At 32.2% G+C, this 57,671-nt stretch carries 56 protein-coding genes (1 of these 56 running past the window's edge); 29 read left to right on the top strand and 27 right to left on the bottom strand.

The annotated features are described in order from the left end of the window. The 6 genes from C6H31_RS04550 to C6H31_RS04525 all read left to right on the top strand — a co-directional run. Nucleotides 1-318: the 3' end of an outer membrane beta-barrel protein gene (locus C6H31_RS04550; protein ID WP_104697637.1), read on the top strand. The gene continues 471 nt to the left of window position 1, outside the view; only the last 318 of its 789 coding nucleotides appear in the window; its start codon lies off the left edge, out of view; its stop codon occupies nt 316-318. After that, nucleotides 305-556, top strand: coding sequence for an RNA-binding S4 domain-containing protein (locus C6H31_RS04545; RefSeq protein WP_104697788.1), 252 nt, complete (start codon nt 305-307; stop codon nt 554-556). Before C6H31_RS04550 ends, C6H31_RS04545 begins: the two co-directional genes overlap by 14 nt. Before the next feature lie 49 nt (nt 557-605). Continuing rightward, nucleotides 606-1,142, top strand: a complete 537-nt coding sequence (locus C6H31_RS04540) for a 50S ribosomal protein L25/general stress protein Ctc (protein ID WP_104697636.1) — start codon at nt 606-608, stop codon at nt 1,140-1,142. Between the two features lie 5 nt (nt 1,143-1,147). Continuing rightward, nucleotides 1,148-1,699 carry an aminoacyl-tRNA hydrolase gene (gene pth, locus C6H31_RS04535; RefSeq protein WP_104697635.1) on the top strand — a complete coding sequence of 184 codons (552 nt, stop codon included), beginning with the start codon at nt 1,148-1,150 and terminating at the stop codon, nt 1,697-1,699. Nucleotides 1,700-1,707: 8 nt separating this feature from the next. After that, nucleotides 1,708-2,769, top strand: a complete 1,062-nt coding sequence (locus tag C6H31_RS04530) for an LptF/LptG family permease (RefSeq protein WP_104697634.1) — start codon at nt 1,708-1,710, stop codon at nt 2,767-2,769. 119 nt (nt 2,770-2,888) lie between these two features. Continuing rightward, entirely contained in the window at nt 2,889-3,362 is a 474-nt protein-coding gene (locus tag C6H31_RS04525) for a peroxiredoxin (RefSeq protein WP_442778072.1), read from the top strand. Here C6H31_RS04525 and C6H31_RS04520 read toward each other — a convergent pair. Continuing rightward, nucleotides 3,359-4,447, bottom strand: coding sequence for an Mrp/NBP35 family ATP-binding protein (locus C6H31_RS04520; RefSeq protein ID WP_104697632.1), 1,089 nt, complete (start codon nt 4,445-4,447; stop codon nt 3,359-3,361). The genes C6H31_RS04525 and C6H31_RS04520 overlap by 4 nt on opposite strands. 106 nt (nt 4,448-4,553) lie before the next feature. Between C6H31_RS04520 and C6H31_RS04515 the strand changes: the two genes are divergently transcribed. Then, the gene (locus C6H31_RS04515; protein WP_104697631.1) at nt 4,554-5,951 is read left to right on the top strand and encodes a PhoH family protein; all 1,398 of its coding nucleotides are present in this window, start codon (nt 4,554-4,556) and stop codon (nt 5,949-5,951) included. 1 nt (nt 5,952) lies between these two features. Here the strand turns inward: C6H31_RS04515 and C6H31_RS04510 are convergent, their stop codons facing one another. After that, nucleotides 5,953-7,098, bottom strand: coding sequence for a metallophosphoesterase (locus tag C6H31_RS04510; protein ID WP_104697630.1), 1,146 nt, complete (start codon nt 7,096-7,098; stop codon nt 5,953-5,955). A 65-nt stretch (nt 7,099-7,163) separates the two neighbouring features. On the opposite strand from C6H31_RS04510, the gene C6H31_RS04505 reads away from it, so the two are divergent. Beyond that, nucleotides 7,164-7,607: a low molecular weight protein-tyrosine-phosphatase gene (locus C6H31_RS04505; protein ID WP_104697629.1), complete on the top strand. Its 444-nt coding sequence runs from the start codon at nt 7,164-7,166 to the stop codon at nt 7,605-7,607. 9 nt (nt 7,608-7,616) lie between these two features. Here C6H31_RS04505 and C6H31_RS04500 read toward each other — a convergent pair whose 3' ends face one another. The 7 genes from C6H31_RS04500 to C6H31_RS04470 are packed head-to-tail and all read right to left on the bottom strand — an operon-like array spanning nt 7,617 to nt 13,631. Then, nucleotides 7,617-8,429 carry an energy transducer TonB gene (locus tag C6H31_RS04500; protein WP_324726470.1) on the bottom strand — a complete coding sequence of 271 codons (813 nt, stop codon included), beginning with the start codon at nt 8,427-8,429 and terminating at the stop codon, nt 7,617-7,619. Next, the gene (locus C6H31_RS04495; protein ID WP_104697628.1) at nt 8,416-9,015 is read right to left on the bottom strand and encodes a hypothetical protein; all 600 of its coding nucleotides are present in this window, start codon (nt 9,013-9,015) and stop codon (nt 8,416-8,418) included. Before C6H31_RS04495 ends, C6H31_RS04500 begins: the two co-directional genes overlap by 14 nt. Next, nucleotides 9,012-9,353 (bottom strand): flagellar motor switch protein FliN, encoded by a 342-nt coding sequence (gene fliN / locus C6H31_RS04490; protein WP_104697627.1) that lies wholly within the window; start codon nt 9,351-9,353, stop codon nt 9,012-9,014. Before fliN ends, C6H31_RS04495 begins: the two co-directional genes overlap by 4 nt. Continuing rightward, a complete protein-coding gene (locus C6H31_RS04485) occupies nt 9,350-9,757 on the bottom strand; it encodes a chemotaxis protein CheX (RefSeq protein ID WP_104697626.1) in 408 nt (135 codons plus the stop codon). Before C6H31_RS04485 ends, fliN begins: the two co-directional genes overlap by 4 nt. 56 nt (nt 9,758-9,813) lie before the next feature. Continuing rightward, nucleotides 9,814-10,452, bottom strand: coding sequence for an endonuclease III (nth, locus tag C6H31_RS04480; RefSeq protein WP_104697625.1), 639 nt, complete (start codon nt 10,450-10,452; stop codon nt 9,814-9,816). After that, nucleotides 10,445-10,681, bottom strand: a complete 237-nt coding sequence (locus C6H31_RS04475) for a FeoA family protein (protein ID WP_104697624.1) — start codon at nt 10,679-10,681, stop codon at nt 10,445-10,447. Before C6H31_RS04475 ends, nth begins: the two co-directional genes overlap by 8 nt. A 22-nt stretch (nt 10,682-10,703) precedes the next feature. Beyond that, nucleotides 10,704-13,631 (bottom strand): DUF3971 domain-containing protein, encoded by a 2,928-nt coding sequence (locus C6H31_RS04470; protein WP_104697623.1) that lies wholly within the window; start codon nt 13,629-13,631, stop codon nt 10,704-10,706. Here C6H31_RS04470 and mltG point away from each other — a divergent pair. The 7 genes from mltG to tsf all read left to right on the top strand — a co-directional run bounded on the left by mltG (nt 13,576) and on the right by tsf (nt 19,496). After that, nucleotides 13,576-14,508 carry an endolytic transglycosylase MltG gene (gene mltG, locus C6H31_RS04465; RefSeq protein ID WP_104697622.1) on the top strand — a complete coding sequence of 311 codons (933 nt, stop codon included), beginning with the start codon at nt 13,576-13,578 and terminating at the stop codon, nt 14,506-14,508. The genes C6H31_RS04470 and mltG overlap by 56 nt on opposite strands. 116 nt (nt 14,509-14,624) lie before the next feature. After that, on the top strand, nt 14,625-14,927 hold the full coding sequence (locus tag C6H31_RS04460; RefSeq protein ID WP_104697621.1) for a 4Fe-4S dicluster domain-containing protein: 303 nt from the start codon (nt 14,625-14,627) through the stop codon (nt 14,925-14,927). A gap of 11 nt (nt 14,928-14,938) precedes the next feature. After that, nucleotides 14,939-16,048: a 2-oxoglutarate synthase subunit alpha gene (locus tag C6H31_RS04455; protein ID WP_104697620.1), complete on the top strand. Its 1,110-nt coding sequence runs from the start codon at nt 14,939-14,941 to the stop codon at nt 16,046-16,048. 3 nt (nt 16,049-16,051) lie between these two features. Further along, nucleotides 16,052-16,879: a 2-oxoglutarate ferredoxin oxidoreductase subunit beta gene (locus tag C6H31_RS04450; protein WP_104697619.1), complete on the top strand. Its 828-nt coding sequence runs from the start codon at nt 16,052-16,054 to the stop codon at nt 16,877-16,879. A gap of 3 nt (nt 16,880-16,882) precedes the next feature. Beyond that, entirely contained in the window at nt 16,883-17,440 is a 558-nt protein-coding gene (locus C6H31_RS04445) for a 2-oxoacid:acceptor oxidoreductase family protein (RefSeq protein WP_104697618.1), read from the top strand. 194 nt (nt 17,441-17,634) lie between these two features. After that, nucleotides 17,635-18,426, top strand: coding sequence for a 30S ribosomal protein S2 (gene rpsB / locus C6H31_RS04440; protein WP_104697617.1), 792 nt, complete (start codon nt 17,635-17,637; stop codon nt 18,424-18,426). A gap of 2 nt (nt 18,427-18,428) precedes the next feature. After that, nucleotides 18,429-19,496, top strand: a complete 1,068-nt coding sequence (gene tsf, locus C6H31_RS04435; RefSeq protein WP_104697616.1) for a translation elongation factor Ts — start codon at nt 18,429-18,431, stop codon at nt 19,494-19,496. Nucleotides 19,497-19,650: 154 nt separating this feature from the next. Here the strand turns inward: tsf and C6H31_RS04430 are convergent, their stop codons facing one another. Next, nucleotides 19,651-22,017, bottom strand: a complete 2,367-nt coding sequence (locus C6H31_RS04430; RefSeq protein WP_104697615.1) for a pertactin-like passenger domain-containing protein — start codon at nt 22,015-22,017, stop codon at nt 19,651-19,653. Nucleotides 22,018-22,151: 134 nt separating this feature from the next. Here C6H31_RS04430 and C6H31_RS04425 point away from each other — a divergent pair, with 134 nt between their 5' ends. Next, nucleotides 22,152-23,171, top strand: coding sequence for an aspartate-semialdehyde dehydrogenase (locus C6H31_RS04425; RefSeq protein ID WP_104697614.1), 1,020 nt, complete (start codon nt 22,152-22,154; stop codon nt 23,169-23,171). Here C6H31_RS04425 and C6H31_RS04420 read toward each other — a convergent pair. After that, nucleotides 23,166-23,684, bottom strand: coding sequence for a YhcH/YjgK/YiaL family protein (locus tag C6H31_RS04420; RefSeq protein ID WP_104697613.1), 519 nt, complete (start codon nt 23,682-23,684; stop codon nt 23,166-23,168). The two genes, C6H31_RS04425 and C6H31_RS04420, sit on opposite strands and share 6 nt — an antisense overlap. Before the next feature lie 83 nt (nt 23,685-23,767). Here C6H31_RS04420 and ribA point away from each other — a divergent pair, with 83 nt between their 5' ends. The 7 genes from ribA to moaC are packed head-to-tail and all read left to right on the top strand — an operon-like array spanning nt 23,768 to nt 27,766. Then, nucleotides 23,768-24,364, top strand: a complete 597-nt coding sequence (gene ribA, locus C6H31_RS04415) for a GTP cyclohydrolase II (protein ID WP_104697612.1) — start codon at nt 23,768-23,770, stop codon at nt 24,362-24,364. After that, the gene (locus C6H31_RS04410; RefSeq protein WP_104697611.1) at nt 24,364-25,584 is read left to right on the top strand and encodes a molybdopterin molybdotransferase MoeA; all 1,221 of its coding nucleotides are present in this window, start codon (nt 24,364-24,366) and stop codon (nt 25,582-25,584) included. The genes ribA and C6H31_RS04410 overlap by 1 nt, the downstream gene beginning before the upstream one ends. Continuing rightward, entirely contained in the window at nt 25,584-25,805 is a 222-nt protein-coding gene (locus tag C6H31_RS04405; protein WP_104697610.1) for a MoaD/ThiS family protein, read from the top strand. The genes C6H31_RS04410 and C6H31_RS04405 overlap by 1 nt, the downstream gene beginning before the upstream one ends. 5 nt (nt 25,806-25,810) lie before the next feature. Further along, nucleotides 25,811-26,248: a molybdopterin synthase catalytic subunit gene (locus C6H31_RS04400; protein ID WP_104697609.1), complete on the top strand. Its 438-nt coding sequence runs from the start codon at nt 25,811-25,813 to the stop codon at nt 26,246-26,248. Between the two features lie 2 nt (nt 26,249-26,250). Further along, nucleotides 26,251-26,754 carry a molybdopterin-guanine dinucleotide biosynthesis protein B gene (mobB, locus tag C6H31_RS04395; protein ID WP_104697608.1) on the top strand — a complete coding sequence of 168 codons (504 nt, stop codon included), beginning with the start codon at nt 26,251-26,253 and terminating at the stop codon, nt 26,752-26,754. Further along, nucleotides 26,745-27,284 carry a molybdopterin adenylyltransferase gene (mog, locus tag C6H31_RS04390; protein WP_104697607.1) on the top strand — a complete coding sequence of 180 codons (540 nt, stop codon included), beginning with the start codon at nt 26,745-26,747 and terminating at the stop codon, nt 27,282-27,284. The genes mobB and mog overlap by 10 nt, the downstream gene beginning before the upstream one ends. Beyond that, complete coding sequence (gene moaC, locus C6H31_RS04385) at nt 27,281-27,766, top strand: cyclic pyranopterin monophosphate synthase MoaC (protein ID WP_104697606.1); 486 nt, start codon at nt 27,281-27,283, stop codon at nt 27,764-27,766. Before mog ends, moaC begins: the two co-directional genes overlap by 4 nt. Before the next feature lie 384 nt (nt 27,767-28,150). On the opposite strand, the gene C6H31_RS04380 is transcribed toward moaC, so the two are convergent. Both C6H31_RS04380 and ppsA read right to left on the bottom strand, forming a co-directional pair. Next, a complete protein-coding gene (locus tag C6H31_RS04380; protein WP_104697605.1) occupies nt 28,151-29,218 on the bottom strand; it encodes a tyrosine-type recombinase/integrase in 1,068 nt (355 codons plus the stop codon). 146 nt (nt 29,219-29,364) lie between these two features. Beyond that, nucleotides 29,365-31,785 (bottom strand): pyruvate, water dikinase, encoded by a 2,421-nt coding sequence (gene ppsA / locus C6H31_RS04375; RefSeq protein ID WP_104697604.1) that lies wholly within the window; start codon nt 31,783-31,785, stop codon nt 29,365-29,367. A 282-nt stretch (nt 31,786-32,067) separates the two neighbouring features. On the opposite strand from ppsA, the gene purL reads away from it, so the two are divergent. Genes purL through C6H31_RS04360 form a run of 3 tightly spaced genes read left to right on the top strand, consistent with a single transcriptional unit; the run spans nt 32,068 to nt 35,698 of the window. After that, on the top strand, nt 32,068-34,257 hold the full coding sequence (gene purL, locus C6H31_RS04370) for a phosphoribosylformylglycinamidine synthase subunit PurL (RefSeq protein ID WP_104697603.1): 2,190 nt from the start codon (nt 32,068-32,070) through the stop codon (nt 34,255-34,257). Further along, nucleotides 34,242-35,237 (top strand): lipid A deacylase LpxR family protein, encoded by a 996-nt coding sequence (locus C6H31_RS04365; protein ID WP_104697602.1) that lies wholly within the window; start codon nt 34,242-34,244, stop codon nt 35,235-35,237. The genes purL and C6H31_RS04365 overlap by 16 nt, the downstream gene beginning before the upstream one ends. Beyond that, nucleotides 35,237-35,698: a hypothetical protein gene (locus C6H31_RS04360; RefSeq protein ID WP_104697601.1), complete on the top strand. Its 462-nt coding sequence runs from the start codon at nt 35,237-35,239 to the stop codon at nt 35,696-35,698. Before C6H31_RS04365 ends, C6H31_RS04360 begins: the two co-directional genes overlap by 1 nt. A gap of 142 nt (nt 35,699-35,840) precedes the next feature. Here the strand turns inward: C6H31_RS04360 and C6H31_RS04355 are convergent, their stop codons facing one another. The 9 genes from C6H31_RS04355 to purN form a co-directional block, all read right to left on the bottom strand. Further along, nucleotides 35,841-36,836, bottom strand: a complete 996-nt coding sequence (locus C6H31_RS04355) for a L,D-transpeptidase family protein (protein WP_104697600.1) — start codon at nt 36,834-36,836, stop codon at nt 35,841-35,843. 10 nt (nt 36,837-36,846) lie between these two features. Beyond that, nucleotides 36,847-37,749 carry a GTPase Era gene (gene era, locus C6H31_RS04350; RefSeq protein WP_104697599.1) on the bottom strand — a complete coding sequence of 301 codons (903 nt, stop codon included), beginning with the start codon at nt 37,747-37,749 and terminating at the stop codon, nt 36,847-36,849. Further along, complete coding sequence (gene hslU, locus C6H31_RS04345) at nt 37,749-39,080, bottom strand: HslU--HslV peptidase ATPase subunit (protein ID WP_104697598.1); 1,332 nt, start codon at nt 39,078-39,080, stop codon at nt 37,749-37,751. The genes era and hslU overlap by 1 nt, the downstream gene beginning before the upstream one ends. Continuing rightward, on the bottom strand, nt 39,077-39,622 hold the full coding sequence (gene hslV, locus C6H31_RS04340) for an ATP-dependent protease subunit HslV (RefSeq protein ID WP_104697597.1): 546 nt from the start codon (nt 39,620-39,622) through the stop codon (nt 39,077-39,079). Before hslV ends, hslU begins: the two co-directional genes overlap by 4 nt. Nucleotides 39,623-39,637: 15 nt before the next feature. Then, nucleotides 39,638-40,084 (bottom strand): 50S ribosomal protein L9, encoded by a 447-nt coding sequence (gene rplI / locus C6H31_RS04335; protein ID WP_104697596.1) that lies wholly within the window; start codon nt 40,082-40,084, stop codon nt 39,638-39,640. A gap of 587 nt (nt 40,085-40,671) precedes the next feature. Further along, the gene (locus tag C6H31_RS04325) at nt 40,672-41,748 is read right to left on the bottom strand and encodes a tetratricopeptide repeat protein (protein ID WP_104697594.1); all 1,077 of its coding nucleotides are present in this window, start codon (nt 41,746-41,748) and stop codon (nt 40,672-40,674) included. Nucleotides 41,749-41,815: 67 nt separating this feature from the next. Next, entirely contained in the window at nt 41,816-42,994 is a 1,179-nt protein-coding gene (locus C6H31_RS04320; RefSeq protein WP_104697593.1) for a tetrahydrodipicolinate N-succinyltransferase N-terminal domain-containing protein, read from the bottom strand. Nucleotides 42,995-43,033: 39 nt separating this feature from the next. After that, nucleotides 43,034-44,197 (bottom strand): cation:proton antiporter, encoded by a 1,164-nt coding sequence (locus C6H31_RS04315; protein ID WP_104697786.1) that lies wholly within the window; start codon nt 44,195-44,197, stop codon nt 43,034-43,036. Between the two features lie 18 nt (nt 44,198-44,215). After that, on the bottom strand, nt 44,216-44,803 hold the full coding sequence (gene purN / locus C6H31_RS04310) for a phosphoribosylglycinamide formyltransferase (RefSeq protein WP_104697592.1): 588 nt from the start codon (nt 44,801-44,803) through the stop codon (nt 44,216-44,218). 96 nt (nt 44,804-44,899) lie between these two features. On the opposite strand from purN, the gene C6H31_RS04305 reads away from it, so the two are divergent. Then, entirely contained in the window at nt 44,900-45,376 is a 477-nt protein-coding gene (locus tag C6H31_RS04305; RefSeq protein WP_158654712.1) for an ankyrin repeat domain-containing protein, read from the top strand. Here C6H31_RS04305 and hypF read toward each other — a convergent pair. Continuing rightward, complete coding sequence (gene hypF / locus C6H31_RS04300; RefSeq protein WP_104697590.1) at nt 45,369-47,624, bottom strand: carbamoyltransferase HypF; 2,256 nt, start codon at nt 47,622-47,624, stop codon at nt 45,369-45,371. The two genes, C6H31_RS04305 and hypF, sit on opposite strands and share 8 nt — an antisense overlap. Continuing rightward, on the bottom strand, nt 47,611-48,612 hold the full coding sequence (locus tag C6H31_RS04295) for an agmatine deiminase family protein (protein WP_104697589.1): 1,002 nt from the start codon (nt 48,610-48,612) through the stop codon (nt 47,611-47,613). Before C6H31_RS04295 ends, hypF begins: the two co-directional genes overlap by 14 nt. Before the next feature lie 61 nt (nt 48,613-48,673). Between C6H31_RS04295 and tsaD the strand changes: the two genes are divergently transcribed. Further along, nucleotides 48,674-49,684 (top strand): tRNA (adenosine(37)-N6)-threonylcarbamoyltransferase complex transferase subunit TsaD, encoded by a 1,011-nt coding sequence (tsaD, locus tag C6H31_RS04290; RefSeq protein WP_104697588.1) that lies wholly within the window; start codon nt 48,674-48,676, stop codon nt 49,682-49,684. Here tsaD and gatC read toward each other — a convergent pair. Beyond that, nucleotides 49,674-49,952, bottom strand: a complete 279-nt coding sequence (gene gatC / locus C6H31_RS04285; RefSeq protein ID WP_158654711.1) for an Asp-tRNA(Asn)/Glu-tRNA(Gln) amidotransferase subunit GatC — start codon at nt 49,950-49,952, stop codon at nt 49,674-49,676. The genes tsaD and gatC overlap by 11 nt on opposite strands. Nucleotides 49,953-50,073: 121 nt before the next feature. On the opposite strand from gatC, the gene C6H31_RS04280 reads away from it, so the two are divergent. Continuing rightward, nucleotides 50,074-51,423, top strand: coding sequence for a class II 3-deoxy-7-phosphoheptulonate synthase (locus C6H31_RS04280; protein WP_104697586.1), 1,350 nt, complete (start codon nt 50,074-50,076; stop codon nt 51,421-51,423). On the opposite strand, the gene argB is transcribed toward C6H31_RS04280, so the two are convergent. Together argB and C6H31_RS04270 are read right to left on the bottom strand one after the other, a co-directional pair. After that, complete coding sequence (argB, locus tag C6H31_RS04275) at nt 51,420-52,253, bottom strand: acetylglutamate kinase (RefSeq protein WP_104697585.1); 834 nt, start codon at nt 52,251-52,253, stop codon at nt 51,420-51,422. The genes C6H31_RS04280 and argB overlap by 4 nt on opposite strands. Nucleotides 52,254-52,334: 81 nt before the next feature. Then, nucleotides 52,335-57,671: hypothetical protein (locus C6H31_RS04270; protein WP_158654710.1), on the bottom strand; the 5,337-nt coding region annotated here is incomplete at its 5' end.

The following is a 57,671-nucleotide window of genomic DNA, read 5'->3' as shown; positions in this document are numbered from 1 at the left end:
TTTTTTACTGGCTTTGGATATGAATGGAATTATGGAAAATTTTTAAATGATTTAAAGGAACATCCTTATATTTTAGATAAAAATATCTTAAAGACTCATGGTTTTTTTGTTCGTATTGGGTTTTCAAAAGTATTTTCGTGGAGGCATCGTTTAGAATTGGAGTTTAGTTTGCCATTTTATAATTTTTTAAATTTCTCTGGTAGTGGGATTGATAAAAACAATAAGCCCTATGATATTCAGAAGGCAAGGTATAATGTTGTTGGAAATTTTATTCTTTCTTATATTTATGTATTTGGAAAAAAAAGTGCGAATCGATAAGTTTTTAAATACTGTAAATTTAGTAAAAAGACGATCTGTAGCTCAAGATATGTGTATTAATAATGCCATTCTTGTCAATGGAAAGATTGCTAAGGCAAGTAGAGAAATAAAAGTAGGTGATTTAATTGAGATACTTTTTTTGGAAAAGGTAAAAAAAGTAAGAGTCGTTGAAATACCCACTCAAAAAACTATAGCAAAGCAGGATAGTTTTAAGTACTATAAAGAAGAAAATTTCTGAAAGTGTGCTATAATCAGCCCTTTATTTTATAATTTTAAAAGGACATTAAATGCTAGAAGGAATTATTAGAGAGAGTATTTCAAAGTCTGAAGTTAAGGCTTTAAGAAACAATGGTTATCTAATTGCAAACATTTATGGAAAGGGTGCTAAGAACATTCATTGCGCATTTAAGGTTAATGATTTTATTCGTGCAGTAAAATCAAAAGAAACTTTGGTTTTTCCTGTTAAAGTTGGAGAGAATGTTTTTGAAGTTGTAATTCAAGAATATCAAAAAGACCCTGTTACTTCAAATATTTTACATGTTGATTTAATGCTAGCACAAAAAGGTGTTGTGGCGAAGTATCGTGTTCCTGTGAAAGCTGTTGGAACTCCTATTGGTTTAAAAAATAAAGGGGTTTTAATTTTTTCTAAAAAGAGAGTTTTAGTTCAATCAGCTCCTGAGAACTTACCAAATTCTTATGAGTTAGATGTTTCAAATCTTGATGTTGGAGATTCTATACTAGTAAGAGACTTACCAGAGACTGAAAATGTAAAGATTATTGAAAAACCAGCTGTAGCCGTTGTGGGTGTAATCAAAGCAAAATAAGATTAATGAAATATTTGGTTGCAGGACTTGGTAACCCTGGCCCTATGTATTGTGGCACCCGCCACAATATAGGCTTTGACATCTTAGAGGCTTTGTGTGAATCCTTGGATCTAGAATTTAGGATTGATACAAAACTTCTATGTGAAATTTCTACCTTTAAAAATCAAAAAGCAATTTTTTATTTAATCAAACCTCAAACTTTTATGAATTTATCTGGAGAGAGTATCATTAAAGTTAGTAATTTTTATAAATGTGATGGTTTATTTGTGATTCACGATGATCTTGATTTACCATTTGGTAGTATTAGATTTAAAAATGGTGGTGGAAATGGAGGTCATAATGGATTGAAATCCATTGATAGACTCTATGGAAATGATTACTATAGATTAAGGTTTGGAATAGGTAGAGGGATGATGGATATTGCTCAATATGTATTGGGTAAATTTGAGGATAGAGATTGTAAGGATAGACTTGTCCAACATAGCATAAAAGCTCTGGAAACTTTTTTTGTAGATTTGGATTTTTTAAAACTGCAGAATAATTTTACAATAAAGTAGGTGGGGACTTGTTTTTTTATTTAAGTAAAAGCTATTTACGCTTTATAGTAATTATCTTTCTAGCTTTGCAAGTATTTTTTGTGAGTATTGATAGTTTAAAGTATTTGGATCAATTGCCAGCATCAGCAAACTTAATTGTTTTATTTTTTGTATATGATTTTTTATATGCACTTAATTATACTTTACCTATTTCAATTTTACTTGCTAGTATTATCTTTTATTTGGCTTTAACTAAGAGTAATCAATACACTGCTTTTCTTGCACTAGGATATTCCAAAAAGAGAATTTTATCTCCAGTTTTAATTATTTCAGGACTTTTGACATTTTTTTATATAGGATTAAATGCGACACCTTTTGTGTATGCACAAGAAAAGGCAGAAGCTATTATTTCTCAAGAAAATTTTTCTAATATGACAGAGGATCTGCTAGTTAAGTATAAAGATAATTATGTCTATTTTGGTAAGATCTATCCCTTAATAAAAAAGGCAGAAAATATCAAGGTATTTAGACTAAAGGATGACTTTTTAGAAAGTTTTGCACAGGCTAAAGAAGCTCATTTTATTGATAATTACTGGGTGATGAATAAAGCAACCTTGGCAAATGTCCCAAAAGACTTGATTTTGGGTTCTAAGGGTTTGGAGATAAGAGAAGAAGAAACATTGAGGATTCTGAAGGGATTTAGGCCAAAGATCTTGGATACAATTTATCAAAATAAGCCCTCTGTTTCTATTATTGATGCATTTCAATCATTAATTATTTTAAGAAATCAGGAAGCCAATCATACAAAGATTAGAGCTATTTTATATAGTTTTATATTAATACCTTTTTTTGTTCCCCTAACAATTATAATTATTGCTTTTTTTGTTCCTTCTTTAGCAAGATACAGTAATTTAGCTTTATTGGGTTTTATTTTTATTGTGCTTTCACTCATAATATGGGGTCTTTTCTTTGCTTTTGGAAAGCTAAGTATTAGTGGGTTATTATCCCCAGAGATAATGCTTTTATGCCCATTAATCTTGCTTCTTAAATTTTCTTTGACTTGTTTTAGCACAATCAATAAAAGAATCTAGAGTTGGGTATTTAAAATTTTTCTTGATGTTTTTAAAAAACAATAGCTAAAATGAAAATTATTAACATCATAATATAGGGTTTTTGTGATAAGATTTATTTTAATTGAAGTCATAAAAGGATAAAGATGTTAAGAAAAGGCGATAAGGCTCCTGATTTCTTTTTAAAAAATCAGGATGATATTGAGATTGGATTAAGAGATTTTGGTTCTAAAACCATTATATTATATTTTTATCCTAAGGATAATACATCAGCTTGTACACTTGAGGCTCAGGATTTTTCTAATTTATCCCCTTTATTTGAGGAAATGGATAGTATTATTGTTGGCATTAGTCCAGATAGTCCAAAAAGCCACAAGGGATTTATAACAAATAAACAACTCAACATTATATTGCTTAGCGATTCTCAAAGACAAGTAATGAGTGCATATGGTACATATGGAAGTAAAATAATGTATGGAAAAGAAGTAAGAGGAGTTATTAGAAGCACTTTTATTATTAGAGATGGAATTGTTTTAGAGAGCTTTTATAATGTGCGAGCAAAAGGTCACGCACATTATATTTTAGAAACTCTAAAAAAGATAAATAGCTGTTAGTGAGTAGGTTGTATGTCTTTGTTATTTGCAAGACCTTCCTTTTCCACTTTATGTAGGAATGAGATAACATCATCAGCCATTTTCATATAGGATTTTGCGCTAATACTTTGTGGATGGAAGAATACAATAGGCTTGCCACTATCACCACCTTCTCTAATTTTTTCCTCAATAGGGATTTGTGCTAGGATATTTGTATTATATTTTTGTGCTAGGGCTTGTGATGCTCCTTTGCCAAAAATATCACTTTCATTTCCGCAGTTTTTACAAATAAAACCACTCATATTTTCAACTATTCCTGCAATGGGAATATTTAGCTTTTCAAACATATCTAAACTTCTTATACTGTCATCTAAGCTTACTTGTTGGGGAGTTGTAACAGTAATCCCTGCACTCACTGGAACGCTTTGTGCAAGTGTAAGTTGTGCATCTCCAGTTCCTGGTGGCATATCAATTATCAAGACATCAAGCTCACTCCATAAAACATCAGTAAGCATTTGCTGAATTGCTCGCATTATCATAGGTCCTCTCCAAATTAGACTTTGATTTGCTTCATAAAGAACCCCCATACTCATCATCTCAATACCATAAGCCTTTAGTGGATATAGTTTTTTACCACTAGAATCTACCTCTGGTTTATTAGTATGAACCCCTAACATTCTAGGAATATTTGGCCCATAGATATCTGCATCAAGTAATCCCACTCTTTTTCCTTGTTGAGCAAGAGAGATTGCTAGATTTACACTTGTTGTACTTTTTCCAACACCACCTTTACCACTACTAATCATTATAAAATCTTTGATTTGAGGTGCAATGTTTTTTGGACCCACTGGTTTTGTTGCCGCAATTTGTGGAGTTTTTATATCAAGTTGAAGCTTATTGATTCCCAAAGTTTTCATTTTTTCATTAATTTCTTTATCAAGTTGATTGATAACTTCTTGATTATTAGATGGGATTTCAATGCGTAGGGCTAGGGCATCTTGGTGTAAATTGACATCTTTTACAAAACCAAAAGTTACGATGTCTTTTTGGAAGTTTGGATAAATTACTTCTTTAAGTGTATTGATTATTGTTTCTTGTGTAATCATTGTTTTCCTTTATAATTTTATGAAAATATTTTATAGTCAATAAAAGCTTAAAAGAACATAAAACACAACTTAACTTGTTATAATTGTGTGAAAAATTAAGGTTAATATGAATAATAAACAATCTTGCCTTGTTGATACCTCTATTATTTTAGATGATATTGAAAATCTTTTTTATATCTTTCATAATGTTTCAACAAAAATTTACATAAGTGATATTGTGATTGAAGAGCTTGATAAGCATAAAAATTTGAACAATCAAAATGGTTTTTTTGCAAGAGAATTTTTTAGGAATATTCATTATGAAGATTCTGAAAAATTAGACTTGGAGCCTTGTGATGGAGATTTTTTTAAGCAAGTTCGCCTCTGTAAAAATGATACAAGAATACCTCTGATTTTTGTTTATCGCAAGCATTATAAGAGTGAAATTAGAGATTATTCCTTTAATGATACAAGAATAGCAGAGATTGTTCAAGATTATGGTTTTGTTTTGTTAAGTAATGACATTGCACTAAGGACAAGACTCTTAGCAAGGGGTATTAAAACACAATCCCTTTTTAGAGATAGGGTAGAGGATCCAGGTAAGATAAATTTTTGGAGTCAATTTAAGATACATAAAGATCATAATATCGCAATACTTAATCAAGATGATAATTTTAAAAAGCTTAGTAATTGGAGTTTAATAGAAGTTTTAGAAGAAGACAATACAGGTGGTTTGACATATTTGACAGGTAAAAGGTTTTATGGAATCAAGCAAAATGATAATTTTGAATCAATGGATCTTGATGGGATTGTAGAGGAAACCCAACCTTATATCAGACCTATAAACCTCGAACAAAAGATGCTCTATGCAATGTTGCTACACCCAAAAAATTTTATTAGTGTTGCAACAGGATCAACAGGAAGTGGCAAAACATTGATTGCCTTGCAAGCAGGTATTTATTTAGTGAAAAAAAAGATTGTCGATGGGATTGTATATCTAAGAAATACAATTACAGCAAATGATAAAGAAGCAGAACTTGGATATCGTAAGGGGGATGAGGAGCAAAAACTTTATTATTTTATGTATCCACTCTATAGTGTTATAAATTTTACTATTACTACCTTGCAAAATCAATCATTGGCAAAAAAGATAGAGTATAGGGGCGAAGCCAATGGGTTAGATAAAGAATATGCAACAGAATATTTTTTGCAAAAACACAAAATTGAAGTTATGGATATAGCACATGCTAGAGGAATTACCCTAAGCAATAAGTTTGTTATTTTTGATGAGGTTCAGAATGCATCAAATGCAACCATTAAGCTTATTGGAACAAGAATGGGAGAAAATAGCAGGATATGTTTTCTTGGAGATTGGAAACAAATTGATCATCCTTATTTAAGTAAGTTTAGAAATGGTGCAGTTAGCTTATTACAAAAAGCACTAAGTTGTGATGAGATTGCAGGCATACAATTGCAACAGGTTATTCGAAGTAATGTTGCTACATTTTTTGAGCAAAACTTTTAATCTATTTAATGTTTTGTTGAGGCACTAGTTTAATTAATGTAATCTCAGAATTTGTTCCAATCCTCATAGGAGGACCCCAAAATCCACTACCTTGACTAATATAGATATATTCTTGCGGTTTAAATTCATATAAGCCCTTAACATAGGGTTGTTGCAGGGGCACTAAAAGATTGAAAGGGAAGATTTGCCCACCATGTGTGTGTCCTGATAGCACAAGATTAATTTTTGTATTTTTTAAATATTCAATCACTTTAGGCTGGTGTGAGAGTAAAACACTTGGAATATTTGGAGTGGCCTTTAAAATAGCTTGTTGAATATCAGGTTGTAAGAAACCTGCATTGTTGCCAAAGAAATCTGTGATACCTATTATATTAATTAGAGCTTTATTTTCATAACTGATAGTTGAGCTTGTATTGTTTAAGATAATAATATTATTCTCTTTTAGCTTTTCTAAGATTTCTTTTGTATCGTGAAAGTATTCATGATTGCCTAGGACATAATAGGTACCAAATTTAGATCTAAGACCTTTTAAGAGATTAATCTTTTCTCCAACAAAGTCGCTTCTTGCATCAACAATATCTCCTGTCAGAACTATAATATCAGGATTTGTTGCATTTGCAATATCAATGACTTTTTGTATAGATTGAATTTTTACAAAGGTATTGATATGCAAATCACTGATCTGAACAATTTTTAATTCTTTGGAGAGTAGGGGTATGTCAAGGGTAACTTTTTGCAGTTTGGGTTGTTTAAAAAAGCCATTATAAGAGCCATAAATCATGCCTAAAATGGCAAGGCTTAAGCATGATATTCTTGCAATAGGAAGAAAGCTGTAATATTGCTCTTTGGTTCCAAATAATAAGAGAGGTAGAATGCTTAGATAATAAAATATGGCACCAACAATGAGTAAGAAACTAATTCCCAGACTAAAAGAGAGTATTAAATTGATGCCATAGGGAAAATCAAAGGAATTGTGCAAAAAGATATAAGATAGGTTTAGAGTTAAAAGTAAAGCTATGAAATAAAATTCATATTTAGGTCTTGTAATACCTACCCTATAAAAGAAGGTAAAATATACAAGACCATGAAGCAAACAAGTTATGCAAAAAAAACAAAAATAAAACAACCAAACACTTTGATTTTGCATAGATTAAATCCCATTTATGAGGTATATTATTATAATTATATCTAATTTCATACGAAGGAATTAAGATGTTTAAAGTAGTCTTTATTTGTTTAGGAAATATTTGTAGATCCCCTTTAGCAGAGGGTATTGCAAGGGAATATATCAGGCAAAAAGGATGGAGCATACAGGTAGATTCTGCAGGAATTTCTGGCTTTCACTCTGGGGAAAGACCTCATCATAATTCTATTGCAGTAGCTAAAAAGTTTGGGATTAATATTAGTGAGTTAAGAAGTTCAAAAGCCAGTCCTTATATGGAAGCAGATTTATTTGTTGCTATGGATCAAAGTAATGTAGAAGGACTAAGGGAAATAGGAATTGATAGTCATAAGATTGTAAAAATAGGAGATTATGGGTTAGATGGAAAGGATATACCAGATCCATACTACAAGGGGTTGGATGGTTTCTTGGAAGTTTTTGAACTTTTAGATAGAAGTGTAAAGATTTTTTTAGATTCTATTGTTGAAAAATAAATTTTTAGGCTAAAAACCAAAATAAGAGTAGGTTACTTTAATTCTAATTAATGTTTTTTTTTCTGGTCTTGGATAGTCTTTGTAAGCTATTTTAATGGTATTTAAGGTAGCAGAATCAAAAGATTTCAATCCAGAGGATTTGATAATTTTTAGATCTGTAATATCTCCATTTGGATGGAGATAAAATTCTACTGCATTGATACCACTTTGTTCAAAATATGCAGCGACACTTGGATAAGTAAGATAGCGTTGGGTAATCCTTCCTATATTTCTAAGATTGTTTCTAATAAAATCTTTTTCTGCAGTTCCAAGATCACCAAATTCTTCCCCATAAAGTTCATTGATTTCTTGAATAGTTTTAGAATCTCTTCCTCTATTATTTTCATCTGATGATTGTGTGTTTTGTTGGGGTAAAATTTGTTGAGGTTGGTTAAGGAATGAAAGATTTTTTGGATCAAAATGAGTTGTTTGGTTGTGCGTATTTTCTTGGGGTGTTTTTTGGTTATCTTCTGGGGATATTGATTTTTGAATTGGAGATGGTTTGTTTAAGACAGCAAGATTATTGGTTTGTTTAGATGGTGCTGGCAGGGATGAAGCTTTGTTTTGAGAAGACAAAGATGGCTTTCTTGATCCTTGAGTATTTTTTGAAGCATCTTGGCTTGTTCCTCTTTTTAATACAAGAAGATTTTCTAATTTGACTTTTTTTTGTTCTTCTTGTATTGGAGTTTTGCTAAAAAAAAATACCAAGATAACTAGGATGCAGTGAAAGATAAGGGAGAAGAGTAGTGCAAGGTAAAAACGTTTGTAATTATGTTTCATCATCAAATGTAATAATCCTATCCAACAAGGTAGCACCTTTTGGAGTAATTAACACTATATAGCGTGTATTATTGAGATATATGGATAGTATTTTATTTTTAGAATCAATAAAATAATGCTCTATAGATAATGCCTTGTTTTTTTGCTTAGTTGCAATAGATTTTTTGACAAAAAATAGCGCAAGTATCAATCCACAAAGGATAAATAAAACAATGAAGTATTGAGAGTCTAAACCACTTTTCTTTGGTAAGAATATATATTTTAGATGAACTAAGTTATTTTGAATCTCATAATCTATTTTATAAGGAGTTTCTGTTTTTAAATCAACCATAAGATTATTATTTTTTGAGTACAGCAACAATTCTTCATCTTGATTGGAGGAATACTTTTTCTTAATGGGCCTAATATTTTGAATATGTTTAATTTCTATATTTTTTTTGTTTTGTATGATTGTATCTTTATTTATTGGATGAGAGAATTTGAGATATAAATTTAATTGATTTTTTTGAAACTCAATTTTATAGGAATGAACCTGTTGTTGGGAAAAAGCAAAGGTGAGGGTGAATAAAAAAGTAAAAAAATATTTCATTGTTCTTTAGTGAGATAATAAACAATTGCATTAGAATCTAAAATTTCATTAAGACGAATTGCAAGGTTTTTCTCATATACCATCACCTCCCCTTTACCTACAATTCTACTGTTAATAAATACATCTACACTCTCTCCTGCTGGTTTTCCTAGATCAATTACACTTCCTCTCTCAAAATTTAAAATTTCTTTCAGTGTGAGTTTAGTGGAACCTAATTCTGCAGTAAAAACAGCTTCAATATCTAAAAGACCCTCATAGCTTTGAATCATATCTTCAAGATAAGTGGTTAATTCTTGCTCTTTTTTGTCATAAACACCAAAAGCAGACTGTTTTTTCATAAATCTGTGACCCCCTTAATAAAGATGCTACAACATGCATTATTTATACAAAAATGTCTGTCTTTATCATATTGTATAGTTGTATTTTTAACACAGGGCATTGGAGGTGATATTGTAAAATTTTTACCCTCTTCTTCAAATAAAACCTTTGCCCTTCCTACAATTAAGTTAGCCAGTTCACCAATTAGGTCATTTAAAGTATCTTCATTTGGATTATTATCAAACAATAAAATATCAGATAATAAGGTTAAAAACTCCTTATTTGCCATAACATACACAAGGGTATTTTCTCCAAGCTTTATGCTTGATATATATCCTTCTTCAAGTTTTAGGCTAACTTCCTGAGGTGTTATTTGAGTAATGTCTTTAATAGTATCAATAAAACTTTTTTCAAAAATTTCCAAAGATTCCACTCCAATTTTCTATGTGCTTAATCAGTTAGGTTTTATTATATCTTTTTTTATGTTGGTTTAAAGTTTTTCTTTGTCTTGCAAAATTCTTGTAAAAAGCACTTTTCGCAAACAGGTTTTAGTGCTTTACAAGTATAGCGACCAAATAAGACAAAAGCCTGGTGTAATTTATCAAGATCGGTTTTAAAGAGTTTTGTAAGATCAATTTCTGTCTGTATAGCAGTTTTTGCTTTGCTTAATCCAAGACGGTGAGAAGTTCTAAATACATGAGTATCAACAGCCATAAGATTGGCATTAAAATATTCAATTAATACTACATTGGCTGTCTTTGGTCCAACTCCTGCAAGCTGTTTTAGATCTTCTTGATTGGTTGGAACCTTACCATCAAAATCTTGAAGAATTTGTCTAGCCATTAAAATGAGGTTTTTGGCCTTATTATTAAAAAAAGATACAGATTGTATAAGGCTTTTGAGTTCCATAAGATCCGCTTGAGCAAGATCATAGGGGGTGGGATATTTTGCAAAAAGTGCAGGCGTTACAATATTTACTCTTTTATCGGTGCATTGTGCAGAAAGTATTACTGCAACTAAGAGTTCAAAGATATTGCGATATTTTAATTCTGTTTTTGGAGCAACAAAATGCTCCAGCAATCTAGCTTTAATAGCTTGCGCTTTTTGAGTTTTAGTCATTGCAGAAGAGTTCTACTTGAATTTGATGAGCTTCACAATAGCGCAGGGCAATCTGGGAATTTTGAATTTTGATTGCAAGAGTTGATTTTTTTGCAGAATAATGGATAGGTGTAATAACACTACCTTTAGTGATTCCAAAGGATAAAAGTCTATCTAATAGTTTTTTGTCTTCATTGTTGATTTGAGTAATCTTATAGGGAGTGTTGATTATTGCTTCAGTAAGTTTCATATCTTTCCTTCAATCTTTTATATTATTTTCTATAACTATCATCTTTAATTTCATTTTTGATTTCATCAACCATAAGATCAATAGGGGTGAAGATTCTGCGTAAAATATTAAAGGGTGCAGTGATTACATCTTCTGCTAGACTAATTTCTGTTTTTGGATTTTCTAATGTTCCATTTAAAGTAAGATTAGTTGATATTTTACCCTCATCTCCTAACACCAAGTAACCCACTATTGGAATCTTACTTAAGATATTACTAAAATTTTTAATGGTAGAAATTTTAAGATTGATATTCATTTCTTTGTTGTCTAATTGCACGATTCCATTCCCATCAATATCCATACTATCACCAACTAAATGAATTTTTTCTAATCCCAAATAATTTTGATTTAATCCAAAGAGAATACTGCCTTGAGAAACTTGATATCCCCTTGCTCCCAAGTTTGGATTTTTAAAAACAATTAAAGAAGGAACTGTATCAATGAGGTTAATAATGTTTTGCAAAACTACAAAGTTTCCAAATGTAGTATTTTGTATCTTTAATTCTCCATTAAAGGATTTATTTTTATAGGCTCCAACTAGAGTAAAAAGACCTCCATTAAAAATGTCTTTTTGTATTACAGAATTAACAAAATCACCGCTAAAATTACTTGCTTTTATATAAATATCTCCATCAATAAAATCAAGATTTGCTATACCGTTTTTATAGGTAATATCCCCAAGAATTCTTTGATCTCTAAAACGAATATTGATTTCTTCTGTAGGGACAGTATATTCTTTATAGTAAATTTTCATATCAGAAATTTCAATATTTGTCATTTGAGGTTTAATATTATGTTGTCGTTCATAGCGGTGCTTATGTTTTAAAAAATCCAATTTATTTGCCACTTGTTCTTTTGAAAGAGAAACACCACTAGAATCACCATGCAACGCTTGTTGTATCGCTGGAATCTTGCTTTCAAAAAAATCACTCATATTAAAGTTATAACCCTTTACTTGGATTTTATTTTGAGAATCTTTGCGATTAAAGATTATATTTTTATCTAGTGTTCGTACTTGAATTACATCATCTTTAATAAAGCCACTAAAGTCTAATGCCTTTACAACCTTTCCTTGTGTGTCATAAAGGGGGATTGTTAGATTTTCTAAAGTAAATAAGAAGTCAAAATCTTTGAAATCACTTGTGGTGATTTCTGCACTTCCGCTTTTAATATCAAGATAAGTAAACATTGGAGAGTATGTGCTAATCTTTGAAAAGTCATTAAGGGTAATGATAAAGTCATCATCTTGTATTTTTAATTTAATATCAAAATCAGGTATATCCACTCTAATATCCTCAGATTCGCTAAAATCAATTTCAACATTAGCAGTAATATTTTCATCTGGAGAAATGTATAAAATATCCTTTGCATAAGGTGCTTCATCTTCTTTTATTGAGGATAATATGAGTTTTTTAAGTTCAAGAGGGGTGAGTGTATTAACACTTTTTGAAAAATCAAATTTTTGAGTTTCTATTTGTTTTTCTTCTTTTGATTCTTGCTGTTGTTTTAAGAAAGGTTTGGAAAAGTTAATTTCTTGATCTGTATTAATTAAAGCTTTAAAAATTTTTACCTGGGTTTTATAGGTATGTTTTTCAAGATCTAACACACCATCTAGATCCGCATTTAGCATATTGTAGTAATGGGTATCATTTGCCGTAATGTAGATGTATTTATACTGAGGAGTGATATCAAAGATAATATTTGAGTATCTTGAATATAGAGGTATGTTAAAGATAGTAAAATTGGAGTTTAAAATCTTAATTCCACCATTAAAACCAACCAACATTTCATGATTTTTTAAAAATTGTAAAGAGAGTCTTAAATCTGCTGATAATGGTGAGTCTAAAGATTGTATAGGAATTTCTATATTGTAATGCTTAAGAAGACTAAGTAGGTTTGAGCTATAATGAAATTCTTGGGATTTTATAAAAATATTTATTTTTGGAGTGCGGAAGAGATTTTCAAACTCCAGTCTTGAGCCATTTAATAATGTCTCTCCATAGGTTGGGTTATCAAGTTGAAGTGTTAGTTTTTTGTTTTGAAAGGTTGCGATAACTTCTTGAGATCTTATGGGATCTAGATCATTAAAGAGTGTTACCTCTGCAGCGCTAATAACGACTTTTGCATCCAAAGACTTTTCAATACCTGATAAAAAGCTTCTATGGGTTAAAGTGGTTTCAAAATTAAATTTATCAATTCTTGCACTATCAAAAAATACCTTTTGAAAAAGCCAATTTTTTAATTCTTTATTGTCAATATCCTCAAGATAGGGTTTTAAAAAATTAAGGGAAGTTATGCTTGAGCTTTTGATTTTTAAACTAAGTTTTTTAAGATTTGTAATTCCTTGAGCATAAAATTCGCTTTGGTGTTTCTTGTGATTCAGTTTAAAATTAAAGGCAATTTCATTCTTTGTGGGGATATATACTATCTTCCCTCTCACATCAACATTAAACTTTTTTAAAAATAAAGTCACAATTTCAAGGTTTAGATGATCTAAATCTTCTTGTATATTAAATTTTGCTTCAATATCAGGAAAGGAGAGATTATATTGTTTCCCATCAAATAAAATACTTGCTGTGTTTGTGGGATCTAAAACAATATCTTTTATGTATAATTTTTGGAAAAATGACACCCCCCAAGTAAGGTACCTTATTTTATTATTTATATCTTCAATGTTGAGGGGTTTTTTATTAGGTGTTTCCAATAGTTTCTGAAGATCTAATTTCTCAAGCTCTAAAATAGGTTTGTTATCAAGTTTTAGATACAATCCTTGGACTGTAATTTTACCAAGTGATAGTTTTTGAATGTTAATCCCATTTGATAATATCGCATAGATACTAAAAAACAGGATAAAGATGACTAAAAAAGATACGATAAGGCTTAGTGCTCTTTTTGATTTTATTTTACTCATTATGGTTACCGTTATATTCTATTTAAATACTAAAATTTCTTCCGAAAAAAACCTATTAATTCCGAAGGGATCCATTGGAGGTATTATAACACACCTGGCTAACAATGGGTATGATGTTAATCGTTTTGATAAGTTTTTTCTACGCTTTATAGGGAAGCCTCAGAGTGGTTTTATTGATATTGGTAGAGAAGATCTTAGCAAGATAGATTTTTTAGTTGCTCTGACAAATTCTAAGGCAGCATTGGTAGATGTGACCTTGGTTCCTGGTGAAACAATGTATTATTTTAATCAACAGCTATCTGAAAGTTTAAAAGTTTCATTTCAAGATCTAAATCAATCCTTTATAAAATACTCTCCTTATCAAGATGGGGTAATTTTTGCAGATACTTATAAACTTCCAATAGGTGCGACTGCAGATTTTTTAATGCAATATTTGATTGAACAATCAATGCAAAGACATAAGCAACTTGCCATTAAGGTATTGGGAGTATATGACCAAAAACAATGGTTTAAATATGTGAGTATTGCCTCAATTATTCAAAAAGAAGCAGCAAATATTCAAGAAATGCCACTTGTTAGTGCAGTAATTTATAATCGTATCAAGAAAGGAATGCCCTTACAAATGGATGGGAGCTTGAATTATGCGCAATATTCTCATACAAGAGTAAGTGCCCAAAGAATCCGCAGTGACAATAGTGAATTTAATACCTATAAAAACAAAGGAGTTCCTAACACACCTGTTGGGAGTATTAGTATTGAGGCAATCAAAGCAGCTATAAACCCTGCAAGGGTTGATTATCTTTATTTTGTAAAAAATAAGAATGGAACCCATACCTTTAGTAAGACTTATGAAGAGCATAAGAAAAATATTAAATAAGGTATAACTTCGCCTTAAAATAGATATAAAACGGGGTATATGGGGTAAAGTTATGCTATATTTCGCAATATTTTTTTGAAGTTTTTATAAGTTATTTATTAGGAGAGAAGAGGACAATGCTATCAAAAAATGTAAGTGTTTGGACAGATGAAAGTCGCTGTAAGGCATGTGATATTTGTGTTTTTAGATGTCCTGCTGGGGTTTTGGCAATGCAGTTGGATTCTAGTCAAATACTTGGAAAAATGATTAAGGTTTTGCATCCTGAAAGTTGTATTGGATGCAGAGAGTGCGAGTTACATTGTCCTGATTTTGCAATTTTTGTAGCAGATCGTAAAGACTTTAAATTTGCCAAGCTTACAGAAGAATCTAAAGAGAGAGCAAGAATTATCAAAGAAAATAATTGTATCTATCAAAAATAAGGGAGAATTAAATGCAAGAAATAATTGCAGATGGCAATGAGTTAGTAGCAAGGGCTGCTGTTGATGCTGGTTGTAGATTTTATAGTGGCTATCCTATAACCCCATCATCTGAAATAATGCACGAACTAAGCGTGATGTTGCCAAAATATGGCGGTAAGTTTATTCAAATGGAAGATGAGATTGGTGGAATAGCTGCGGCAATAGGTGCTAGTATGAGTGGGGTCAAATCCATGACTGGAAGCTCTGGACCCGGACTTTCTTTAAAAGCAGAGCAAATTGGTTATAGTTTTATGGCTGAGATTCCGCTTGTGATTGCAAATGTAATGCGATCAGGTCCTTCTACGGGTATGCCAACAAGGGTTGCTCAAGGTGATATTAATTTTATTAAAAATCCTACACACGGTGATTTTAAGTCCATTGCATTGGCTCCAGGAACACTTCAAGAAGCATACACTGAAACCATTAGAGCCTTTAATTTGGCAGAGAGATTTATGACTCCTGTTTTTTTACTTCTAGATGAAACAATTGGGCATATGTATGGGAAAGCTACTATTCCATCTTTGGATGAAATTAAAATCATTAATCGTAAAGTTTTTGATGGGGATCCTAAACAATATAAACCCTATGAAGTTGGTTTTAATGAGCCTGCTATATTAAATCCATTTTTTAAGGGTTATCGCTACCATATTACAGGTTTGCATCATGGACCTATAGGTTTTCCAACAGAAGATGCACAGATTTCACAAGGATTGATTGATAGACTTTTTAATAAGATTGAAAGCAATGTAGAAGAAATTACTCAAGTGGAGAAAGTTGGGGTGGATGATGCAGAGATTGTAATTATTGCTTATGGATCTACTTCTCTTGCCATAAAAGACGCACTAAATAAGATCGATAAAAAAGTTGGACTTTTTAGACCCTTAACATTATGGCCAAGTCCTAAAAAAGAAATTGAGGAATTGGGTAGAAAAACTAAAAAAATATTGGTGGTTGAGTTAAATAAGGGGCAATATGTAGAAGAAGTGCAAAGCATACTGGGTAGGAAGGTTGATTTTCTAGGAAAGGCAGATGGAAGAAGTATTTCTCCAGATGAGATTCTTGCAAAAGTTAAGGAGATGTAAAAAATGGCTTTTGATTATGATAAATATTTACGCACAGATAAATTGCCAACCTTATGGTGTTGGGGATGTGGTGATGGGGTAATTTTAAAAGCTATCGTAAGATCTATTGCTAATGTTGGTTGGGATATGGATGATGTTTGCCTAGTTAGTGGCATTGGATGCAGTGGTAGAATGAGCTCTTATGTGAATTGCAATACAGTCCATACTACGCATGGTAGGGCTATTGCTTATGCTACAGGTATTAAATTGGCTAACCCTAAGAAACATGTTATTGTAGTAAGTGGCGATGGCGATTCTTTAGCAATAGGTGGGAATCATACAATGCATGCTTGTAGAAGAAATATTGATATTAATTTAATCTTAATTAACAATTTTATTTATGGACTTACTAATTCTCAAACTTCACCTACAACCCCAAGTGGTATGTGGACAGTAACTGCTCAATATGGGAATATTGAAAATAGTATAGATCCTTGCAAGCTCGCAGATTCTGCTGGTGCAACCTTTATAGCAAGGGAAAGTGTTTTAGATTCTGCAAAGATTGAAAAAATTTTAACAGAAGGTTTTAAGCATCAGGGATTTAGCTTTTTTGACATACATAGTAATTGCCATGTAAATTTGGGAAGAAAAAATAAAATGGGCGAAGCTGTGGAAATGTTGAAATGGATAGAATCTCGCATAATGCCTAAAAATAAATATGAATTAGCATCTCCTGAAGAGAGAGAGGGTAAATTTCCAACAGGAATTTTAAAACAGGATAAAAGTAGAATTGAATATACAGAAGCATATGAACAGATTATCCAAAAAGCTCAACAAAAAAAGGATCATTAGATAATGGAAAGACAATTGCGTTTTACAGGTGTTGGAGGGCAGGGAGTTTTGCTTGCTGGAGAGATATTAGCTGAGGCTAAGATTAGATCAGGAGGATATAGTATTAAAGCCTCTACATATACTTCTCAAGTAAGAGGTGGTCCTACCAAAGTGGATATTTTGCTTGATAGTCAAGAAATTCTTTATCCTTATGCTATTGAGGGTGATGTTGATTTTATGCTTTCTACAGCTCAAATTGGTTATTTACAATTTAAAGATGGTGTAAAAGATGGGGGAATTATTGTAATTGAACCAAATTTAGTGAAGCCCTCTAGTGAAGATTATAAAAAATACAAAATCTATGAGATACCCATTATCAGTATTGCAAAAGAAGAGGTGGGTAATGTAATTACACAATCTGTTGTTGCACTTGCTGTTACTGTGACAATTTTACAATGTGTTGCAAGAGATTTAGTATTTGAGACAATGCTATCTAAGGTTCCAAAGAAAGTGAAAGAATTAAATGAAAAAGCCTTTTTAATTGGAGAAAGATATGCTATGGAAGCGATGAACTCCAAATAATACTTCTAAATCCTAATCAATATTTTAAAACTAAACTTTTTAGCCCTATTTTTTATTAACAGGGCTTAAAATTTGCTATAATCACGCGTTCCGTTTATTCAGATCACACACGCTTATTTCTTCAAAAGGTTGTGGCATTTTGTCATTAAGGGGCGTGGCGGGAAAAACCAAAATTTTTTAACAAGGAGAAGAAAATGGTAACAATGAAAGATTTATTGGAGTGCGGTGTTCATTTTGGGCATCAAACAAGAAGATGGAATCCTAAGATGAAGCGCTTTATCTTTGGAGTTAGGAAAAATATTCACATTATTGATTTACAAAAGACCTTACGCTACTTTAGATATACTTATAATATCGTTAGAGACGCTGCTGCTGAAGGTAAAACAATTATGTTTGTTGGGACAAAAAAACAAGCAAATGAAACACTAAAAGAATACGCAGAAAAAATTCAAGTTCCTTATGTAAATTATAGATGGCTTGGTGGGATGCTTACAAACTTTAGCACAATCAAAAAATCAATTAGAAAACTAGAAATCATTGAAGAGATGGAAGCAAGTGGGCAAATTGATATGCTTACAAAAAAAGAAAAATTAATGATTTTGAGAAAAAAAGATAAATTAAATAAGTATCTTGGTGGTGTGAGACATATGAAAAAAGCCCCAGATATGCTTTTTGTCATTGATGTTGTAAAAGAAAAAATTGCTGTTGCTGAAGCAAGAAGACTTGGAATCCCTGTAGTAGCGCCATTAGATACAAATTGCGACCCTGATTTAGTGGATTATCCAATTCCTGGAAATGATGATGCGATTAGATCGATTCAATTATTCTGTAAAGAGATTAATGAGGCTATTATTGAGGGGCGTGCTATGGTTGGTGCTGAAACTCAAGAAAAGCAAGAAAGAGAGCCTGCAAGCGAAGAGGAAAAGCAAGAGCTTATGCAAGAGGTAACTGCAGAGCTAGAAAAAGAAATGGAAAAAGGAGAGTAAGTATGGCTGAAATTAGCGCACAGCTTGTAAAACAACTTCGTGAAATGACAGATGCTGGAATGATGGATTGCAAGAAAGCATTAGTTGAAACAAATGGAGATATTCAAAAAGCAGTAGAATTTTTAAGAGAAAAGGGTTTGAGCAAGGCTGCTAAAAAAGCAGATAGGGTTGCAGCAGAAGGTGTGATTGCTGTTAAGGTTGCTACAGATTTGAGTGCAGCAGTGATGCTTGAAGTTAATAGTGAAACAGACTTTGTTGCAAAGAATGATGGCTTTAAATCTCTTGTAGAAAAAGCTGTAGAATGTGTAGAGAAGAATCAAATTTCTAGTGTGGAAGAATTGCAAAATTCTAGCGTTGATGGTGAAAAATTTACAGACTATTTGAATGGACAAATTGCAAAAATTGGTGAAAATATTGTAATGCGTAGAATTGCTAACTTAAAAGCAGATTCAAATGGCATTGTAACAGGTTATGTGCATTCTAACGGTAGAGTGGGAGTTTTGATTTCTATTAAGTGTTCGAAGAAAGAAAATGCAAATAAGGTATCTGACCTCATTAGAAATATCTGTATGCACGCAGCTGCTATGAAACCACAAGTGCTTGATTATTCTTCTTTTGACAGCGATTTTATCCAAAAAGAAAAAGTTGCACTTATTGCAGAACTTGAAAAAGAAAATGAAGAATTAAAGCGTCTTTCAAAGCCTCTTAAAGTAATCCCTGAGTTTATTAGTCGATGTGAGCTTACAGAAGCTGTTTTAAAATCTCAGGAAGAAAAATTGAAAGAAGAGCTTAAAAAACAAGGTAAGCCCGAAAATATTTGGGATAAGATTATTCCTGGACAAATGGAAAGATTTATCGCAGACAATACATTAATAGATCAAAGACTTACATTAATGGGGCAGTTTTTTGTAATGGATGACAAAAAGACAATTGCACAAGTCTTGGCTGATAAATCAAAAGAATTGGGAGATGAGATTGAGATTTTAGACTACATCCGCTTTGAGTTGGGTGAGGGAATTGAAAAGAAAGCAGAAGACTTTGCTTCAGAAGTTGCAGCACAAATGCAATAATTTAATAAAAACCAGAGAATCTTCTCTGGTTTTTATTTAGAGTTTTTTATCCTCCATAAGATACTTTTTACCTCATAATAAACAAAGATCAATATTTCATTGAAATAATTTTTTTAAAGCATTGCGATAAAGTTGCTACCACATTTAAGGTTAATTACTCTTCATTTATGATTTTTGGTAGAGGTCTTGCGTTTTTACCAAATACAACTTTTCCTTGTCTTCTTGTTTGTGTCTGATTTCCTTTTCTACCATCATAGCCTCTTCCGCCACTTCTTGCACCACCATTAACACTTTTAAAACCATCAGAATTAAAGCTGATTCTAAGACCAAGATATAAGAGATAATCTGTGTTGTAATTACTAAAGAAAGTCCTTTCAAGACTTGTATAGAGTTTAACAATATTATTAAATGATACATTTGCATCTATTCCAATACCCATTCGATGGTCAGCTACAGTATTAAATAAGATTCTATTTGCTGGATTAACATCAATAAGAGTAATATTACCACCTGTATTGCTATCATATGCGTAGTATACCTTTCCTCTAATATCCCAATATATACCATCTTCCTCGCTTCTCCCACCAAAACTAAGATTAGTTTTTAAGGAAGTAATGTTTGCGCTATCTTGTTGTGCTCCAAAGTTACGCTGAGTAAGTTGATCGACAATATTAACATAGCCTCCATTTAAAAAACCAATTCCAGCCTGAGCACTTGGCTCTAAGAAGAAAATATTTTTTCTATCAAGCCCAATCTTGCTACCAAGACGCACACCCATAAAAAACAAATGGTAAGAATCTAGAAAATCAGCACCAGATAAATTATTTTTACCAAAGTAATTAATAGAATTGTAGGTATATTTCACCTTTGCATCAAAATCAATTGTAATTTTTTTGTTAAAAAAATAAGTAGCCTGATAGTAGCTACCAAAGCCTATAGAATCTACTTCTCCATTATAATCGATATCATAATCTTTCATTTTTGTATAATCAAAAAAACCCCCAACAAAATGTCTAAGGCTTCCAGCATTCATACCCCAATCATAACCACTTTGGAAAGTTTGGTAATTATCGCTTGATTTTTTATAGCTCTGTTTTCCTAAAAAATAATTAGCCCAAATGTTATGTTTTGTTCGAGTAAAAACCAATTCATCTATATGTTTATTAATGCTATCTGTTTGAATTCTAAAGATTCTATATTGTAAGCTTAACCAACGAACGAGACTATCTTGAACTTCTGCAGGTTTTTCATCATCAGGATCTTCATCGTCTTTTTTTTGATAGATGACCCATCGATATCCATTATCTTGTCTTTCCTTGGATAATTGAGGGGTATAGACATATAATCCTATGGTAGCTGGTAGGGCATTAAAAGTAAGGTCATCTCCCCCATTGATAATTTCAGCAACCTTTAAGGATACTCCTTGCGTGATCTTATCTAGATCTGTAGAGTTTTGCAAAACTTGTATATAATGGGTCTGATCCCCATTACTTTTATTTTGTATTGTAATAAGGTCTCCTTGGTTTTGAGGAAGATTGACCATTATTCTAAAAACTCCATTATTACCACTTAGAGTATTAATGTTGATAGTTTGCGGAGAGATAAAACCTTGTGCGATTCTTTGGGTAGCAATATCAATCATGCTCATTTGTGAAGTAGGGTCAGTAGAATTAATTCCTGGATTATTATTAGGATCTTCAATATTGTTTATGGAAAGATTATTAAGATGAACATTTCCACTTGTAACTATCCATTTTCCACCATTTCTTAGACCAAGATTAAAGTTTCCTATATTGAAATCTTCTTTACCAATGAGATAGGAGTTATTATTATTTAAATTGATTCCTAAAATAGCATTTTGTCCATTGAGATGTATATCTCCTATGAGTTGGATTGTAGGATTGCCAATTGCATTACCATCATTGTTTTTATTGTAATTGACATACATTTCTGCTTTTTTCTGATTTAGATTAAAGATATAGCGATTTCCGGCTACTCCAGTGGTATCTACAATCAATCCTTTATTAAAATTAAAGATACCCACTTGATCATTTCCATTGGGGTCCTTGCCTTGATAATCAGCACTAAGAAAAACTCCAGAACCAATATTACTATTTGAGGCAAATCTAATACTTAAGTTTGTCTCAAAAGTCATAGTGCCACCATTGCCTGCAAAAAATAAAGCGCCACTATCTCCTGTTACATTGGTACTGTTGATAGTAAAATCAATGCTTGTCTGCCCATTGAAATTTTGCACTTGCTTATTTGTTGCATTTGCAAGAGCTCCATATAAGCTATTCTTACCTCCATTAAGGATACCGCTTCCTGTGATATTTACAATTTGGTTTGGACTTTTCAGAATCTGATTTTTATGATTGATTAAAAAATTTTTATCACTAGAAAAATCTGCAGTAACATTTATCGTATTTCCATTTTCAGTAATTGATACTTTGGCATTGGAAAAGTAAAAAGAAGAAAAAAAAATAAGATGAATGCTAAGTATTTTTTTAGGATTTATCAAGTAAGCTTCTCTCCCAGCGCAACTCTATGTTATCTTGAAAGATTATAGCAAAAATTGTACCTTAACTATTGATGCTAAATCTTGTATAATCTCATCTTTAAACGACAAGAAAAACTAAGGAAAAATATTAAAAGATGAAAAAATATAATGTAGCCGTTGTTGGTGCTAGTGGAGCAGTAGGAGAAGAGATTTTTAAGATTTTAGAAGAGCAGAATTTTCCAATTCAAAAGATTCTTCCATTAGCAAGTTCAAGAAGTGCAGGAAGTGAAATAGAAGTTTTTAATCAAAAACATAAGATTCAGGAGACAACAAAAGATATTTTTGCTAAAGAAAAAATTGATATTGCTTTTTTTTCAGCAGGTGGTGCAGTGAGTGAAGAATTTGCTCCATATGCAGCAAGTGCAGGTGCAGTGGTTATAGATAATACTAGCCACTTTAGAATGGATAAAGAAGTTCCTTTGGTGGTGCCAGAAGTAAATCCTCAAGATGTAGCATTGTGGAAACAAAAGGGAATTATTGCAAACCCAAATTGCTCTACCATACAGATGGTGCAAGTTTTAAATCCACTCCACCAAAAGTATAAAATTAAAAGAGTGGATGTGAGCACTTATCAAGCAGTAAGTGGAGCAGGGAAAAAAGGAATGGAAGAATTGGTGATGCAGATGCAAAAGTTCTTTGCTTTTGAGCTAGAAGATTCTATACCTTCTGCATTTCCACATAGAATTGCTCTTAATCTAATCCCTCAAATTGATAGTTTTATGGAAAATAGCTATACAAAAGAAGAAATGAAAATGATGCTTGAGACCAATAAAATTATGCATAGTGATTTTGCTGTGAGCGCTACTTGTGTTAGAGTTCCTGTTTTAAGAAGTCATAGCGAGTCTATTAGTATTGTTTTTGAGAATGAAGTTGATGCAGATGAGGCGAGGAAAATATTGGAGGGTTCAAAGAATATCATAGTGCTTGATGACCCTAAAAAACTTTCTTATCCAATGCCATCAATTGCAACAGATACAGATATGACTTATGTGGGTAGGATTAGAAATGATTTATATGATAAAAAGATACTGCATCTTTGGTGTGTTGCAGACCAAATTAGAGTAGGGGCTGCAACAAATGCAATAAGAATTGCTAAAGAATGGATTAATTTATAACTTCAATTTTAAGAGTTCTTTAGGAACTTTTACCACAGTTTTATAGACTTGATGTGTGTGATTAAGGTCTTGGTAATAAAGTCCTCCCGCATGCACATCATATTCAAAGAAGATAGCCAAATCATTTTTTTGCAAAAAGAATAATGAGTGATTGAGTTTTGGGGTATAGGTGATAAGATCTTTTGTAGGGTTATAAGAATCTTTAACTTGAAAATGACTCAAATCTCCCACCCTAAAATACTCTTCTCCCTGTATAACAAGTTGAAAATCTACATATTTAAGATGACTTTCATAAAAGGCCTCTTTAGGATCCTTTAGTGTGTAAGTTTGTTCTATTGCTATCATTCCAAAATCTAGATTTATTTTACTTTCTCCTTGATGGAGTGATAAGATTCTTTTGTAAAAAGAGTGTGTTTTATCACTAGCATTATAGAGATAACTATAAAGATGCTCTAAAGCGGTTGTTTTTTTGAAAAGATGCGAGAGAGAATAAAGATTTCCAATTATAGCCATAGGGGTATCCTTGATAGGGTATTAATTTAACTTTTTATCGTTATAATCCCAAATTATAATTGATAAAAGTTTAAGGAATAATAATGCAAGTAGAATTTTCTCAACAAGCAAAACTACCTACAAAATTTGGCAATTTTTTAATCCAATCTTGCAGAGAAATAAATCAAAATCTTACTTTTGAACATTTAATAGTTTTTACAGAAAAGTTATCAGATACACCACTAGTGAGAATCCATTCAGAGTGTTTGACTGGAGATGTATTTACTTCATTGAAATGTGATTGTGGTGGAGAATTGGCTTTGGCAATGGAAAGGATTGCTAAAGTAGCTCCAACTCAAGGTGGAATGTTGATTTATTTAAGACAAGAGGGTAGGGGCATAGGGCTTTTTAATAAGGTGAATGCCTATGCTCTTCAGGATCAAGGGTATGATACAGTTGAGGCAAATGAGGCTTTAGGATTTAAAAGTGATCAAAGAGATTATAGTGTGATAAAGGATATTTTTTCTTATTATCAAATTCATCAGATTGAACTCCTAACAAACAATCCTAGAAAAATTAAAGCAATGGAGCAATTTGTAAAAGTAGAACGCAGTAGTATTATCATCAAAAGCAACTGCCACAATCAAAAATATTTAAAAATAAAAAAAGAGAAATTAGGTCATTTGTTGGAGGAAGAGTGATGCTTATTAATTTTGATGAAGCAATACAAAAAATTTTGGATTCTGAAATTCCTTCAATAGGTAGTGAAAAGATTGTTTTTAGCAATTCTATCGATAGAGTGCTAGATGAGGATATCTTTGCAGAAGAGTCTATGCCCTTGGCTCCTCTCTCAAGTATGGATGGCTATGCCTTTAACTTTGAAGATCTTGAGTTCTTTAGAAATAATGGGTTGATAATAACACAGGACAACCCTGCTGGAAGTGATTTTTCTGATTTAAAACCCCAATCTGCAATTAAAACTTTCACAGGTTCCCTAATGCCAAAAAATAGTGATACTTTGGTGATTGTGGAGGATGTTGAGGTTAGAGAAGGTAGGATTTTTTTAAAATCAGATGTATCCCTTAAAAGAGGGGATTGGGTGCGTCAAATAGGAGATAATTATAAAGAAGGTGATTTACTCCTACAAAGATCTTGCAAAATCACTCCTTATGAAATAGGGTTGCTTGCAGAGCTTAATAGGGTTTTTGTAAAGGTAAAGCAAAAGCCAAGAGTTGGTATCTTAACTAGTGGTAATGAGATTATAGAGGTGGGAGAGAGAAGAGAACACCTAGGACAAGTAAGGAGTAGCAACAATCATATTTTAAGTGCTATGATAGAAAAAATGGGTGGAAGCGCACTTATATATTCAAATACTAAAGATGATTTTGAGAGCTTAAGGAGAATTTTTGCTCAAATGCTAAGAGAATGCGATTTTATCGTTACAACTGGAGGGATGAGTAAGGGGGACTATGATTTTACTCAAGATGTTATTTTGGAATCTAGCAATATTGTTTTTAAAGGAGTAAATATCAAGCCTGGAAAACCCACAATGTTTGCAATTGACAAGAAATCCAATAAACCAATATTAGGACTTTCGGGTAATCCAAATGCAGTTGCAATTACTTTCTATCTTTTTGGCAAAACCATTATGGCAAAGATGTTGCAACAAAATAGCACCCCCTTGAAAATTGTTCGCGCAAAATTAGTAGAAGATGTGGTAAAAAATGATGATAGAGTAGAGTTTAGAAGTTGCTTTATTTCTCAGGTAGATGGAATCTATCATACTAGTTTTGCCAACAAGAAAAAAAATCAAAGTGCTATAATAAACAATCTATGTGGTGAAAGTGCATTAGCTATTTTAGATCACAAAATATTGGAGAAAAACCAAGAGGTGAAGGTAATTTTATTTAAGGAGTTTTGATGGCATATGTCGAATTTTTGGGTCCCATTGGGATAGATTCTAGAAAAATTGATGCAAAAGATTTAAAAGAATTAAAAGAGAAATTGCAACAAATACCCGAAGTAAGGGAATGGCTTCCTATCAGTGCAGTTGCACTAAATGATAACATTATTGATTCTTTGGATGAAAAATTAAATGATACTGATAAAGTGGTAATTTTACCTCCTGTTTGTGGTGGATAAGAAAAATGCTAGAAATAGTTAATGGAGGCTTGCTAGTACAAGATTTTTATGAAAAGTATCATAGGATTGCAATGGAAAATAACTGCGGGGCTTGTTGTGTTTTTTGTGGAGTGGTGCGAGAAGAAAATCAAAATGATGGTTTAAGCTTTGATATTTATGAGCCCTTATTGAGAAAATGGTTTGAAGAATGGAGATTGAAACTTCAAAATGATAAGGCATTGCTATGTATGGCGCACTCTAAAGGCGATGTTTTAAATCAAGAAAGTTCTTTTATTTGTGCAATCATCTCATCTCAAAGAAAAGTTGCACTCAAATATTATGAAGAGTTTGTTGAAGATTTTAAACACAATGCCCCCATTTGGAAATATGATTTAAGAGAGGGTAAAAGAATTTATGCAAAGGATAGAAGCCATCAGTTACCCCAAAGTGGAATTTTCGCCTAGATATGGCTAAAATTGTTGGTTTTGGAGGAGTAAGTAATAGTGGAAAAACCACTCTTATTGAAAAAATACTTCTTTTATTTCATCATCAATATAGCTTTTTAGTTATTAAGCACGATCCAAAAAATAAGGCTAATTTTGACACACAAGGCAAGGATAGTCAAAGGTTTTTTCAAGCGGGTGCTGATGTGGTTTTGAGTTCAGAAGTCAAAAGTGCTATATTCCTACACGCAAGACAAGATATAAAACAGGTTTGTTTAAATTTTTGTTTTAAAGATTTTATTTTAATTGAGGGTTATAAGGAATTAGATATCCCTAGAATCTGTGTTGCAAGGAATGATATTTTTATGGAAGAACTTGAAAATAGTAGTGCTTTGGCTATCGATGATTCTCTAGTTAATAAAAAGATTGATTTTAAGGGAGAGAGGTTAAATCTTAATTTACCTGAAAAGATTTTTGAGTGGATACAAGAAAATGCAAAAACACCAAAGGAGTTAGGATGGAATTAATAAAAATCGGAGTGATTACAACTAGTGATAGGGCTTATAATGGTATTTATGAGGATATATCTGGCAAATCAATAGAGCAGGTGCTAAAATCATATATTTTAAATGAGTGTGAGTTTTTTTATCACCTTATTAGTGATGAGCAAGATGTTATTGAAAAGACAATTTGTTTATTGAGTGATGAAAAAGAATGTGATTTGATTGTTACAACAGGAGGGACTGGCCCAGCCCCAAGAGATGTAACACCAGAAGCAACTCTAAATGTTTGTCAAAAAATCTTACCAGGATTTGGCGAACTAATGCGACAAGCAAGTCTAAAATATGTCCCTACTGCAATTTTATCGCGTCAAACTGCAGGAATTAGAAATAAAAGCTTGATTGTAAATTTGCCAGGCAAACCAAAAAGTATTCAAGAGTGCTTGGAAGTAGTATTTCCTGCAATTCCTTATTGTATTGATTTGATTGGTGGAAGTTATATCTATGCAAATGAGGAAAAAATTAAAATTTTTAGACCAAAAGAGGCAATCAAGTGAAAATTACGCATTTAAATGAGACAAATAACCCTAAAATGGTGGATGTTGGATTAAAAGAGGAAAGTTTAAGAGTTGCTGTTGCAAGCGGAGAGATTAAAATGAATAAAGAGGCTTACAACGCAGTTTTAGAACAAAAGGCAAAAAAAGGGGCAGTGCTTCAAACTGCCATAATCGCAGCAATTATGGGGGCAAAAAAGACAAGCGAGATCATACCAATGTGCCATAGCTTGTTTTTGTCTGGAGTGGATATTGAAATCATGCAAGATGATGAAAATCATACATTTAAACTCCAAGCAAGTGTTAAGACTTATGGTAAAACAGGTGTTGAAATGGAAGCTTTAAGTGCTGTAAGCATTGGGCTACTCACAATTTATGATATGCTAAAAGCCATTGATAAGAGTATGATTATTGGTAATATTTGTTTAGAATCCAAAAGTGGTGGAAAAAGTGGAGATTTTAAACGAAACAATAGGGCGGTATAAAAATATCAAAAATAGAAATATCAGAAGAATTTTTAGAGGAGAAGAAAGCTTCTTATAATCAGAGGCAAATTATTTTTGCTCTTAGAGACAAGATTAAGATTTTTGTAGATTTTCACATCAGGGATATAATACTAGGATTGTTCTAAAGGAAACAAGGAAGAATAATATATGTGTTTATGAGCTTAGGGGAGGGGATGAAGTTGAAGTTTCATTTAATTTGAAAAAAGAGGAATTTAGTGATCCAAAAGACTTATTGTAGGAAGCTAAATTTAATCCTGATGGAACGCCACAAATTAGGGGAAAAAGATCAAGAATATTTTTGAATAATTTAAAAAATAGATGTAGTTGAGATTATTAGGCAATCTTATAAGGAGAATGCTTAGGCTATTTAAGATTTTCCATAAGATTTGCAACTTTAGTGAGTTGATCTTTATCAAAATGGGTATAGATTCTACTCGTATTAAGATCAGCATGTCCAAGAGCCTCTTGCACTAGGATTAAATCTTTATGTTTTTTGTAGAGTAGGGTTGCAAAAGAATGGCGCAGCATATGTGCCCCCATTTTTTCTTTTTTGATTCCTGCATAGTGCAGAATATTTTCTACATTTTTATAAATGTATGCTTGAGAGAGCATTTTGCCATTTTTATTACAAAATAAAAGCTGATTGTCTATATTTTGCATTTGTGAGCGTAGTTTTAGCCATTCTTCAAGCCATTTTTCTATATGTATAGATTTAATGATAACAACTCGGCTCTTGCCACCTTTACCTTTTATATGAAGCAAATAACTATCATTATCCCTTATAATATCTTTTGTGCTGAGTCCAAGTGCTTCACTAACCCTAATGCCAGTATAGATGATCAGAGTAATAATAAGTTTATCCCTAGGGGCTATGGATTGTTTCATAGGAAAATTTGATAAAGCATCTAAAAAGCTTTTTATTTCTTCTTCTTTGAGATAGGTGGGTAGCTTTGGTTTATTGCTTTTGATGGAGTTTATTTTTAAAGAGATTCCAAAGACATAAGAAGTATTACCATCTTGATTTTGCTTATCAATATAGTTAAAAAAATCAATCAGTGCAATGCGATAATTTTTTTTAGTTTGGATGCTTAGTGTGCTAGTTTGAAAGACTAAGAAATCACTTAACATTTCCTCATCAATATCTTTCATTGAAGATAGATTCTTTTTTTCTAAAAAGTCATAGAGTTTTAAGAGGGGTTGGGCATAGGTATTGATACCAATTAGTCCTGCATTTCTTACATTTTTGCAGATATCTTGCAGGGTTTGAATTGATGTGATTTCTTCTTGTAATAAATTTAAATTTAATAAAAGAGTGTCCTTGTTTTTTACAAGACGATTGGAGAGTGTTGTAATTTTATATCTTAAATATCTTCTCATCCAATTTAAGATATTTTGAGATACAGATTTTTTTTCTTCTAAAGGGTATTTCATTTCATTCCTCTCTAATCTAATCTAAATTGTTTGAAAATTATAGTTTTCATAACTAAAATAATCGGCAATCTAAAACCATTTAGTTGAACTGGCTACTCGAATTGATAACCAACCATCAAGAATTGGTTGGTTCATTTGGTTAAACTTTATTTTTTTAAACTCTTTTCTAATGCTTCAATTCTTGTCCAAGTGGCTACAATAGAATCTGGATTTAAAGAAACCGAATTAATCCCTTCTTTTACTAAAAATTCAGTAATCTCTGGATAATCACTTGGTGCTTGACCACAGATTCCACAATATTTATTATGTCTTTTACAAGCTTGTATAGCCCTTTTAAACATCTCAAGCATTGCTGGATTTCTTTCATCAAAAATATGGCTAACAAGTTGTCCATCTCTATCTACACCAAGTGTGAGTTGTGTAAGATCATTTGAACCAATAGAAAAACCATCAAAAATAGATAAGAACTCATCTGCTAAAATCACATTAATAGGCAACTCACACATTACATAAATTTCTAATCCATTTTTTCCAGATTCTAAACCATTTTTTCTTAGGATCTCTAATACTTTTTTTCCTTCTTCGGGTGTTCTTAAAAATGGAATCATTATTTTCATATTTGTAAGTCCCATTTCGTCTCTAACCATAGCTAGAGCTTGAATCTCCCACTCAAACGCTGTACGGTATAAATCAGAATAATACCTACTTGCTCCACGATAGCCAATCATTGGATTTTCTTCTTGTGGCTCATAGTGAGTCCCAGCAATCATTCCTCTGTATTCATTTGATTTAAAATCACTTGTTCTTACAATCACAGGTTTAGGATAAAATGCCGCAGAAATCATTCCCATACCCTCAGCAATCTTTTTAATAAAGAAATCTTTAGGGCTCTCATATCCTGCAATCAACTTACTTACTGCTTCGTGATCTGGAATCTTTTTTCCATTTTGCAAATCTACTAGAGCAAGAGGATGTGCCTTAATTTGATTTAATATAACAAGCTCCATTCTAGCAAGCCCTACTCCATCATTTGGTAATTGTGCAAAACTAAAGGCTTTTTCAGGATTTCCAACATTCATATAAACTTTTGTTTTTGTATTTCCTAGATTAGAAAGCTCAATTCTCTCAACTTCATATTCATGAATTCCTGCATAAACATATCCTTCCTCGCCCTCTGCGCAAGATACAGTTACCTCCATACCTGTATAAAGTCTATCTGTAGCCCCAACAGCTCCAACAATAGCAGGAACACCAATTTCTCTAGCAACAATTGCAGCATGGCAAGTCCTACCACCACGATTTGTAATCACCGCTGCAGCTTTTTTCATCGCAGGTTCCCAGTCAGGATCAGTATTATCAGTCACTAGAATCTCCCCTTCTTTGAAGGTATTCATATGTTCAATATCATTAATAATTCTAACTCTACCCGAACCAATTTTTCCTCCAGTAGCCCTGCCCTTTATAACCACTTCTCTTGGATCATTATTTTTAAACTTATATTTTTCAATAACTTGTGCATTTGAAGTTTTGCTCTTTTGGCTTTGAACGGTTTCAGGTCTTGCTTGAACAATGAAGATTTCTCCACTATCTCCATCCTTCGCCCACTCTATATCCATAGGTCTATATTCGCTAGCTTCTTGAGAATAGTGCTTTTCTATCGTAATTGCATAGCGTGCAAGAGTTAGAATATCCTCATCTGTAATTGAAAAGGTTTGTAGTTCTTTTTGTGTCGTAGCAATATTTTTAGTAGGATGATTGCTACCCTTTGGCGCATAAACCATTTTAACATGCTTATGTCCAAGTTGTCTTTTAATAATAGGTCTTTTTCCTTCTTCTAATGTAGGTTTAAAAACATAGAATTCATCAGGATTTACAGTTCCCCCTACTACATTCTCTCCCAATCCCCAGCTTGAGGTAATAAATACGGCATTTTTAAAGCCTGTTTCTGTATCAATTGAAAACATTACTCCAGAACTTCCTTTATCAGAACGCACCATTTTTTGTACACCAACAGAAAGAGCAACTTTAAAGTGATCAAAACCTCTTGATGCTCTATAACTTACTGCTCTATCAGTGAATAGAGAAGCAAAGCAAGACTTAATATAATGAATAAGTTCTGTTTGTCCCTTAACACTTAAATAGGTATCTTGCTGTCCTGCAAAACTTGCATCAGGTAAATCCTCAGCAGTCGCAGAACTTCTTACAGCAACATCTGCCTCTCTCATTTTATACTCATCACTTAAAATACGATAAGCTTGAAAAATTTCTTCTTTTAGATCAATTGGAAATGGAGTGCTGAAAATTAGCTCTCTAATTTTCTTAGATCTAGTTTTCAATACATCAATCTCAGTAACATCAACATTTTTTAATAATTCAACAATTTGTTCCCTAATACCTCCACTATCAAGTAAATACCAATAAGCCTCGCTTGTAATTGCAAAACCATTTGGCACTTTTATGCCAACAGGAACAAGCTCTTGAAACATTTCTCCAATACTTGCATTTTTACCACCAACAAGAGGCACATCTTTGTTGTTTAATTCTTTAAAAAACTTGACATATTTCATGATTTCAACACTCCAAGATTTTAATTTTAACGCTAGGGCTGATTACCAATTGTGTAAGTTTAGCAAAAACTAAGGGTAAGAAACTAGAGATTTGAGAAAAAATCGTAGTTTTGACATTAAATATTATCTAAAGTGGAATTTTGTATAGTTTTTTGTTAGAATGAGTGGCTTACAAGACTGATATAATTGCGAGTGATTATGGAGATTTTATATTCTACTAAGAATTCGTATTTTAGTGTCTATACAACCTAATTTTAAAAGTTCTAAGGATCGAGGTCTGCAATGTCTAATTTGGAAGAGATATTAAAACAACATAAACTTTCCCAAGATGAGTATAAAAGTATTGTAAAAATTTTAGGAAGAGAGCCAAATCTTTTGGAAATTGGAATTTTTTCTGCAATGTGGAGTGAGCATTGTAGTTATAAATCGAGCAAGAAGTATTTATCAGGCTTTCCTACAAAAGCTCCTTGGGTTATACAGGGCCCTGGAGAAAATGCTGGAGTTATAGATATTACAAAAGGATATGCTGCAGTTTTCAAGGTAGAATCTCATAATCACCCTAGTTTTATTGAGCCTTATGCAGGTGCTGCAACTGGGGTTGGTGGTATTATGAGGGATATTTTTACAATGGGTGCAAGACCTGTTGCTAGCTTAAACTCAATCCGTTTTGGTCGTATTGATAGAAAAGATGATATGGCTAAGAAGCATAAGTTTTTATTGGATGGTGTTGTTAGAGGAATTGGGGGATATGGAAATTGTATGGGGGTTCCTACTGTAGGAGGAGAGACAACTTTTGATGATTGTTATAACGGTAATATTTTGGTAAATGCCTTTACTTTAGGAATTGCAAAGAAAGATGAAATTTTTTATGGTCGTGCCGAAGGTATTGGTAATCCTGTAATTTATGTGGGAAGCAAAACAGGCAGAGATGGTCTTGGTGGTGCTGTGATGAGTAGCAATGCTTTTGATGAGCAATCAAAGGCATTGCGTCCTACAGTGCAAATTGGTGATCCATTTAGTGAGAAGTTATTGCTTGAAGCTTGCCTTGAACTTTTTAAAAAAGATTTAATTGTTGGAATTCAAGATATGGGAGCTGCAGGATTAACCAGTTCAAGCTTTGAAATGGCGGGTAGAAGTGGTAGTGGAATGATCATGCATCTTGATAGGGTTCCAATGAGAGAAACTGGAATGACACCTTATGAACTGATGCTTAGTGAATCTCAAGAAAGAATGTTGATTTGTGCCAAAAAAGGTTGTGAAAATGAGATTCTAGAAATTTTTTCTAAGTGGGAAGTTGATGCATCCATTATAGGAGAAGTTACTAATAGTGGAGTGATGGAGCTTTATTGGTATGGTGAAAAGTGTGCATCTATACCCATTGAACCAGTAGCACAAAATAGCCCTATTTTAGATAGAGAAATAAGAGAGCCTAAGTACATTGCAGAAGCAAGAAGTCAAAAATATATCCCAAACATAGAATCTTTACAATCAACTTTTCTTCAGATTCTTGGAAGTATAGATATTGCAGATAAATCTTTTATCTATGAACAATATGACAGTATGGTTCAAACAAATACAATCATTGGGGCAGGTAGAGGTGATGCAAGCGTGATTAGAGTAAAAGAGAATGATACAGCATTGGCTATGGCTATATTCTCTCCTATTACTTATTCTTATCTTAATCCAAGAGAAGGCGGAAAAATTGCAGTTGCGATTGCTGGTAGAAAGTGTGTGAGTCGTGGAGCAAGACCTTTGGCAATTAGTGATTGTCTGAATTTTGGGAATCCTACAAATCCTGAGGTGATGTGGCAATTCAAAGAATCTATAGAAGGAATTAAGGAAGCTTGTAAAATTCTCAATACTCCTGTAGTAAGTGGTAATGTGTCTTTGTATAATCAAACTAATGATGAAGATATATACCCTACTCCAACAATTGTAACTGTAGGATTAAATGAAAATGTCAATAAAGTCATTGATAGTGGATTGAAATTTTTTGAAAATGAAATTGTTTTATTGGGTGAGTTAGGAGAAGATTTTGGTGGAAGTTTATTGCAGAAATTACTGCAAGGAAGAGTTTATGGAGATTCTCCTAAAATTGATTTAGTTAAAGAGAAAAAGCTGTGGGATTTAATCTTGCAGGGTAATGATGGTGGCTTAATTGTGAGTGCAAAATCAGTTGGAAGAGGCGGAATTGCAATAGCACTAGCTAAAATGGCAATTTTTGGAAATAAGGGATTTGAAATAACTACAGGACTTGATCCTTCTATGCTCTTTTCTGAAACCCAAAGTCTGATGATAGTGGAAACTTCTGATAGGCATAAATTACAGAATCTAGCCAATAGTTTTGGTGTTGCAAGCAGGGTTTTGGGAAAGATTACAGGAAAAATGATTGTTTTAGATTCTATTGAGATACCATTAGAAGAAGCTCAGAAAGTGTATTATAGGAGTTTTAAGGAATGTTACGACAAATAAAGCTTTTGCCGGTAGTGCTAATTGCAAGTTATCTCCAAGCAGAAGGCGAACTTGTTGCATATCAAAAAAGATTCTTTAGCATTTTTTCTGAAAATGATGCATATGCAAACCAATATTACAAACCTTCTGCTTATTCTGATCGCTATTATACTGCTGGAACTGTATTTAGTTTTACATCAAAAGAGTATGACTTTTCTAATAAGTGGCTAAAGTATTTGAGCTATAAATATGATGATGAGAAACTCTCAAGATATGATATTGCCCTGCGTCAAGATATGTATACACCATTTTCTAGATCTTCACAGGTAAATTTAAAAGATCATCCCTATGCGGGTTTTTTAAGTCTTGATTTTACCCTTTCAAATAGAAGAAAAAATAGTTTAGAAAATATTAAGTTACAAATAGGTGTGGTTGGACCTGCATCATTGGCTCAACAAACTCAATATTTAATTCACAGATTAACAAAGAATCCATTCTTTTATGGTTGGGATACTCAACTCAAAAATGAATTTATTTTAAATTTACATTATGAATATACTTATAAGTATGATTTATTGAATACTAAATATTTTGGAATCGATATATTACCTAGTATTAAAGTGGCTCTTGGAAATGCCAACACTTTTATAGGAGGTGGTGGTAGAATGCGCTTTGGCTATAATCTTCATAGTGACTTTGGTCCAGATAAAATTAATACGGGTTTTATGGGTGGCAAGCCCTTTAATAACAATTTTTCTTTTTATGCTTTTGGTGGAGTTCTTGGGACTTATGTAGCTAGAGATATTTTTATACAGGGTAACAGTTTTGGGACCCCTAGAGATCTTGTTTTAGAACATTTTTTATGTGATGCAGAAATTGGACTATCAATCCTTTATAAGGGTTTTAGATTCTCTTATGTAGTAACTTATCAAACAAAGCAATTTAGCGCTCAGATGGGTGGTCATACAATAGGAAGTTTATTGCTTAATTTTGCTTTTTAATGAAACAGATTTTTTATTTTTTGCTTTCCATACCACTTTTTGCAAGTAACATTAATGATTATCTTATAAAAAATGAAAATAAACTATGGAGTTACTATCATCAGGTAAAAAAACAGTCTATACGCGGAGACTACCCTATTTTTAGACAGAATCTTTTGATTGATCAAAGGAGTTATGAGCAACTACCTAAAGACAAAAGAAGAATATTTCATAATCATCTAGTTTTTATCGCTTTTTATCTAAGAAGCAAGCCAGTATATAGTGATTTTGGAGGAGTAAGTATAAAAGGTAGAATAGCAGAAGAAACAGGTGGTTTGGGGGCTAGAGATTATTTTTATTTGTTTGATGGAAGATATTATACGGATTTAATGAATGTAGATAGAGATAAAAGGATCTATGCATATTGTAGGTTGCCAAATTTTAATTCTTGCATTTTGCTTGGTATTGGTGAAGAATGGTAAAAACTTAAAAGCTTTGATGCTAGATATAAACCTAATTTTTTCTAAGTAAAAATTTTCTCACATAAAGATCAAGCTTGTAAAAATTACCATCTCCTATCAAGCTAAAAATCCTTATTGAAAAAATATCTCTAGGCATTTTGTATTATTTTTCTATTAGAATAAGAGGTTTATCCTGTTTTACCTCAATATAAAGCTCCTTGGCATCATAAGAATCATAAGTAACTACCTTGTTTTTATAAGCAGTATATTTTTGCATATAAGAAACTCTAAAAAGATTTTTATTTTCAACATTTGGATAGGGTGAAATATTTATCTTTGTAAAATCTATATTCTTTTGCTCTTTTTTTTGAAATACGCGAGTTTTATAATCACTAAATCTTTTGAAAGACATACCATCTGCACGCTTAAAATCTTGTGAGTAGAAGTTAAGATATTTTTTGATATCATTTTCCATCCAAGCATTTTTCCACTGATAAAGCATAGCCAGAATACTTGCTAATTCCTCTTTACTTACTTTTGGAAGACTTGTTTCATAGGAAATCAAAATAGTTTTTTTAAAGTCAATGAGTTTATCAAATTCTGTGATGAAATTGTTTTCTATAGCAATACAACCTCTTGTATTTTTTTCTTTTCGATCACCATTAAGAGGTTTTCCGTGAATCCAAATTCCAGATCCTGTTCTTTTTAAGCGCCTATCATAGATATTAGGATAGTTTGTAGCAAATGCCATTGGCCCATAGTATTGATCTAGTTTTTGAAATTTATCAACAAAACTATAGACACCAATTGGGGTAATTTTATCCCCTTCTATTTTTTTTGCTCCATCTCCAATGCCTACAATGCTATCTACTTGACCTAGTTGAGTCAATCTACCATCATCTACCTTGTAGAGCCACAATTTTAAGCTTGCTTTATCTGATATAAATAAAAAATTTATATCCTCATAATAACCAAAATCAGTATCTTGATTTTGAAGCATATCTAACCAATATTTTCTTTGAGATAAAAATCCCTCTAGGGTTTTTTGAACAGAGTTGATTCCATTGAGGCGATATTCTTGTATAATTTTTCCCACTTCATTTTGCTGTCCATAAAAAACACTCATCAGTAAAAAACTCAATAAAGTTTTCTTTAGCATCCTAGTTTCCTTATTCTAAATCAATATCATAACCAAACTTTTTGAGTTTGTCTTTTTCTTTGCTCCATGCCTTTTGAACAAAAACATTTAGCTGTAAATAAACTTTTTTTTGGGTCAGGCCTTCAATTTTTATTCTAGCCATCTTGCCAATTCTTTTAAGAGTGGTTGCGTTCTTGCCAATGACCATTGATTTTTGGCTTTCTTTTTCTACAAAAATTTTAGCAAAAATTTTTATAAAATCTTTTTTTTCAAAAACCTTTTCTATCTGCACTTCACTTTCATAGGGTATTTCATCACTTAGATTATTAAAAATGCTTTCTCTAATAAATTCTTTAAAGATATATCTTAGGTTGCTATCTGTTAGATCTTCCATATCATACAAGAAAGGAGCTAGGGGTAAATTTTGATGAATAATTTTAAGAAGAGGTGTGTAGTCATTGTCTTTTTTAACACTAAAAGGAATAATAGCAAGAAAAGAATCTTGATATTCTTGATAGAGTTTTAAAGTTGATAATAGCCTTTCTTGGGGAACCAAATCAATTTTATTTAATAGAACTATATGTGGCTTAGATTGGTTTAGTTCTAAGAAATCCTCATAAACTTTTATATCATCTTTTACACTTGCTATAAAAAGAACCAAATCACTGTCTTGATGGGCCTTTAGAGCTTCTTTTAGCATAAATTGATTTAAAAGTTTTTCTTGATGATGAAGACCGGGAGTATCAACAAAAATAATTTGACTAATTTCTGATTGATTCTCATAGGGGATGATGAAATTCATCTTTTTTCTCGTAGCATTTGCCTTGTGAGATACAAGTGCTAGATCTTGTCCTACAATTTTGTTTAAGAAAGTGCTTTTTCCAGCATTGGGTCTTCCAATTACTGCGACAAAACCACAGCGAGTTTGTTTCATTAGAGAATATACCTTGCAAGATCAGTATTTTGTACAAGATTTCCAAGTTTTTCTTGGACAAGTTTTTGGGTAATTCTAAAATCTTGATTTTGATACAAGTCTGCATCAAAGCTAATATCTTCTAATACTTTTTCAATTACTGTGTGTAATCTTCTTGCTCCTATGTCTTCAGCCTTTTCATTTGCATAAAAAGAAAGCTTAGCAAGCTCTCTTAAAGCCTCATCTTCAAAAATTAAATTTACTTTTTCAGTCTCCAATAGTGCTTTATATTGTGTAATAATAGAGTTTTTTGTCTGTGTTAGTATCTCATACATTGTTTGTTCATTGAGACTATTGAGTTCAACACGAATGGGGAATCTACCTTGCAACTCTGGTATAAGATCGCTAGGCTTACTAAGGTGAAAAGCACCCGCAGCAATAAAGAGGATATGGTCTGTTTTTATTGGGCCATATTTTGTATTTACTACACTACCCTCTACAATTGGTAATAGATCTCTTTGGACTCCCTCTTTGCTAGGATCTTGTCTAGAGCCATCTTTGCTACCTACAGCAACCTTATCAATTTCATCTATAAAGATTACCCCACTTTTTTCTGCACGATTTAATGCTTCAGTCTTTATGCTTTCAAAATCTAAAATAGCATCCGATGCTTCCTGTTGAAGTGCTACTTTTGCATCTTTGATACTCATCTCTTTTTTTATACTCTCTTGCTCTTTGCTTAAGACTTTGATGATGCTTTCTTGCACTTTGATGATATCTAGAGGCATGTTTTGATCGCCATCAAAAATTTTTTTCTGAATATTAATTTCAATCTTTGTATCATCCATTGTGCCATTTTTGATTTTTTCTTTAATTTTGTTGAGGCTTTGATTGTATTCTTCTTTTTTTTCTTGACTCACAGAGTTTGGTAGTGGAGGTAAAACGATTTTTGCAATTTTATCGATAATGTAATTTTGAATTGCTTCTTGAGATTGAGCTTTATATTCGCTTTCTACTAAATGGATGCTAGCTAAAACTAAATCCCTGATCATAGATTCTACATCTCTACCTACAAACCCCACCTCAGTATATTTACTCGCCTCAACTTTAATAAAAGGTAGATGCATTATTTTTGCCATTCTTCTAGCAATTTCTGTTTTTCCAACCCCAGTAGAGCCTATCATCAAAATATTTTTAGGCGTAACCTCTTCTTGTAATTTTTCACTAAGTTGTAGTCTTCTATAGCGATTTCTTAATGCAATAGCAATAGCCCTTTTTGCATCTTTTTGACCAATAATATATTCATCTAGGTAATTTACAATTTCTCGAGGTGTCATATTCTTACTTTTCATTCTAACTCCAAAATTTTGATATTTGTGTTGGTATAGATACAGATTTCTCCAGCAATTTGCAAAGATTCTTTTACAAGGGTTGTTGGAGGAATATTGGCAAATCTATCAAGAGCTCGTGCAGAGCTTAAAGCAAAATTTCCACCGCTTCCAATTGCAGCAATTTTTCCATCCTCAGGTTCTACAACATCTCCAGTTCCACTAAGAATAAAAATATGTTCTTTGTTTAAAACAATCATCATTGCTTCGAGTTTTCTTAGATATTTATCTTTTCTCCACTCTTTGCTAAAATCTAAAACCCCTCGTAATAAATCCCCTTTTTTATTTTCTAAGATTCTTTCAAACATATCAAAGAGACTAAAAGCATCCGCAGTGCTTCCAGCAAAACCACTTAAAATTTGGTCATTATATAGTTTTCTAATCTTTGTGGCATTATTTTTCAATACACAATTTCCAAAAGTAACCTGACCATCTCCGCCAATAACTGCATATTTTTTTCCTTGATATTCGCCTTTATAACCTAGTATCGTTGTTGCTTCAAACATTATTCATCCCTAATCTTATTGTGCATTTACTTGTATTGTAAGTTTGCCAGATATCTGATGACCCAACTTTATTTCTACTTCGTGCTTTCCTAGTGTTTTAATAGGCTGTTTAATTTCAATAAATTTCTTATCCAGCTCCAAATTATGCATAGCTTGGAGTTGTTCTACAATATCTTCTTTTGTAATAGCTCCAAATAAGGCATCATTAGCACCAGATTTTTTATAAATTTGTAATGTGATATTGCTAAGTGTTTGTATAAATTGTTTTTTCTCTGCAATTTCTAAGGCCAGTTGCTCTTCTTTTTTTCTCATTTCTGCTTTATATTTATTGATGACTTCATTTGTTGCATGCTTTGCTTTATTTTTGGCAATAAGAAAGTTTTGTCCATAGCCATCTTTTACTTCACAAATTTCACCTTTTTTACCAAGTCCTTTAACATCTTCTAAAAGCAAAACTTTCATTACTTTTCCTTCTTGTTGGTATAATCGATGCGCTATTTTATCAAAAATAAAAAAGAAAAAAGACGAAACCAAAAGAGATTAGGATTTATAGGAATCTAAGACTAAAAAATATAAGGGTGGTTTGAGACAAAATTTGAGCTTATATATTTTTGCTCCCTTAAAAGAATAATAAAAAGGTTGGTGTTGCAAAATATAAGCTAGATAAAAATACATAAAAGAATTTAAATAACAGCTAGGATAGTTTAAAAGAGCACAAGAAATAGAATCTTGTTTTTTAGAATCTTTATTTTTCTTCTTCAATGAAAGTATCATTTTTTACTTTTAGGATTAACAGGGAGTTGTAGTTTTAATCATGGGCTTTATTCCTTTTTGCTTTTGTAAGTTATGATTTAATAGATTAAGGCTTTCTTTCCCATATGAAATTTAAAAATGATTAAGAGAACTTCTGGAATTTATTTAGAGATTCTTGTACCCTAATATTCACATAAAAAATACTAGACCCCTAGATAATGTTATAATAAACCCTATCTAAAGGTATTTTTAACCCCCCCCCCCTCTCTCTCCTATCTTATTTATCTTGAGTTGCTTTATTTTCTTGGTTTGGGGTCTTTGCCTAGTATAGGATTTTTTCCTAGTTTTGGATCATTTGGGAAAAAGAAAGGACCTGTATTTTGTTTTTTATTGCTTAATAACTGCTGTTTAAAAATTCTGTAGTTATCACAGCCTCTTTGATTGCCAAGATTGCAGGTATAAGCAAATAAATCTAAAGCTCTTTGGGTATCTTGTGTAACCCCTAAACCTTTTTGGTATAAAACCCCAAGATTGTTACAACTGCTAACATTTCCACCATTACAGGCCTTTTCAAAATACCTTGCAGCATAATAATAGCTCACAGGAGCACCACTTAGTCCATTTGCATAGATCCAACCAAGATTTGCACAACCCCCTATATCTCCAGCATTGCAGGCAAGATAATTCATATCTACTAAAGTAAGATTTGCACGATTGTATCCATAAATATTATTTGTGTTGGTCAAAAGCCCAAGATTATAGCAACCCAAATCACTACCGGCTTCACAGGCATATTTATAATATTGCATCGCTTTGAAATAATCTTTTTGAACACCATCACCATTAGCATACATATAAGCTAAATTATTACAAGCTAAAACATCACCACCTTGACAACCCGTCATATAGAGCTGAAGTGCTTTTTCTTTATCATTGAGAGTTGCTTGTTCTTTGTAGTCATAAATCATAGCAAGATTGGAGCACGCAGTTGCATCTCCCCCACTACAACCCATTTGATAGTATCTCTCTGCCTTTTGTAAATCTGTCTGAATACCAACACCATTCATATACATTGTTCCAACAGCAAAACATCCTGCAGGGTTTCCGCTATCACAAGACTTTGTAAAGAAATCAAAAGCAGCTGCATAATTACCTTTTTTTGCAGCATCCATACCAAAATACAAAAAATCTTTAGAGGTTTTAGGAGAAGCTAGAGAATCTCCTTTGTCATTTATTTTTCTCTCATCTGGAGAGGGATTTGGTGCAATTGTAGGAGCTTTTGGAGTATCTTGAACACTAAGGTTTTGATCTTCTGCAGCAGATAGAAAGGTCAAAAACAGACCAACTAATAAAATTTTACAGATTCCCGCCATTTGATACTCCCTTGATTTACTTATTTTTCACTTTGATATAGAGCAAAAAACATACCAAAATATTATCTTAGTGTAAGTCTTTGTTTAATGCAATTTCACGATTACTTCTAAAAGCAATCATCTTCCCATTTTTACTATTTTGCCTAAAATGCACACCATTTACCTTAGAAAGTTCCCTTCCTTTATATAAATTATCTTCATTTATTTTAAAATCAGGATTGATTTCTTGAAGTTTCTTTGCTTCTTCTGGAGAAATCTCAAAAACAGTTCCAGATAAAACAGCAATACCTCCATCTACAATACAGCCATCCCCTAGACTAATACCTGTTGAGCTATTAACCCCTAATAAGCAATTTTTACCAATGCTTATAGGATCTGTATTTCCACCACTTAAAACGCCTAAGATGCTTGCACCTCCACCAACATCACTACCCTCACCTACAACCACTGAAGAAGAGATTCTGCCTTCATTCATACAGGCACCTTCTACTCCAGCATTAAAATTAATGTAACTTGCGCCAGGCATTTGTGTATAACCACCCTTCCCAAGATAGGCTCCAAATCTTGTTTTTGCAGTATCAAGTAGCCTTATATTGTCATACTGTGGGATTACTTGCATTAAATAGCGTGGAAACTTATCTACAAAATCAATATGTGGGTATTCTCCCTTGAGCTTGAGTTCAATTTCATTTTCTCTTAAATAGTCCAACTCATATGGTTTATTTCCACTCCAAGCGACATTGCTAAGTAAGCCAAAAATACCATTAAGATTCAAACTTCTTAGTTTTGCCTTTCCTAAAGAGAGTGCTAAGAGCTTCATGTATGCAGTTTCAACACTCTTGCATTCAAGGTCATTGTATAAGAACACTAAATGATAGCTAGTATTATGTTGGATTGGTTTTTGCAATATCTTTTTTAATTGCAATAAAACTTGTATATTTTTATGACTTTGGGTATTTGTATTTGCTTCTGCTAAAAAAGGTGAAAATAATTCTAATGCATTATTGATAAAATCCTCAGTGATTAAATATACTTCCTCATTTTCATGCTTTTGGATATTTTTTGCATATTGCTTACAGGTATCAAATACAGCATAGCTACCAAAGTTTTCATCCCAATTTAATACAGGATAGGTTGCGCACAATACCTTTTGATTCCTTCCTAAATCTATCCTTGCAATACCAAACCCTAGAATCTTTCTTGCATTACTTTGATGATTTTGAACAAACTGCTTAAAATTTTCCATTCTTTACCTCTGATGTTTTAATAATTTTTTTAAATTATACTAAGTTTTTATTTTCCAAAAGTTATAGATTAGCTTAATTGCGATGACAAAAAATACTCCTTCAAAAATTGCTGCTAGTAAAAAGGCATAATAAGTGTCTTTTTGTATGGCTCCAAGCTCCAATCCCAGCGTAGCAGTTGCAACTAAGAAAGTTAGTGGCATAGAATCACTAAAGGCATAAAGAACTAGATTTTTGGTGTTATTGAAATATTTTCTAAAAGCAATATTTGCTGCTAAAAATCTTAAAGAAATCATACTTAGAGCAATTATTCCTCCATAATAAAGGAGTTTTGGATTTTCAACAATCGTATTGATTTGTAATGTTGTGCCAACATTAATAAAAAATAGGGGAACAAAAAAACCAAACCCTATGTCATTTAATTTTTGAACAAGCTCGTGTTTGTAGGGAAAAAAAGTTGCAATAATCATACCTGCCAAGAATGCGCCCAATACACTCTCTAGTTCTAAAGACATTGCAACAACAATTAGACCAAAAAATAATAGCATACAAAACCGCACATCTTGGTTTTGAGTGTCATCATAGGGCATAATAAAGTTTTTAATATGAGGAAACCACCAAAATAAGATTTTAATTAGTATGAAAATTCCACTAATAATTAAGACAAACAAAATCAATACAAATAGAGTTTTATAAAGATCAAAAGTAAAACCATAGGAATAAATACCATTTATAAATACTAAAGCACCAATGCTCAAAAGCTCCCCAATTACCCCCATTTTTAGTGCTAGATTCAGCCAAGGTTCATCTTTGCCATAATCTCTAATAAGTGCCATAATCATCCCTAAACTCATTACAGGAAATGCAGCAATAAAGATCTTTGATAGATTAAAGATTAAAACAATGGAGATTGCCCCTGTATAAAGAACAAGAAAATATAAGCTTGCTTGCTTTAAAAAGTTTTTACCCAGTTTTTTAAAACCTCTTAAATCTACTTCCATACCACATAAAAACATCAAAAATAAAAAACTAATTTTTGCAAATATGCTAATTACTTCTGATGAATGCAAGATGCCAAAATGAATACCTAGGGCACCTAAAATCATTTCAACTACTACGATTGGAAGACGTGTAACTTTACTAAAAAAAGGAGCAATTACAATGAATATGGAAAATACCCCAAAGGACATAAAGTTGCAAAACATTGCCTCTTCCATTATAACCTACCCTAAAATACTCAGAATTGCTTCGGGATAAGCCTCATATTCAAGCAAGTGAATCTTTTGGCAAAACTCTTCAAAATCCTCTTTAAAAGTTCTGTGAAATTCTTTTTGTAGAATAATTTCTCCACTATCTAATTCTTCATTTACCCAATGAACACTCACTCCTACTTTGGTGTGATTAGAATCAAAGCTTTCTTTCATTGCATTGGCTCCCTTGAAGTTTGGTAAAAGAGAGGGGTGTATATTAATAATTTTAAACTTATTGACAAAATCTTTCCCCAAGATTCTCATAAAGCCTGCTAAAACAATTAAATCAGCTTCAAGAGGCAGAATTTTTTCTTCTAATGCAATTTCAAAATCCTTAGAATTTTTGAAGTCTTTATGGGGTATTACAAAGCACTTAATGCCTAACTTTTCTGCTCTTTTAATCCCAAAAGCTTGTGGTTTGTTACAAATACAAGCACTCACCTCAACTTTAATTTGCTTGTTATTTAGATTGAATATTTTTTGATGTAATTGTTTTATGATATTTTCTAGATTGCTTCCATTACCACTAAATAGAATTACAATTCTTTTATTGATTATCATTAGTTTCCTTGTTATACAATGGCATTGATTTAGAATTAAGCTTGATAACATTTTACTAAAATTTTTAAAAAATAAATGTTTTGAAAAAGGAGTATGTTGGTGGAGTTAAGTTTAGAAGAGGAAAGAAAATTAGAAGAATTTTGTGCTCAAGCATTTGATTTTGCAAGAAATAATGATATGCAGTCTTTACAAGTGATGTTAGATGCAGGACTTAATGTTAATCTTTCTAATCATAAAGGGGATAGCCTCTTAATGTTGGCAAGTTATCATAATAGCCTTGAAACAGCAGAATTATTACTGCAAAGAGGTGCAAAGGTGGATCAAAAAAATAATCGCAATCAAACTCCTTTGGCTGGAGTGTGTTTCAAGGGATATCTTGAAATGGCAAAACTATTAATAAGATATGGAGCAAACCCAAATGATGGAGGAAGTTTTTCGCCCATAAATTGCGCAATTATGTTTAAGAGAAATGATATTTTGCCCTTGTTGTTACAACACTCCAATAAAAAAGTAAGTTTTTGGCAAAGACTTTGGATTAAACTTTTGATGTTTAAAAATATCAAGATTAAATGACTTGACCCAAGGCAATATTAGAATCATTACTAGGTAAAAATTGATGAAAATAAATCTTTATATCAGGATGTTTTGAAAAAGTTTGATAGATTCGCTCACATAGTGCTTTGTTCATAAAAACACCACCGGAGAAAAGAACTTTCTTGGTTTTGGGGTGTTTGAGTGTAAAATCTAGAGCAATTTGGGCTAATGTATTGATAAATTTTGTTGCAATAATTTTTTGATTTTCACCCCTAAAAACATCCTCTATAATTGCCCCAAATAATTCTCCAATCTCAATTATTTTGTTTTGATGGATCAAAAAAGGATAGGTCCCATAATCTTTATCTTCTTGATAAAGGGCCTCAAGCATTATAGGTGCTTGTGCATCATATGTATTGACATCACATATACCACAAAGTGATGCAACAGCATCAAAGATTCTTCCTACAGAAGTGCAGTAAAAAGAGTGAAGTTTTTTTTGTACCATAGCTTCAAATAAGGGGAATATATGAGGATATTTGCAATGGTAGTATTTTTTGACTTTTTCAAAAGTTTGTAAATCTAATAATTGTTTTGCAAAACAATATGCGGTTTTATAATTTTCTTTGATGCTATTTTCAGTTCCAAAAATTTCTATAGCTTCAAAATGCCCTACTCTTTTAACTTTCTTAAGATTTCCAATAAAAAACTCACCACCCCATACATTTCCATCTTCACCAGCTCCTGTTCCATCCCATATGATTCCAAGTAGATTTTCTGTAGGCTTTAAGGAAGAATCTTGCAACATTGCATCAAGAAAAATAGCACAAAAATGTGCATAATGATGCTGTTTAGTTTCCCATAATATAGAGCTTTTACTACTTTTATTAGCACTTATATCATAAGAGTGATAACCTCTATGTTTGTCGCTGATTATTGTTTCAGGTAGGCTGTAGAGGTGGCTAAAGAGATGATAAATCTTTTCATAATATTTTAATGTTGCAAGATTGTTTAGATCGCCAATATAAGGAGAGAGAACAATATTTTTATTCTTTCTAAAAGCTAGAGTGATTTTTTGTTCTGCTCCCATTCCTGCCATTACTTTATTTTTTGTAGTTTTTAATTGTGGAACTTTGATGCTTAAGGGCGCATATCCTCTAGCAAATCTTATGATTTGCATTTTAGAGTTGATTATCTGAACCACAGAATCGTCGATGGGATTGAGGATTTCTCTTTCATAATCTAATATCCCATCACAAAGATTTCCTAGAGTGTTTTCCAATACGGTTTTGTCTGCAATAATAGGCTCTCCACTTTGGTTGGCACTTGTAAAGATAATTGGAAAATCCAAATAATCAAATAAAAGATGATGTAAAGCACTATAAGGTAGAACTATCCCGATATTTTTTAAATGAGGGGCGATTTCTTGTAATGGCTTTTTTTTCCTTAGTAAAACTATAGGGGCTTCTTTACTCCTTAAGATTTTTTGTTCTTCTTTTGAAATACAAGCATATTTTTTTGCCATTGAAATATCTTTAGCCATAATGGCAAAAGGTTTAAAGGGTCTATTTTTAAAATTACGGATTTTTTGAATCGTATCTAAGTGATTACTGCTACACGCTAGAGCAAAGCCTCCAATACCCTTGATTGCAACAATAGCTCCTTGTTTGATTGCTAGAGCACATTGATGGATTGCATCTTTATGATAAAAAATTTTAGATTTATAAGAAAAATTAAGTGGAATCTTACAATCATTACAAGATAGGGGTTGAGCGTGAAATCTACGATTTAAGGGATTATTATAGTCTTTATCACAAGCCTTACAGAGCTTAAAATTTTTCATACTCGTGTTTTTTCTATCATAAGGAAGTTTTTCAATAATACTATATCTTGGACCACAATTGACACAGGTAGTAAAAGCATAATGTTTAAATCTTTGATGTTCTTTTATGTCTTTTAAACACTCATCGCATATTTTAAGGTCCTGTGGGATAATACCATCAATGGTGTTATGCGATATTTTAGATTCTAAGATAAAAAAGTCCTTGTAAGTTGTTTTGGAATGATCCGTTTTTATTTGTATATTTGTAATGACAGCTTGTTTTGGTAGATTTTGTTTTAAAAAGTCTAAGAAGCTTTGAGGCTCCCTGTCTAATAAAATTTCTACTTTACTTCCAAGGTTTCTGATATATCCACATAGGTGGAGTTTTTTTGCAATATTATAAACACAGGGCCTAAATCCCACACCCTGCACTTTTCCTGTGATAAAAATTTTATAATAACTCATAGATTTGCATTGTTACACAATGAAGACTTCCGTGTTGTTTGATTAAAGTGGAGCATTCTATAGGAATTACCTCATAATAATCACTTAGGGCTTGGATTGCCATTGTATCAAGATCTTTGTCACCATAAATAGGAAGCAATAATTTATTGTTATTAATAATTAAAAAATTTGCATAGCTTGCGGGTAATCTTTCATCAAGATGATGAATACAAGGAAGCGGTAGTGGGACTAATTTATAAGCCTTATTATCTTTATTTCTTAAATTTCTAAGTTCTTCTTGCATTTTTTGTAATGCTTCATAATGGATATCTTTTTTATCATTGCATTGGATATAAGCAATTGTATCAGGATTTAAGAATCTTGCCAAAGTGTCAATGTGACTGTCTGTGTCATCACCTTCTAAGAAACCATGATTGAGCCATAAAATCTTATCAATCCCAAGATATTCTTTTATTTTTTTTTCTATCTCTGCTTTTGTTAAAGCAGGGTTGCGATTTTTTTCAAGTAGGCACTGAGTATTGGTAAGCAGAGTTCCTTTGCCATCTGTGTCAATACTACCTCCCTCTAAAATTAAATCTTTAGTTGAGAGATTAGGAATAATTTTTTGTTTTAAAAGATGATTAGAGATTTGATTATCATAATTGCTTGCAAACTTCAATCCCCAGCCATTAAAACCAAAATCAAGAAGTTTAATCTGCTTGTCTTCTTCAATACTAATAGGGCCAAAATCCCTAGCCCAAGTATCGTTTAAGAGGCATTGTGTAAGAATAAGATTTGGGTGTTTTAGATGCGTGTTAATAAAATCTTTTCCTTCTTGATCGCTTGGATCTAGGCAAAGAATTACTTTTTGTTCTTGCAAAATTACCTTTATAATGTTTAAGAAATTTTCTCTAGCTTCATTGATATAAGGTTTCCAATCTGTATTTTGATGAGGGAATGCCATTAGGATAGCTTCTTGTTTCTCCCACTCGGCCTTTAAACGCTTCATTATTACCTCTCTTATATCTTTTTTTGTATAATTTTAACAAAATTAGCCAGGGGTTTATAAGATGATTTTAAGTATTGAAAGTAGTTGTGATGATAGCTCAATTGCCATCACTCAAATTGAGGATGCAAGGCTAATATGGCATAAAAAAATCTCTCAAGAGAGAGAACATAGCAACTATGGTGGTGTAGTGCCAGAAATTGCTTCAAGAATGCATGCAAACGACTTACCAAAGCTTCTTTATATGGCAAAAAGTGCTGTTGATTTTAAGAATCTCAAGGCTATTGCAATTACTACACAACCTGGTTTAAGCGTAACATTAATTGAGGGATTGATGATGGCTAAGGTCTTAAGTCTTGAGCTTCAAATACCTCTTATCGGTATCAATCATCTCAAAGGACATATTTATTCCTTATTTATCAATCAAAAAGAAAGTTTATTTCCTATGGGGGTATTGCTAGTCTCTGGAGGACATACACAAATTATTGAGGTGTGCAGTAAAACATCTATGAGGGTCATTGCAAATACTCTAGATGATAGTTTTGGAGAAAGTTTTGATAAAGTGGCAAAAATGCTAGGATTAACATATCCTGGAGGACCTATAATACAGGAATTGGCACAAAAATATGATGGCAATGATCTTTATAGTTTCCCAGTTCCTCTTAGAAATCACAAAGGTATAGCATTTAGTTTTTCAGGATTAAAAAACGCAGTGCGTTTGGTAATAGAGCAAGGAGGAGAAAAAGCAAAGATTGCCAAAAGCTTCCAAAATACAGCTTGTAATCATATCTTGCAACAAACTGAGCGTTATTTTAAAAGATTTACAACTCCTGATTATTTTGCAATTGTGGGTGGAGCCAGTGCAAATGTTACTTTAAGAGAAAGGATGCAAAAACTTTGTAAGAAATATCATAAAAAGCTTTTATTAGCACCCCTTGAGTTTTGTTCAGATAATGCAGCAATGATTGGTCGCTATGCCATAGAAAAATATGTAAATAAAGATTTTGATGATGTTTTAACTCTCCAATGTCTGCCAAGAAGCAGTAGTGAAGAGTTTGAGAGACTTATTCAATAATTTTTGGAACTACAAAAAATCCTTGCATTGATTGAGGAGAGTGTTCTAACACATTAGAAGCAATATCTGCCTGGTGTGGTATATCGTCTCTAAGGGGGGTATGTTGATCATTTTTTATCTCAATCCCTTGTGTATCTACATTTTTAATTTTTTCTACAAATTCAAGAATATCACCAAGTTGTTTTTTTACTACTTCTCGTTCATTTTGTCCTACTTCTAACATTGCTAATTTTTCAAGTTTTTGCAAAAGCGCATCACTAAATTCCATATTCTTCCTCATACTAGTAAATTATGGGTAATTATAGCATTTATGTTAAAATAAAATAAAAAAGGGTTTTTTTATTTTATTTTAAAAAATTAGAAAAATTTTCTATGGTTAAGGGGTTTGAGTGCAAGAGTGGAATAGTAAAACTTGGAGAAAATTTCCTATAACCCAACATCCTGTTTATGAAGATCAAGATGAGTTGGCTTTTGTAGAGAGACAATTAGGCAGTTTCCCTCCCCTTGTGTTTGCTGGTGAAGCAAGGAAGTTAAAAGATTTTTTATCTTTAGCAAGTCAAGGACGAGCTTTTTTGCTTCAGGGTGGGGATTGTGCAGAATCTTTTTCACAATTTAGTGCTATTAATATTAGAGATCTCTTTAAAGTTATCATTCAAATGAGTGTAATTTTAACTTTTGCAGGAAGCTGTCCTATTATAAAAGTTGGAAGATTAGCAGGACAATTTGCCAAACCAAGGTCAAGTGAAGTCGAGATTTATGATGGTGTTACATATCCTAGCTATAGAGGTGATATTATTAATGATATAGCATTAGACCTTGTAAAAAGAAAACCAGATCCAAAAAGAATGCTACAAGCATATCACCAGAGTGCTTCTACACTAAATCTTTTAAGGGCTTTTGCACAGGGTGGATTTGCAGATTTAAAAGAGGTGCATCAGTGGAATTTAGATTTTGTAAAAAGTAATGATTTTGGAAAGCGGTATGAAAAGTTGGCAGATAGAATTACTCAAGCACTTGGATTTATGGAGGCTTGTGGAATTAATTCTCAAAACTCCCCTACTCTAAAAAAAGTAGATTTTTATACAAGCCATGAAGCACTATTATTAAATTATGAGGAGCAGTTGGTAAGAAGGGATAGTTTTAGTGGAGAGTTTTATGATTGTTCTGCCCATATGCTGTGGGTTGGAGAAAGAACAAGGGATATTAATGGGGCTCATATAGAGTTTTTAAGGGGTATAAAAAATCCTATTGGTGTGAAAATTGGCCCTAATATTACAGCGCAAGAGATTTTAAGAATCTGTGATGTTTTAAACCCAAAAAATGAGTCAGGGAGATTAAGTTTGATTGTAAGAATGGGATCGGATTTGATAGAAAAAAAGTTTCCTAAAATACTTCAAGAAGTATTGCAAGAGGATAGAAAGATTCTATGGATCTGTGATCCTATGCATGGCAATACAATTAAAACTTGCAATGGTTATAAGACTAGAGATTTCCAGAGTATATTAAAAGAGGTAAGGTGTTTTTTTGAGATACATGAATCTTTTGGGAGTTATGCAGGTGGAGTGCATCTTGAAATGACTGGAGCAAATGTAACAGAGTGCATAGGAGGTTCTCAAGAGATTACAGAATCTAACCTTGCTTACAACTATAATACACAATGTGATCCAAGATTAAATGCGATGCAATCTATAGAGCTTGCCTTTCTAATAGCAGATTTGCTAAAAAAAAGAGGAAGTTAATAAATTTCTGTGCCAATACCACCGCTTGTAAAAAGCTCTAAGAGTATGGAGTGTTTGATTCTGCCATCGATGATATGAGCTTTTTCTACTCCACTAGATACACACTCCAAACAAGATTGAATCTTAGGAATCATTCCACCTGTAATAATGTTTTTTTGTTTTAGTTGTATAAAGTCCTCTTTGTTGATTGAGGGTATTAATTCTTTTTTATCATCTAAAACACCCTGTGTATCTGTAAGGAAGATAATTTTTAATGCATTCATTGCTTTTGCAATTTCACAAGCAACATAATCTGCATTGATGTTATATCCTAGTGGATTATCATCTCCATAAGCAATAGGTGCTACTACAGGAATAAACTCCCCATCTAGGAGTAATTTTAATAAATCTGTATTTACTTCTGTAATTTCTCCTGTAAAACTATTATTTTGACTTATAGCCTTAAAAGTTTTTCCATCTTTACCACTAATTCCTATAGCCTTGGTACCATGCTGGTTTAAGAAGTTGCTAAGTTCTTTGTTGATATTTCCACTTAAAACCATCTCTACAATAGGCATTGCTTCTTTAGTCGTGTATCTAATGCCATTAATAAACTCACTTTGTATTTGAAGCTTATCAAGCATAATATTAATGTCCTTGCCACCCCCATGTACGATGATAATTCTTATACCTAAAAGATGCAACAATGAAATATCTTTTGCAAAATTCTCTTTTAGTTCTGGATTAATTTGGACTGATCCTCCATACTTAATTACTATGGTTTTATGTCTAAATTGTTTGATAAATGGAAGAGAGTCTAATAAAATATCTGTAGTGTATTTAGAATCCAAAGCACAATCCTTATTTGCATTTTTTTGCGTTATTATACAATCCAAACCAGCAAATAAGCATCAAAATGCTATTTTGCTTTTTTAGTTCTTGCTTTTATTATTAATTTTATAAATCTCTGTGATGGCATTTGGATTTTTTGTTAGACTTTGTTTAATTTTATTTATAAAATCTTGTTGTTTTTTTGCTTCTTCTAAGTTTTCATAAGGTCCAACATAGTAGGTAGCTTTATTCTCTTGCGTATAGATTCTATACTGAAATTTATTGAGATATTCATTTAAGCTTGTATTGGCTTTTGGTAACTCCACTAACTGGATATAAAATCCGCTTTCTGGATTACATCCGTTGCATTTAATTTTTGATGCCTCAATATTGAGTTTGTAAAAATCATTTACTTCTTCTTGTTTTAAATCAGAATCAATATCTTCTTTTTTTGTGGTGCCAAAACTATACCTTATTCCAAAATTTGCTGAATAGTTTTGATTGATGCTTTTGCCCATAAAAGCCATCTCCCCTTCCATATAAATCCTCATTTTCTTTGTAATATAAGAATTAATTCCTAAAGATGCGCTTATCATTTGGTTATAACCCATTGTTAGGCTATCTTTTGTTCCATTGGAATCTAATTCAAATTTTGCAGTATTGTAGTCACCAATATAAGAGATTCCTATTCTAAAATCAGTTTGAGTTCCTGCAGTTTTTAGTCGATAAGCAAAAGCACTACCAACTCTACCTCTAAAAGCAAGGAAATCATTTACACTAGAACTTAATGTTTCATTATTGAGAGATTGCAAAGCTTTAAAACCAAGCAAATACCCCACAATGGCTTCTGTTTGAAATTCCATAAACATATTTTTCTTTTGACCAAAGTAGAGACGATACCCTAATTCTTGTGTAAGTGAGAAAGCACTATTGTTGATATTATTATAAAGATCTTGTGCTTGTGGTTTTGTAGAGATGGCATCGTATTTAAAAATAGTATCTGTGTAGATTCCAGAATTTCTAATATAAGAGTAATAAAGAGCACCGCTTAAGATTTGAGATTGCATTTTCCAGAGATTGGAGTTTAGAAAGTTATAACCATAGCCTAATGCCCCACCTATGAAATGCATACTAACTTCATTGCCAAAACCATAATCATAACCACCCTGTATGCTTACATAATTATTTACAACTTTTGAGCCAAGATTTTGAGTGATCTGTCCCCCATAGCTTCTAAACCAAAAACTATCGCTATAATCCTCATCTCTTTTTTCACCTAGTCTTTTATTAATGTTGTTGGTATTAGCCAAAAATACAAGATAATTTACTCCCAAGATGCTATATGAATTATTTTTTGCTTCAGATGTGAGACTTTTGTTGTAAGACTTTATATAATAATTATCCACCTCATTATTGCTTGTTGAATTTTTCTTTTCTGTCTTTTTTTCAAACTCTGTAGTAACGAGTGTATATCCTTGTTCTACAGTTGTTGGTTTTGAGATATCAAAAGAAAATTTTTCTTTAGCATTTGTATCTACTGTGGCTACTAAAACTTGTTTGTTGTATTTTGAAGAATTTTGTAAGCTATAGTTTGTGTAATAAACTTGTAAAATTGCGCTATTTGTTTGTTCCTCAGCATTTATAATTGTGATTTTATCACTTTGTTGATTGATAGGATCAGAATAGATTCTAAAAATTGTATTATTAAGATTTGATGCATTATTGATCATCAAATCAGTAAAAACATCTTTAGTAATAGAATATTTTGAAGCATAACCACCGGTTGCAATATCAACAATAGTGTTGTTTTGAGCTAGAGTGCTTAGGGAGCTTTCATTAATATTAATCTTTGAAGCCTTTGCTGAGAGCTGATTGATTGCAATTTTTGAGATATTATTTGGAGTTGCAATCCATTTTCCGCCCTGATCTAAGGAAATATTGGTTTTTCTAGCATCTGTATTTTCACTTTTTATATTAATCCTAGAGATTAGAGCAGAATTTTCTTTTATTTGAATCTGGATAGAATCGTTAGACCTTGTTGCTGTTTGAGGAGCTAAAAAATCAATTCTGCCAATATAAACACCTGAAATAGAAATTGTATTGGGATCTAGCATCTCAATAGAAGTCAGATTATTTTGCAAACCTTGTATATTTCTAAAATCCTTTAAAATACTATTAGCCCTGTTGGAATCAAGTGTCAGTTTGATACCATTTTTATAATCCTCATCTTTAATATCAGTTTGTGCTTGATTGGTTACACTTGAACTTCCTGAAAAGATTGCTACTGTATTGCCCCCATTATAAAGGATTTGACTTTTTGCAGTAGTAGTGCCTTGTAAAATTACAGTGTTTTTACTGAATTCTTCGGTAATGATATTTAAAGTAGGACTTGTATCTGGACTTTTTAGTGTAATTCTAAAGTCATTTTCTCCGCTATTATTAGCTACTAATATTCCACTTAGTGTGCCAACAGCATTAGATACTAATGTATTTAGGGCACTAATTCCGCTTGCTTGCACCGTGTCAAAAATAAGTTCTTTGGAATTTTTAAATACAAAATTGTTTTTTCCTGCATTGCTTGCAAAAATACTACCTTTTATACTCATATTCTCAAGTTCTAAAGTATTCTTTCCTCCATCTAGTGCAGAAATATTAGATTTGATTATAGAATCTTCTTGAGTTGTTCCTACAATAGAATTCTCTGCATTTTCACCACTAGCTAAAATCGCATTATCCCCTTGAGTGCTTTTGTCTAATGTAACTAAAGTATTACTATGAAGAGTCATTGTGTTTTTTGAAGCTACTTCATTTGCAAAAATACTACCTATAATTGAAGATTGTGTTTTTACTCCTTCTTCTCCTAAAACAATGAGATTAACTCCTGATTTTTGTGCAATGACATTCCCATTCATATTAAGTGCATAAAGTGCAATATCATTGATGCCACCATTATTTGCTCGGATATTACCTTCTATCTTGCTAACATCTTGATTGGTATATAAGTCCTCCCCTTTTAAAAGGTTTGTTGCTCCACTTCCATTTGCAAGAATTGCATTATCAGCATTTGATTTAATAAGATCAAGAGTTAGCCTTTTTAACACAATTTCATTTTTGGAATTTTTATTACTTGATTCCACAAAGCCTTGTTCAATTTTTAGGCTTTCAATTTTTGAGATTGTATTTAAGCCATTTTTGCGTGCAATCACATTTCCAGAAATATTTCCTGTAGTTGTGCCAGAGAGATTGCCATTTTCTTCAGCTTGTGTGATAAGATTTCTTGCACCTTCTTCATTTGCATAAAGTGCATAGGTAGAATCTTGATTGGTAATGCTAAAGCTTGAGGTTTTATCAAAAACAATTTTATTATATGTGCCCTTTCCATCTGCAATCACTGTGGCAGATGTTAGCTTTGTTTGTCCAAAATTTAGGGTATTGGTGCCAGTATAAGCCTTGATATCTCCTACCACATTAGATACTGTATCTCCGCTAGAAGTGATAGAAATAAGATTTTTCCCTTCCTTGGTTGTAAGTAAATCCCCAGTGATATCCAAGAGCTTTAAGGTAATTGTATTGGTTCCAATATCTGCAAGAATATTTCCCGTAATAGTATGTTTTGATGTGCTTTCTCCAGAAATATGATTGCTTGCAAGAAGATTTTGGGCCAAAATCGCATTGCCTGTATCAGGATTTGAGACAAGATTCATTGTTGAGGTATTTTGCATTTTTAGTGTATTTATAGCTTCTTTGGTTTGTGATATTGCTTCAAGATACATTGAATCTATTTTTGAAGCTGAGTTTGCAGTTATGGTGTTAAAAACTTCATCACCCTGTGCTTTGATGTAGCCTTTTTGTATAAAAGAGTTATTTTCAATGATGATTTCATTTTTTGCATTAATGAGTGAGGCAGAAAGAGAGCCTGTCATATTTACCTGATTTTTAAAATCATAAATATTTTTTCCACCATTAAAAGCTGTAATATTTCCATCAATTGTCCAAGTGTTGGAAGTGTTGTCTTTGATATCATTTTTAGCCTTTTCACCCTCTGTATAAATTGCATCATTTCCTGTTCCAATGTTTGCACCATTTTTATCTTTAACTTGTGTGCCTATAAGGTGGATGGTAGCATTATTTATAGTAATATCATTTTTAGAATCTTCATTTGTTGAGATTGCTACCAAATACCCCTTAAAACTTCCAGAACTTAATGTGATGGTATTGAGTGAATTATCGCTTAAAGCTTGAGCAGAGCCGTTAAAATCTAATTGCTTAAGTGTGAGTGTATTTGTTGCATTGTCTGCGATTATATTTCCTGTCAATTTGCTTGTGGCATTTTCTCCAAAATTAATAATGTTGTTTCCATATTCCTTGGCAACAATATTTCCCATCATCATTATTTTTTTAAGAGTAATCTCATTGATACCGCTTTTTAGTGCGTGAATACCGCCATTAATAACATTATCCCCATTTGCATTATCTATAATGGTATTTCTGGTGCTTTCACTCCCATTGGCAAGAATTGCAGTTTGATTAGGAATGCTAGAGGTATCATCAGGGTTGGTTGGCGTATCAGGATTTGATATGCCTATATTAATGTGGGAAGAGGAATTATTTAGCGTGATGGTGTTGCTAGAATTTTCATCTTGAGCTTCAATAAATGTACTTTCTAGTTTTCCACCTGTAATATTAATTGTGTTGGTTCCACTTGTATGTGCTTTGATATTTGTATTTTTAAATAATGTGGTTAGTGCTTTAACTTCATTTTGCCCAGAGTTTTGTGCAAAAAGTGTATCTGTAACTTCCATATTTGAAATAGTGAGTCTATTGATTCCAGAATCTGCAATCACAGATCCAATAAGCTTTGAAAAATCCATATTATCTGCAATGGTGTTGCCTCCACCTTTATTTGCAAGTATAGTGCCTGTAAGATGAGCATTTTGGAATGTAATATCATTAGTTCCATCTGCATTTGCGACAATATCACTAGAGGAATTAGATTCTTCTGTGCTTGTAATGGTAATAGTATTTTTTCCTTGTGTATTTGCAATAATGCCTTGAGAAATTGTTGCATTTTTAAGAGTGATGGTATTAGTTCCACTCTCTTGAGATTGGATACTGCCTGTAATTGTTGTTTGTTTTGTTTCATTGCCTAGGACAATAGTGTTAGTACCACTATTTTGCGCAAGAATGATACCATTTACCCCTCCACCATAAAGTTTGAGATCATTAGTTCCATTATTTGTTGCAGTAATATTTCCTCTAATTTGTGTGAGATAAGTTTCTAGAGTATTTTTAGAGCCTTCATCCTCTGCGGTAATATCACCTGTCATATTGCTTGGCATACTGCTTGAATCATTGCCAATTTTTATTATATTGTTTCCTTTTTGGGTTGCAAAGACTGATCCTGCCATCTTTAATGTAGTTAAAGTAATAGTATTGGT

Origin of the sequence: Helicobacter sp. 'house sparrow 1' (assembly GCF_900199585.1) — a bacterium.
Taxonomy (GTDB): domain Bacteria; phylum Campylobacterota; class Campylobacteria; order Campylobacterales; family Helicobacteraceae; genus Helicobacter_H.
This window is presented reverse-complemented; position numbering and strand designations above follow the sequence as displayed.

Coding starts and splice junctions, on each gene's coding strand:
- C6H31_RS04540 (WP_104697636.1), top strand. CDS start 606: ATGCTAGAAGGAATTATTAGAGAGAGTATTTCAAAGTCTGAAGTTAAG.
- pth (WP_104697635.1), top strand. CDS start 1,148: ATGAAATATTTGGTTGCAGGACTTGGTAACCCTGGCCCTATGTATTGT.
- C6H31_RS04520 (WP_104697632.1), bottom strand. CDS start 4,447: ATGATTACACAAGAAACAATAATCAATACACTTAAAGAAGTAATTTAT.
- C6H31_RS04515 (WP_104697631.1), top strand. CDS start 4,554: ATGAATAATAAACAATCTTGCCTTGTTGATACCTCTATTATTTTAGAT.
- C6H31_RS04510 (WP_104697630.1), bottom strand. CDS start 7,098: ATGCAAAATCAAAGTGTTTGGTTGTTTTATTTTTGTTTTTTTTGCATA.
- C6H31_RS04505 (WP_104697629.1), top strand. CDS start 7,164: ATGTTTAAAGTAGTCTTTATTTGTTTAGGAAATATTTGTAGATCCCCT.
- C6H31_RS04500 (WP_324726470.1), bottom strand. CDS start 8,429: ATGATGAAACATAATTACAAACGTTTTTACCTTGCACTACTCTTCTCC.
- C6H31_RS04495 (WP_104697628.1), bottom strand. CDS start 9,015: ATGAAATATTTTTTTACTTTTTTATTCACCCTCACCTTTGCTTTTTCC.
- fliN (WP_104697627.1), bottom strand. CDS start 9,353: ATGAAAAAACAGTCTGCTTTTGGTGTTTATGACAAAAAAGAGCAAGAA.
- nth (WP_104697625.1), bottom strand. CDS start 10,452: ATGACTAAAACTCAAAAAGCGCAAGCTATTAAAGCTAGATTGCTGGAG.
- C6H31_RS04475 (WP_104697624.1), bottom strand. CDS start 10,681: ATGAAACTTACTGAAGCAATAATCAACACTCCCTATAAGATTACTCAA.
- mltG (WP_104697622.1), top strand. CDS start 13,576: ATGACTAAAAAAGATACGATAAGGCTTAGTGCTCTTTTTGATTTTATT.
- C6H31_RS04470 (WP_104697623.1), bottom strand. CDS start 13,631: ATGAGTAAAATAAAATCAAAAAGAGCACTAAGCCTTATCGTATCTTTT.
- C6H31_RS04460 (WP_104697621.1), top strand. CDS start 14,625: ATGCTATCAAAAAATGTAAGTGTTTGGACAGATGAAAGTCGCTGTAAG.
- C6H31_RS04455 (WP_104697620.1), top strand. CDS start 14,939: ATGCAAGAAATAATTGCAGATGGCAATGAGTTAGTAGCAAGGGCTGCT.
- C6H31_RS04450 (WP_104697619.1), top strand. CDS start 16,052: ATGGCTTTTGATTATGATAAATATTTACGCACAGATAAATTGCCAACC.
- C6H31_RS04445 (WP_104697618.1), top strand. CDS start 16,883: ATGGAAAGACAATTGCGTTTTACAGGTGTTGGAGGGCAGGGAGTTTTG.
- rpsB (WP_104697617.1), top strand. CDS start 17,635: ATGGTAACAATGAAAGATTTATTGGAGTGCGGTGTTCATTTTGGGCAT.
- tsf (WP_104697616.1), top strand. CDS start 18,429: ATGGCTGAAATTAGCGCACAGCTTGTAAAACAACTTCGTGAAATGACA.
- C6H31_RS04425 (WP_104697614.1), top strand. CDS start 22,152: ATGAAAAAATATAATGTAGCCGTTGTTGGTGCTAGTGGAGCAGTAGGA.
- C6H31_RS04420 (WP_104697613.1), bottom strand. CDS start 23,684: ATGGCTATAATTGGAAATCTTTATTCTCTCTCGCATCTTTTCAAAAAA.
- ribA (WP_104697612.1), top strand. CDS start 23,768: ATGCAAGTAGAATTTTCTCAACAAGCAAAACTACCTACAAAATTTGGC.
- C6H31_RS04410 (WP_104697611.1), top strand. CDS start 24,364: ATGCTTATTAATTTTGATGAAGCAATACAAAAAATTTTGGATTCTGAA.
- C6H31_RS04405 (WP_104697610.1), top strand. CDS start 25,584: ATGGCATATGTCGAATTTTTGGGTCCCATTGGGATAGATTCTAGAAAA.
- C6H31_RS04400 (WP_104697609.1), top strand. CDS start 25,811: ATGCTAGAAATAGTTAATGGAGGCTTGCTAGTACAAGATTTTTATGAA.
- mobB (WP_104697608.1), top strand. CDS start 26,251: ATGGCTAAAATTGTTGGTTTTGGAGGAGTAAGTAATAGTGGAAAAACC.
- mog (WP_104697607.1), top strand. CDS start 26,745: ATGGAATTAATAAAAATCGGAGTGATTACAACTAGTGATAGGGCTTAT.
- C6H31_RS04380 (WP_104697605.1), bottom strand. CDS start 29,218: ATGAAATACCCTTTAGAAGAAAAAAAATCTGTATCTCAAAATATCTTA.
- ppsA (WP_104697604.1), bottom strand. CDS start 31,785: ATGAAATATGTCAAGTTTTTTAAAGAATTAAACAACAAAGATGTGCCT.
- purL (WP_104697603.1), top strand. CDS start 32,068: ATGTCTAATTTGGAAGAGATATTAAAACAACATAAACTTTCCCAAGAT.
- C6H31_RS04365 (WP_104697602.1), top strand. CDS start 34,242: ATGTTACGACAAATAAAGCTTTTGCCGGTAGTGCTAATTGCAAGTTAT.
- C6H31_RS04360 (WP_104697601.1), top strand. CDS start 35,237: ATGAAACAGATTTTTTATTTTTTGCTTTCCATACCACTTTTTGCAAGT.
- C6H31_RS04355 (WP_104697600.1), bottom strand. CDS start 36,836: ATGCTAAAGAAAACTTTATTGAGTTTTTTACTGATGAGTGTTTTTTAT.
- era (WP_104697599.1), bottom strand. CDS start 37,749: ATGAAACAAACTCGCTGTGGTTTTGTCGCAGTAATTGGAAGACCCAAT.
- hslU (WP_104697598.1), bottom strand. CDS start 39,080: ATGAAAAGTAAGAATATGACACCTCGAGAAATTGTAAATTACCTAGAT.
- hslV (WP_104697597.1), bottom strand. CDS start 39,622: ATGTTTGAAGCAACAACGATACTAGGTTATAAAGGCGAATATCAAGGA.
- rplI (WP_104697596.1), bottom strand. CDS start 40,084: ATGAAAGTTTTGCTTTTAGAAGATGTTAAAGGACTTGGTAAAAAAGGT.
- C6H31_RS04325 (WP_104697594.1), bottom strand. CDS start 41,748: ATGGCGGGAATCTGTAAAATTTTATTAGTTGGTCTGTTTTTGACCTTT.
- C6H31_RS04320 (WP_104697593.1), bottom strand. CDS start 42,994: ATGGAAAATTTTAAGCAGTTTGTTCAAAATCATCAAAGTAATGCAAGA.
- C6H31_RS04315 (WP_104697786.1), bottom strand. CDS start 44,197: ATGTTTTGCAACTTTATGTCCTTTGGGGTATTTTCCATATTCATTGTA.
- purN (WP_104697592.1), bottom strand. CDS start 44,803: ATGATAATCAATAAAAGAATTGTAATTCTATTTAGTGGTAATGGAAGC.
- hypF (WP_104697590.1), bottom strand. CDS start 47,624: ATGAGTTATTATAAAATTTTTATCACAGGAAAAGTGCAGGGTGTGGGA.
- C6H31_RS04295 (WP_104697589.1), bottom strand. CDS start 48,612: ATGAAGCGTTTAAAGGCCGAGTGGGAGAAACAAGAAGCTATCCTAATG.
- tsaD (WP_104697588.1), top strand. CDS start 48,674: ATGATTTTAAGTATTGAAAGTAGTTGTGATGATAGCTCAATTGCCATC.
- gatC (WP_158654711.1), bottom strand. CDS start 49,952: ATGGAATTTAGTGATGCGCTTTTGCAAAAACTTGAAAAATTAGCAATG.